Raw genomic sequence first — 54286 nt, forward strand, 5'->3', positions numbered from 1 at the left:
AACTCGGACGTGAAACGCATCAGCGGCGAATCTACTGGCAGGGCGACCTGCTGGCAACCTAGCTCGGTGCCAGGCCCACCACCCTAACCCAATCAGTAGGGGAGTATCTTGATCAAGTGATAGTGGTTGAGAGCTAGTTTTTGTTCATAGCTCCTCTCTCTTTATAAGAGAGGAGCTCAGGTTTTGCATAAGGTTTCACCTGTCAGTTCAACAGGCTAGATCCCATCCCAAACATTCCTGCATCACCTGGCCCAATAGGTACAGGGATCCGCAGATTACAGCTGGTGGCTCAGTGAGGTTTTTCGGCTTGAGCAACTGAGCCCGAAGAGCGGAGAGATTGGGCAGTGCCCGTGCCGAGGCGAGATGAGGCTGCAGAGTCTGGGCTAGCTGAGCAAGTTGCTCGGGATCCGTCCCAGAGTGGCCGGCAATTGGCAGGGCAAAAAAGCAATCTCCCGGCCGCAGCAGGGTGCTGAGAATGCCCTGGACATCTTTGGTGGTGAGGATGCCCACATACCAGGTGAGGGGGCCGGGTTGATGCTCATCCAGATAGCGACGGAGAGCCTGGGCAGCGGGCAAGTTGTGGGCTCCGTCCATCAGCAACTGACGGGATCCAATCTGCACCCGCTGTAAGCGCCCCGGCCAACGGGTGATGGCAAATCCTTTTTCGACAGCGGCATCCGGGATCCGCCAGCCCTGTTGCTGTAGGGTTTCTACAACGGCAAGAGCTACTGCCGCATTGGTGAGTTGTACATCGCCGCTGAGGGGCAGGGTGAGGAGCTGCCCTCGCCATTGGGCGGTTTGAGGCTCTGACCATTGTAGAGGGTCGACCACCCTCAGGGGGCTTTGCAACTGTTCTGCCTTGGCTTGGATAACTGCTGTGACCTCTGGAGTTTGGGGTGCGCACACTGCCGGGATCCCTGGCTTGAGAATACCCGCCTTTTCAGAGGCAATTTGGGGAAGGCTGTTGCCCAAGCGCTGCCAATGATCCCAGCCGATGGAGGTGATAGCCGTTACCACTGGCTCGATCCCAGCATTGGTAGCATCCAGCCGCCCCCCCAGGCCCACTTCTATCACTGCCACATCCACCTTTTGCCGGCGGAAGTACAGCCAAGCGGCAGCGGTGATAACCTCAAACTGGGTGGGAGAAGCCTCGTCAGGGGCATAGGTTTGTAGGCAGTCCCGCACCTGGGCCAGCGCTTGGCTCCAGTCGTTGGCGGAAATGTATTCCCCGTTCAGCCAAATCCGTTCCCGCCAGTCCACCAAATGGGGAGAGGTGTAGCGGCCCACACGATAGCCTGCCGCCCACAACACGTGGCTGACCCAGGCACAGACAGATCCTTTGCCGTTGGTGCCGGCTACGTGGATGGCCGGGATCCCAGCTTGGGGCTGTCCTAGACGCTGCAGCAAGACTTGCATGCGTTCCAGACTGAGATCCACACCAAAATGGCCCAGGGACTCCAGAAAGGCCGGCCAATCCCAGTCTGGGATCTGGGACAGGGTTAGGGACAAGTTGCTCTGGTTCAAGCAAAGACTCCGTCTTGCCAGGGTAGGTGAGATTTGGGATTTTTTCTAGGGATCAACAATTCTAGAGGTTCACTACAAAAGCGTCACGGATGCCCGGCTGCTTGAGCACCTCTTCCAGGATCCCATCCGGCAGGGGATCGTCCAAGCTGAGCACCATGACTGCATCGCCGCGGATGATCTTGCGCCCCACCTGCATGCTGGCGATGTTGACATTGTAGGCTCCCAGCAAGGTGCCAATCCGCCCGATGATCCCCGGCATATCCCGGTGCAGGGTCATCAGCATGTTGGCGGAAGGGGGCACATTCACCGGGAACTCGTCGATCTGGGTAATCCGCACCTCTCGCTCCCCAATCAACGCCCCCGAAACCGAGCGGATCCCATTGGGGCCATGGGCAATCAACGTCAGGGATCCGGAATAATCTTTCAAGGAGGGATCTCGGGTTTCCACCACCCGGATGCCCCGTTCTTTGGCCTCAATGGAGGCGTTGACGTAGTTGACCCGCTCCCGCAGCGCCAGCGTCAAAAGCCCTTTGAGGGCGGCAATGACGATCGGCTGACCATCTTTTTCTGCCAGATCTCCCTGCAGGCGGATCTCCAACTGGTTGACGCGATCCCCCGCCAATTGGCCAACCAAGTTGCCCAGGGTTTCGGCCAAGTCCAGGTAGGGTCTGAGGTTTTGCAGCACCTCTGCCTGTAAGCCGGGGATGTTCACGGCAGAGCGGGCCGGCAGCCCCAGCAACACATCGCGGATCTGCTCGGCCACATCGATGGCCACATTCACCTGGGCTTCTTCGGTGGAGGCCCCCAAGTGGGGAGTGAGCAGGACTTCTTTGCCCAGGGAAAACAGCGGGGAGTCCTTCAGGGGCTCATTGGCAAATACATCCAAAGCCGCTCCGGCAATTTGGCCGGATTTCAGGGCTTCGTACAGGGCTTGTTCATCCACCAAACCGCCGCGGGCGCAGTTGATCAGGCGGGCGGTCGGCTTCATCATGCGAAAGGTTTCGGCGTTGAACAGGTTGGTGGTTTCAGGGGTTTTGGGAATGTGCAAGGTGATGTAGTCCGATTCCTGCACCAAAGTTGTGAAGTCCACCAGGCGTACCCCCAGTTGCTCGGCCCGCTCCACGGATAGATAGGGGTCATAGGCCAGCAGCTTCATCCCCATCGCCTTGGCAATCTGGGCCACATGGGATCCAATCCGACCCAATCCGACAATCCCCAGCGTTTTTTTGTAGACTTCTACGCCGACAAACTCTTGCCGATTCCACAGGCCCGACTTCAGAGAGGCATTGGCATCGGGTATGTGGCGGGAGAGGGCCATCATCAAGGCAATGGCGTGCTCGGCAGCGGCAATGGTGTTGCCCTCTGGGGAGTTGACCACCAGGATCCCGGCTTTGGTTGCGGCAGGCACATCGATGTTGTCAACGCCAACGCCCGCCCGCCCGATGATTTTTAAGTTCGTCCCCGCCTCGATTACCTCTCGGGTAACCCGTGTACCGGAGCGCACCATGATGGCATCGTAGTTGGGGATGACCGCGATCAACTGCTCTGGGGTGAGCTGAGTTTGCACATCCACCTGAGCGACTTGGGAGAGAATGTCGATCCCCGCCTGATCGATGGGATCTGTGACGATGACTCTGGGCATAAGCAGCGTTAGTCCAGTGGGATGGAGGGCAACAGAAGTAGGGGAACAGATTACCCAAAAAATTGGGTCTAAAGCTCCGTCCTACCGCTACGCAGTTCGCCTTGGCCTCAGGAAGCTGCAGGAGGGCTTTAATGCTATGGTCATCCTTAGCGGCAGGGTAGTCAACCGCTCTGTTTAAGCAAGCGGGCTATAGGCCTTAAGCCCAGCAGTGCGAAGGCCAACGAAGACACGCTGTGAATATTCTGGTCGTCAATGCCGGTTCCAGCAGCCTCAAATCCTCCCTATTTCTGACGGTTGAGGGAAGGGTGGAGGCCACGCCCATCTGGCAAGCCCAGGTGGATTTCACCTACAAGCCGGGGGAGGCCCTCATCCAGACTCGTCGGCGAGGCGGTGGGTGGGAATCTTTTCCCTCCGCTTCACCTGAGGGAGGGATCGGCCAACTGGCCCCGCTGTTTCAAAGCCTCTGGCAAGGGGAGGGATCCCTGCTCCCGCAGGCGGCTGAGATCGGCGGCGTCGGCCATCGGGTGGTGCATGGGGGATCCCTGTACCGGCAGCCCACCTTAATTACGCCAGAGGTGGAGAGGGCGATTGAGCAATTGATCCCCTTGGCTCCGGCCCACAACCCTGCCGCGCTAGCCGGCATCCGTCTGCTAAGGCAACTGTTGCCGGGGATCCCTCAGGTGGCCGTTTTCGACACCGCCTTCCACCAGCAAATGCCTCTGGCCGCAGCCCTTTACCCCCTTCCCTACGCTTGGGCTGAACAAGGGATCCGCCGCTACGGGTTTCATGGCATCAACCACGAGCATTGCGCCCGTCGCGCTGCCGAGATCTTGAACCGACCCCTGGAGGAGTTGCGGCTGATCACTTGTCACCTGGGCAACGGCTGCTCGTTGGCGGCCATTCGCGGGGGCAGAAGTGTGGACACCACCATGGGCTACACCCCCCTGGAGGGCTTGATGATGGGATCCCGGTCGGGGTCAGTGGATCCGGGCATTTTGATCCATCAGTTGCGCCAGGGCATGAGTGTGGATGAACTGGATCGGATCTTGAACCGAGAATCGGGGTTGAAGGGCGTTTCCGGCCTGAGCAGCGATATGCGGGTTGTGTTGGAGGCAATGGAGGCAGGCCATGCCCGGGCGGAGCTGGCTTTCGATCTGTTTGTCCACCGTCTGCGCAGCCAGATTGGGGCAATGCTCATGAGCTTGGATCGGCTGGATGCGCTGGTGTTCTCTGGGGGGATTGGGGAAAACTCGGCGCCGGTGCGGGCAGCAACCTGTGCAGATCTGGGTTTTTTAGGGATCCAGATCGACCCGGTTTTGAATGCCGGATCCCCCCGCAACTGCGATATCAGCACTTCGGATGCTCCGGTGCGGGTTCTGGTGATCTCAGCCCAAGAGGACTGGTCCATTGCCACAGCCTGCCAAAGCCTTTTGCAAGGGGAATAAGCGAAGGATCCCAGGCTGCTTCTCGCCAGGTTCTCTCCTTTCTGCCCGCTGGCTTGGTGAAGATCAACCTCGGACAATAAGCTCAAGAAAGAAGGTCTTTTGAGACTGATACATTCACGCTGAACTCTCCTGAACATGGTTCAGGAAAGAAGCGATCGCATCCTGCCTATCTCTGAGCAGGAAGGCGGTATCCCGCAAAGCCCTGAGGAATACCCCCCGAGCGCTTTCCCCCTTCACTTCCCGGCAACCGTTGCGGTGGACTCAAGGATCAGGGGGAAACTTGGCCTACTATATCCCTCTCAATGACTTTTGCCAAACCGCCTAAAGCTCAGTAAATTCAGCAAAGTTCAGGGTTTTGGGGGTTAGAGGCATGCTCCTTTGGGATCTTTTGGGGATGGAGAAGAGATGATGCAGCGGATACATGAACGGATCCCAGTGCTGGTGCTGCTGAGCAGTGTTCTGGTGGGGTGTGGGGGCACGACCGGCAGCAGCGATCTTCTGCCCCTGCCGCCTCCCATACCTGCTCCGTCCCTCACCATTACTGATCTCTCTCCGCGCACCGTCTCGGTGGGGCAAACCCCGACCTTTGTGGTGTCTTTCCGGGTAGAAGCCCCTGCCGGGATCCGGGGTTCCAACGCCTTTTTGGCTTCCGTCACCACCCCACTGGGCAATTTCGTAACTCTGGGAGCTTTTGATGCCGCTCAGTTGCCCGGCTGCTTCGTTGGGGCGACCACCTGCACCGTTACAGGGCTGACCCTGACCCAGAATCGCTTTACCCTCACTCAAACGGGATCCCATCAGCTCACCATCAGTGTGTTCGATCGGCAGGAGCGGCTGGGCAGCGGCAGTTTCCCATTTACCGGAGTGCTTTGAAAACGGTTTGGATAAAGACACAGAGGATACTAGTCTTGCAGGATCCCCAGAAACTCAAAACTCACTCTAGGCCCTATCTCTCAGGTGGATTTCTGAGGCTTCCGGCCAAGGGATCAGGCCACCTCGGTCAAACTTGAACGGCCTCGCCGTTCCTGAGGAGATCGAGTTTTGTTGCTTCAAATCGGGTGGGGATAAAGTCGAGTATGTAGTCACTCTAAACATCATGGTCTAAACATCATGAATGAAACCTTTCCGTCTGGCTCCCCTCTCCCTCTGGAAGAGGAGCTGAGGGTGGTCGCGGAAGCGGCGCGGAGCGTTTGGGCACGGTCTCCAGCAGGAATGTAACTCGGAGATCCCAACTCAGGTGATCCGGATCAGCGCAAGCCTTTGGTCAGGGGAGTAGGTTATAGTTATCCAAAAAGATAACAATTTTGACGAAAAAGACATCTTCTGCTTTCCCCAAGCTGACCTTTCGATATGCTGAAGCCAATCTAGGGAATGGAGGCGCTGAACTGTGGAGAATGGGATCGTGTGTCAACTCACTTTAGAATGGACCGAGGCCGACCGGCGCCGATCGCAAACGGTTTCGCCTGTTCCCTCCAAGCTGGTTACCATTGGACGGGATCCCAGCTGTGATGTGGTGCTCAATGACCCAACTCGCTCGGTCTCAGGAGTTCACGCCGGGCTTTATTTTGATCCCAAAACCTTAAACTTTCACATTCGCAACTTAACTCGGGATCGTTTGCCTCCTAAGCAGCCCAACCCTGTCTGGGTGAATGGCCGAAAAATGATTCAGGAGGAGCCTGCGCTTGAGGCCAATAGCCAAATTCAGTTGGGGCACATTGTGCTGAGGGTGAAGTCTATAGAAGTGGCCAGGAAGGATCAGGGGGTTCCCCTCAGCCGCGGCACTTTGGACACCCTCAAGGTTAAGTGCAGCCGCCTGGAAAACCCTCACTACCTGCCCCCAGAATATCAGGGTCAGAATTGTCCCTACTGTGGACATTTGGTCTTGAGCGCTACCTTGGTGATCCCTCCTCCAGAAGCTGGCAAAGCCCCACAACCTCCTCTCTAGAGGACCAACCCTTTCTATTCTTCTTAATTCTTCTTACGGATCCCAGTGGCTGATCCAAGTCCGTGGGGGATAGAAAAAAGGGATCCCGGGCAAACCAAAAGTGACCTGTGAGGTCGCGCTGTTCTGTGTTTTCTCAATGGCCTCTTCATGATCTTTGTACATGATCTTTGTAAAGGTGAGCAGAAGCTATGCAAATTCAACTGAGCTGGGAAGATCCCATCACCGAAGAACAGCAGGAGCTGATTTTTCCATTGCCTCTTGCCTTGGGCAGGGAGCTGGCCCAATTGCCACAGGAATGGCAAGGTCGAGAAGTGGCGCGGGCTGTGTTTGCCAGCCAGGAGATCTCCCGTTATCACGCCCTCGTCTATCTCGGTGAGGATGGCCAGGTCATCTATGAAGATCGCAGTGCCAACGGCAGCCGCATCAATGGGGAAAAAATCCGTCAGGCACGCCGGGTGCTCCAGGGGGGAGAAGTGGTGGAGCTTGGCCCCTACAGCATCACCGTGGGTTTGGTGTCCCCCAGGGATCCCAATGCCACCCTTCTGACCGCCACCCCTACTCTTTTGCTGGAGCCGCGCACCGAACTGATTCGCCCGGCCACCCAACCCGACACCGCATTTGAGGTTCCCCCGGCTTCCACGGTGGTTTTTGCCCCAGAGCAGCTTCCCGAGGTGCGGCCTGGCTCGGATTTTCCGCCGCCGGATTTGTTTCGAGCTGAGCAAATTGCCCTGAGCGCCCTCAAAGCCACCGGACTACCTGTGGAAGAGACCCTCTATTTGGCCTTGGGCGGCGGTATCGGCAGCTTTGTCTGGGTGGATACCCTGCGCATCTACGGGGTCAGACCGGAACACATCCGCGTCATCAGCATTGCCCGCAAACCCTACGAACGGTATGAACGGCTTTTGACCAACTGCCAGATCCCCCGCTGGAAGCGAATTCGCTCTGGCTCCGATTCTTGTCCAGACAACATTTGGGGCTGGCCTGGCTATGCTCTGCGGGATGCTTGGCGTTCCTTTTTCTCCGGCCGATTGTTGGAAGCATTCGGCTTTTTGTGGCAGGTATTTAGTGAGCCCTTGTTGGCAGATACCTATACGCCGCGGGCGGGGGATGTATTTGCCTCAATGGATCGGGAGGCAGCCCGAATTGGTTGGGAGCAAATGTTGTGTTACGGCCATATTCGCGCCATTCGCAAAACGGAGGATGGGCGATATGTGGTGGCCTATTCGGCAACGCGGCCCGGCCATACGGATCACCGTTTTATGGTGGCCAAGTATCTCCATTTGGCAACTGGATATCCGGCCATCAAGTTGCTCAACGACCTGCAGGAGTTTCGCGAAAAAACAGGAGATTTGAGATCGGTGGTACACGGCTATGAGCCTCATGATCACGTTTATGAGCAGTTGGAGAAACAAGGCGGCACCGTCCTAATTCGGGGATTTGGGATCGTCGCCTCTCAGGTGATGGAACGCCTTTACGAAGCCCGCAAAGTCAACCCCCGCATCTCGGTGGTGCATCTGAGCCGTGCGCCCAAAAGCGGTAATCGCTTCGGACGAGCCAAACGGGCAGTGGATAACCATTGGGAGTTTCAGCCCTTCAACTGGCCCAAGGGCACTTGGGGAGGAGTTCTGCGTGCCAAATTGGAAGCGGCGACCCCCCTGGAACGGCGCGAACTGCTGGAAGCTTGGGGCGGCACCACGACAGCAAGTCGGCGGAAATGGCGGCGGATCGTGCGGCAAGGGTTGCGAGAGGGCTGGTACTCGATTGTGTTCGGCAAGGTGGAGTCGGTGGTTCCCGGCGACAAGGGTAAGCCGGTAACCTACATTCGAGGTACCCACAACAACACGCAATTAAAGGTGGAGGCCGATTTCGTTATCGACTGTACGGGTTTGGTTTCGGATCCCATGACCAATCCTCTCCTCAACGATCTAATTACCCACTACAACCTGCCCCTCAATCCTCACGGGCGCTTGCATGTCTCCAACGACTTTGAGCTGGTGGAGATGCGCAACCGGGATGGGCGAATGTACGCCGCTGGGATCATCACCTTGGGCGGGCCCTATGCGCCGGTGGATACGTTTTTGGGTTTACAGTACTGTGCCCATCGCTCGGTGGAACACCTGGCTCGACTGCGGGCACCGGGGGTCAAAGGCTTAGAAGGGATCCGATCCCTGTGGCAATGGTGCAAGTGGGCCCTAAACATCAGCCCCTAGCTTGCCGACATTGGGCAACGCTCCTGGATTTTGCCGGATGTTTATGGTTATCAACGCTATTGTTGGCGACACATCATGGCTATTCCCCATCCCGTTGAACCTGGTGAAAGGGGTGTTGCGTTGATCCCCAACTCTTCTATACCAAAGGGGGAAGGGTTGGGGGTGAGGGCCAGAAGGTTCCCTCAAACAGACTGGGGGCGACACGGATCCTGATGATCTCGATTGGCAAAACTGCTGGAGGAAAAGATGACTCCGACCCTGATTGGCCGCTGGCAAACTCGCATTTTCTTATTGGCCACCGTTGGTGTTTTGGCAAGTTTACCCTTTTATTTTGGGATCACTGGACATGGCGGCAGCCTCACCTATTTTTGGGTGCTGTTCTACGTAGGTCTGTTTGGCTGTGTTTGGGATGTCGTTTATAACTATCTGATGGGGTGGATGTGGGATCACGATTGGCCTGGGATCCTTCAGCTTTTGGCCGGCATTTGGGAAGGGCTTTTTTTGGGTACAGTCTTGAAGGTGGTGGGTCTTCCTTATATCCCAACCCAACGGTTTGACTTGGGAGATTTTATTCTCCACTACAGTGTGGTCTGGGTTTGCCTTTACCTCAGCGCTTGGGTGGTAATGCGCATTTTGTTTCCCCGCTGGCGCTTTCGCGGTGGAGAGTGGCTGGGGCCATGGCCGCGCTCCGGCAGCTAGAAAGGGGATCCATTGCCGTTAGAATCGGGCTGGGAGACCTCCCCGGATAAGTCTGTGTTTTGATCAGGTCTGTACAGGCTAAGGGGAGTTGAGACTTGTTGCTGACCCAGATTTTCACCCCATGCAAGCCTGTACCCTGATTGCCCGCGCCAAGATCAACCTCTACCTGGAAATCCTCGGCTCCCGTCCTGATGGGTATTCAGAGGTGGCGATGGTGTTGCAGAGCATTCATTTGGCGGATCGACTGCAGTTGAAGAGCCGTCCTCACGGGATCCACCTCACCTGCGATCGTCCAGAAGTGCCTGCAGATGCCCGCAACCTTGCCTATCAAGCCGCTGAGCTGCTGCAAAAAGAGTGTCACTCTGCCGCTGGCGTGGAGATTCACATCGAAAAGCACATTCCGGTGGCAGCAGGTTTGGCGGGGGGCTCGGCTGATGCGGCGGCGGTTTTGGTGGGGTTAAACCAACTGTGGGGGCTGGGCCTGACGGTGGGAGAGTTGCAGAGTTTGGCAGCCCGCTTGGGATCCGACATTCCCTTCTGTATCCAGGGGGGAACGCAACTGGCCACCGGGCGCGGGGAAGTTTTGGAGCCGCTGGCCGATTGGGAAGGGATCCCTGTGCTACTGGCCAAGCCCAAGCACCTGGGGGTTTCGACTGCCTGGGCCTATCAAGCCTTTCGTTCTCGTCAGGGGAGCTTGGGAGGGGATGCCCTACCCAAACCCACACTGCCCACCTTGCCGCAGGCGTTGGCGGCTCTCAGCCGTCAGGATCCGCCGGCGTTAGCCAGGAGTTTGCGCAATGACTTGGAACAGGTGGTTTTGCCGGAGTACGCGATTGTATGGGAACTGCGCCAAGCTCTTCTCTCGGCGGGGGCCCTGGGATCCCTGATGTCGGGGTCGGGGCCAACGGTCTTCGGAATCATGCCCAGCCTGGAGCTGGCCGCCCAAGTGCGCAACACCCTGCGTCACCAGTTTCAGGATGTAGAGTTTTGGGTGACGCAGTTTGCCCCCACCGGGATTCTGCTGCAGCCGGATCCCTGCAGCCTCAGCCCCACCTAGGGTGTTGGCTGGATTGGCCGGATATGGGATCCCCACCTGACCTTCTCTATCCTCCCCTCCAGTTGACCAAAAAAACTGGGTTACAAGCCCCGCCCTTCTAGGGCGGCTTTTGTAAGATGCTATTAGACAGGAAAGGCAACTTTGCATGTACCTTGTCCGCAAGCTCAAGCTAGGCGTCTCAGAGCAACTGCAGCTGTTGAGCAGGGCAGCAGGCGAGCTGTACTCAAAAGTGCTCGTTCACTTTTGGCGGGTCGTCCGCAAGAAGGGATTGTGGTTAAAGCCTTCCACATTCATGCGTTGGTTTCCCAACGACCCTGAGAATACACTTCATGCCCACAGTGCAGACGCAGTAGTGCAAAGCTTCTTTGCCTCTCTCAAGTCCTGGCGGGAACGCCGCAAAACCGACCCCAACGCCCGTCCACCTCGACGCCGTCGGTACTTCTACAAAGTCCAGTGGAAATCTTCAGCCATCCAAGTCGTCAATGGGAAGCTGCGATTGTCGAACGGGAAAGGCAAGGAGCCCCTGATTGTTAACTGGGCTTGGGATACGCCTGTTTGGGTAGAGATGGGCTGGGATGGCCAGCAGTATGAGCTGAGGGCTTGCTACAAGGTGGGGGATACGCCGCCGGAAGAAGAGGGGGAAGAGAGCAACGTTGCCGCTGTGGATTTGGGTGAGATTCACCCCGCAGTCGCTCATGAGGGGGGACAAACCTACATCGCCAATGGCAGGCTGCTGCGCTCCAAAAGGCGCTACCAGAACAAGCTGCAGGGCAAGCTAGCTCGACTCCTGGCGCGCAAAAAGCGGGGGTCTCGGCGGTGGAAGCGGCTAGTTCGCTCTCAACGTTTGCAGCTCAAGAAGCTACACCACCAAATCCAAGACATTCTGCACAAGCAGACGACCAGACTGGTCTCCACGCTCCACGAGCGAGGCGTGCAGACAGTTGTGATTGGCGACCTTCGGGATATCCGGATGTCTGCCAACTACAACAAAAAGGCGAATCAGAAGATCCACCAGATGTTGCATGGTCAAGTCCGGCATCTCATCACCTACAAAGCTGAGCGGTTGGGGATGAGAGTGGTACTGCAAGATGAGCGGTACAGCTCTCAGGAGTGTCCTGTTTGTGGACAGAGAAACAAGCCCAAAGGTCGTGTGTACAGGTGTGGGTGTGGGTTTGAGTTCCATCGGGACGGGGTGGGGGCAATTAACATCCGCAGGAAGTATCTGGGCTCCGGCCCAGTAGTTGGGGCCATGGCATCCCCCATAGGGTTGAGGTTTCAGCCTCATGCCCTGTGTAGCTCAGTCGGTAGGAGCAATTCTGCTGGCTGAGAAAGCATCCCCGTCCTTTAAGACGGGGAGTATGTCAAATAGTAGGATGAGCACCTGAACTTAACCTTGCGTTTACAGACCGCTGGCCTTAGCGGTCTAGCTACCTCTTCAGCTTTGAACCTTCCTCATGCCGCCCATCACCAAGATCCTGATTGCCAACCGGGGTGAGATCGCCCTGCGCATCATCCGTACCTGTCAGGAAATGGGGATCCGCACCGTGGCCGTCTACTCCACCGCGGATCAAAACTCGCTGCACGTCCAACTGGCAGACGAGGCCGTTTGTGTGGGAGATGCCCCGGTGGCCAAAAGCTACCTCAACATTCCCAACATCATCTCGGCAGCCCTCACCCGCGGGGCCACTGCCATTCATCCGGGCTATGGGTTCTTGGCGGAGAATGCCAAATTTGCCGAGATGTGTGCCGACCACAACTTGATCTTCATCGGCCCCTCGCCAGAGGCGATGCGCAAGATGGGCGACAAGGCCACGGCCCGCGAGACCATGCAAGCGGTGGGGGTGCCGACGGTGCCGGGCAGCCGCGGGTTGATCACCTCTGAGGAGGAGGCAGTGAAGCTGGCGGAGAAAATCGGCTACCCCGTGATCATCAAAGCCACCGCCGGTGGCGGGGGGCGGGGTATGCGGGTGGCGCGGGATGCCCAGGAGCTGCTGAAGATGCTGCGCACCGCTCAGGGGGAAGCCCAAGCAGCCTTTGGCAACGGCGGGGTTTACTTGGAGAAGTTCATCGAGCGCCCCCGTCATGTGGAGTTTCAAATCTTGGCGGATAGTCAGGGCAATGTGGTGCATCTGTACGAGCGGGATTGCTCCATTCAACGGCGGCATCAAAAGCTGTTGGAAGAGGCCCCCAGCCCGGCTTTGACTGCAAGCTTGCGCGCCCGCATGGGAGCAGCGGCGGTGAAAGCGGCCAAGGTGGTGAATTATGTGGGGGTGGGCACGGTGGAGTTTTTGCTGGACAAAAATGGCCAGTTCTACTTCATCGAGATGAACACCCGCATCCAGGTGGAGCACCCGGTTACCGAGATGGTGACAGGGCTGGATCTGATTGCCGAGCAGATTCGCATTGCCCAAGGTCAACCCCTGACCTTTCGCCAGAAGGATGTGGAACTGCGGGGCCATGCCATCGAATGCCGCATCAACGCCGAGGATCCCAAGCAGCAGTTTCGGCCTTGCGCCGGCACGATCAGCGCCTATTTGCCCCCTGGGGGGCCGGGGGTGCGCATGGATTCCCACATCTACACCGACTACACCATTCCCCCCTACTACGATTCGCTGTTGGGCAAGCTGATCGTCTGGGGGCCTAACCGGGCAGCAGCCATCCGCCGCATGCAGCGGGCTTTGGGGGAATGCGCCATCACCGGGGTGCCCACCACGATCCCTTTCCACCAGCAGATCCTGCGCCACGAGGCTTTTTTGCGGGGCGAGGTGTACACGGATTTCATCACCCAACACCTGCTGCCCGGCCAGTAGCCATCGACTCTCAGGTCGGGATCCCTCTCTGGACAGCAGCTGGCCACAAGTTGAGGATAAAGTTAAGGGCTAGCAGAGGGATGGAGGTGGCAGGATGAGGGAGCCTCGATCGGGCTGGGCTCAGGAGACCCATCCCCAGAGTCAGCCGACTGGCCCTGTTCCCAGCCTCAGCCATCTGGCGGCGCAATTTTTGCAGGAGCGGCAGCGGGATCTGGCCCCGGCTAGCCGCCGCACCTATCGCATCGCTCTGGAGCAGTTTGCCAAAACTTGCCCCGTGCCGCTGCCCCAGGTGCAGCCTGCCCACGTCCAGTCCTTTTTGAACAGCTTGAAGGGCCGTCCGTTTCGCAACCGCTCCGGCCAGCGGATCCACCCGCCCGCCTCTCCGGCCACCTACAACCTGAAGCGGTTGGCCTTGCAGCAATTTTTTGAATGGGCCAGCCAACGGGGCTACCTTCAGGATCCCCTGCCCACTCAAGCCATTCGACCTGCCCGCCTACCCGCTCGTTTGCCTCGCGATCTGGATCGGTTGTTGTTGCAGCGGGTGTTGCAGCGGGCCCAAAACCATTCTCTGCGCTACGCGGCTTTGATTCGCCTGATGCTGGAGTGCGGGCTGCGGGCCCAGGAGCTGTTGGACTTAACCGTTCAAGATTTTCAAATCAGCCCTGAGGGATCCCTGTTGGAAGTGCGCTGTGGCAAGGGGAGTAAACCTCGCGCTGTGGCAGTAGGGGATCCCCTCTCCGAGCTGTTGCAACAGTATCTGAGCCGAGAACGGGGCCCGTGCGCGCCGACGGATCCCTTGTTTGTTTCCCAATCTCGCTGCTTGGCCTACCGGGGGCGCCCCCTCACCTACGATGGCCTGCGGCATATTGTGCTCAAGCTAACCGAGCCTGAGCCGGGACATCAAACCCCCCACCAGTTTCGCCACAGTTTTGCCACCTTGTTGCTGGATCGCGGCGTTGCCCCCGAACACATTCAGCACTTGCTGGGCCACACAACTGCCGCCATGACGATGCGCTACACCCAGCGGGCCAACTTGAGAGCAGCCATCGCCCGTTCCCGCGAGATCTTAAATCAGGGCTTGGTTTAGGGATCCCTGGCTGTACTATGGCCTCTGTCGTTTCCAGTGAGACAGACGCGGATTGCTCGCAGAAAGAGGGATCCCCAAAAAGAGATCAAGGATCCTCAAGGACGGACAAACCTGACTAAGGTGGTTGGAATGACCTGAAAACAACCGATAACCAATGGGTTATTTCAAGTTACACGCTGGAGAGGAATGTAGAGCACATGCTCTCTCCCCTTGCCAATGGGCAACTGCGGCCCAAGACTGGCCTTCTGTTGTCCCAACCAGATGATCAGGTTTTTGTTCTCAGGATAGTATTCCAAAACATACTTGATGAAGTCATCAATTGTACATGGCTCGTTGAAACCTCCCATCCACTGATGAAAGTGGCTATGCACTTCGCTGGCTATAGTAATCAGGTTGGAAAGATTTGCTGCAATCTTTGGATAGTGCGCTTCAGAGTAGAGATGGTGAACCGTTAGGCTACTGGCTGTTTTTCGAGTAACTCTACAGAGATTTTTATCCCTTCTTCTTGCAAGCTCTTTTGCTCTTTCTATCTGCCTTTGTCTATCCTGGATTGTCTTGACGATTGCCTGAATCTGGGGTTCAATGCGTTCGCCAACATCTCGACACCAGTCTTTTCTGTGGTTTTGCTTGAGGACTTCTACCATAATCTTGGCAAGCTCATAGATGCCTCGCAAAGAGAGGTAGACAGTGTCGTCGTTGCCAAAGCGTGTGTAATGAACGTCTTTGATGAGTTTACTTTGTTTTGATGCAATCTCAAGCGCTTTCTTAAGGTAATCAGTTCGAGTTCCAAAGATCGTCACAACATCTTGAAGAGATAGCCAAAACTGATCTTGTCTTCTGACCAGAGAGGAGCTGTTTTCGAGGATCCTATGATCCACCAGAGCCTTCTGCCTCTTGCGATACTCTTCCTTGAACCAATTCCTAATGCTTGTGCTAATGCTTGTGTCTGTAGAGTACTTACGACCTTGCTCTGACCTAGACCTTAAAAAGGATAAAATGGCGTAAGCACCAGACTGCGTGTATTCTCTCAGCCCCGAACTTTTGTTGATAACGCGATAGTCTTTACCTTCCACCAGTTCCCACTCATCATCAGGGATACTGTCAAAGTAGGCTTCAATCTCCCTGAGTTCCTCAAGGCTGATACCCAAAAATTCGGCGAGCTTGTTTGAAGAAACATAGACTATAGCCATTGCTCAAATTTCTCCGTAAGGCTTTTGTAGAAGAGAGTCAATCGCTGGAAAATTTTGTCATCCCCGGTTGGAGAATCGGGATGGTAGATCTTGCTCAGGCGATAAAAGGCAGCTTTGATGTCCTCATTGGTAGCTCGATCGGGGTCAAGTCCAAAAACCCGCCATGGCAAGTCGTACTTGAAGATGTTGATCCCGTTGATGCAGCCATACCCCTCTTCCCCCTCTTCGTTGGGAAGGATCCCGATGTGCTGACGATAAATGCGCTCCAAATCGTCTATGTTGGATAAGCTCAGCTTGCCCATGCCGCTGGTTGCCAGTTTGAAGCTGGCTGACTTTCTCAGCTCGGCTGCGTTTTTAACGCCAAAGTGGTTGTAAATCGCTTTCTGCAGCTCTTTGACAGACAACCGAGGCGGTGGCTGTAGCTGCCTGACCACAAACCGCGCAAAATTCTCCAGGAGTTCCTTAGAGATGCCGTAGGTATCGGAAAGGCGCTGGATTTCTGCAGCAATCGCCCCTTGCGGATCGGGCTTGGTCTCTTCTCTTGAGGTTGCCCTAGTTGTTTTTGGTTTTGTGCTGGCGGCTTTTTTGGGCATGGCTTCCCCTCAAGTCAGTGATGCCAAGTGTAGATCCGCACAAAACTTATAGGCTGTCTGTGAATTTATTTGCACAATGATGCAGACAATCTTAGGTCAGTGTAACAATGTTGCCGGTACCTGTAAAGCTTTGCACCACATAAGCTTCGCCATACCGATGCCCAGTTGGATGGCTTGGTGTGGGGAGCAGATCCGCACTGGGCGGCCCCGCAGGCGAATCTCGCCAGCATCCGGCTGGTAGAGGCCCGCCAGCATGTTCATCAGGGTGGTTTTCCCGGCGCCATTCTCCCCCCGGAGAGCGTAAATCTCCCCGGCCCGTAGTTCAAAGTCCACGCTAGAGCGCCCCCAGCTTGCCTGTTCGGTTGAGTTCCCCCGCCAGGATCCCTACCAGACAGGCTCTCTCATAAAAAGGCTGATCATAAATGGAAGGCTCTCTGAAGAAAGAGGTACACAGGTTGAGTACCACCTTTCCTTGGCAGTGAACGTATTTCCGGCTACTTTTCAGCGCCAACTTGGGGCCGCCCCTTCAGCTTTTGGGGATCAGTCGCTTCGGACAGGCAGCACGGATATGGGATTCGCTCAGGTCGGGCATGAGAGCCAAGGCCCGCTGAGCATCAATTTGCGCTTCGCACACTGCCTCCAGTACCTGCTCAGCCATCAAGGAAAGGGGCATATCGGCGGTTTGCTCGGGATCGGTATCCACGGAAATTTGTCGGACTCTCACAGGGGGGGGTGGTAACACCGGCGGAGCTGCCTGCGGGGATAGGGTGGTGGAAGTGCCCACCTCCAACTGCGCTTCTGCCAGGGCCACACCGCGCCCCACCATCAACAGGGATCCCAGCAACAGGAGCCATCCCAGCCCACGCCCCCCTTTGCGGAACTGAGTCGGAGCCTTCTGCTGTCGCTCAAGGCTGCTGATGTTTACGGCCCTCTTGAACCTGTCACCGAGCATGTTACCTCTCCGAAACCACCCCTTTGCTCAAGATATCCAACACAACTTGAATTTGCAGTAGGCTATCGTTGGCCCTCCAGGTAGTGCCCACCCGTTGCCAAACTTTGCCCGCTCCAGCCCTGCCCCCTCTATGGCCCGTCTGTCTCAAGAGCTAGCCCGGTTTTCCCGCCTTCCCGAGAGCCCAGAGCAACCCGAACCCTCCCCGGAAGGGTTGATCCGCATCGAAGACATTCTAAAACTGGCGGGCGAGCGCAGTTTTGGCTTGTTTTTGGCGGTGCTCTCTTTCCCTTCTGCTTTGCCTCTGCCGGCTCCCGGCTATTCCACTCCCTTTGGCGTGGTCATCCTGTTGCTGGCCGCACAAATGCTGGCAGGGCGAACCACTCCTTGGCTGCCGAAATGGGTGTTGCAGACCTCTATTGAACGGAAGCATTTTCAAAAGTGGGTGCAGGCCGGGATCCCGTGGCTGCAGCGGATTGAAAAGATTGCCCGTCCCCGCTGGCGGCAGCTCTGCACCACACGGCTTGGCCAAGTCTGGCTGGGCACCTGGATTGGCTTGATGGGGATTTCCATGATCATCCCCGTTCCAGGCACCAACACTCTGCCGGCGATGGGGGTTTTCGTCACCGCCTTTGGGCTTTTGGAAGAAGACGGGATCCTGTGCAGCTTGGGATCCCTGATCTGTGTGGCAGGGGGGCTGCTGACCACTTCCATTTTGCTCGGCCTGTGGTTGGGGGGAACAACCCTTTTGGATTGGCTGGGGAGATAGCCGTGCCGACACCGCTTATTCCGGCCTTGCACCGGTTATCGGGATGTCGGGGCCAGCGCCAGATCCTGAGTGAGGCGCAACTCGATCACCTGATTGGGATCCAGCACCACCACCTGTGGTGCCGTTACATTGCCAATTACCGCTCCGGCCACCCCCGCCCCCAGCACTTCTTCTGTGGCAATGGCATTGTCTCCGGTTACCAAGCCGAGAATGGCGCCCGCTGCCGCGCCGATGGCCGCATCCTGAATGATTTTGCCTGTGGTGGTGTAGCGGGGATCCTTGACATCGTGAATGATGTCTGACTGGGCAGCCAAGGGGAACAGTTGGTTGTTGACGATAATGCTTTCCGCCACAAAACGGGTGCCCCCTGGGGCCGGCTCAAAGCGGCCATCCACCCGTGAGCCAAAAGGCACCAGAATATCCCCCTGGGCGTTGCGAATCGGGTTGCGGACGATCAAAGACATGGGCCGGGTTTCGTTGGGGGCAATGAAGAGGCGCTCGTTGAAGGGGGTGGTGGTTTGCATCAAGGTGCCCGCCGCCAGCGTGGAAAGGCGCAGGTCAAAGCCTGGCTGGGAACCGGAGGGCAAGCCCCCTGGGTTTTGCGCCACCAAGGATCCCCGGTTAAGCATGGCCTGGTGGGTGAAGGCTGCTACCTCGGCGCGAGTGGCGGGACGGTTGGGTTCCAAGAGCATCGGGTCTGGATAATTGACGATCAACCCGGCGCGGTTGGCCGCCGCAATTTGCGCCAGGGCCCAATTGGGGATGGCTGCCGCATCTCGGTAGCGGCTGAAGAGATCTCCGGGCTGAGCGGCTGGGATCGCTCCCGTGTTGCCAATGGCGTTGGTCAAGACCACCAGCGCTTCGGTGCGGGTAACGGGCTGCTCAGGACGGAAGGTGCCATCGGGAAAGCCTGCCACCAGGTTGTTGGCTGCTGCCGTCGAGATGGCGCTGGCTGCCCAGTGGGTGGGGGGCACATCCCGGAAGCCGATGAAAGTACCGGAGGTATTGCGGAGGCGGAAAGCGGTATTGACAATGGTGGCAAACTGAGCGCGGGTAACCGGCTCATTGGGGCGGAAGGTGCCATCGGGGAAGCCGTTCAACACTCCTTGAGCGGAGAGGGTCTCAATGTAGGCTTGGGCCCAGTGACCAAAGGTGTCGCGGAAGGGAGCGGCCATGGCCACCTGGCAGTGGATGCCCAAGACAGCTCCCGATAGGAGTATGCCTGCTGCACGTGGAGTTAAAAGAGAGGGAAACATCGTTCGTTCACCGAGTTGTCGTAGCGCCCATCGCTGGGTCAATGGCTACTCTTATTCTGGCTATTTCCTCAGTGATGACAATGGCGGAAACCCTTGCTCTGAGGTAATTTGAGCGTTTCTAACCTAAGATTTGCAGCAAAACGCAACTGCGGAGGATTGATAAGGAAACCCCTAAATCTCTGTCGCGCCAGTGCTGCCCAGCCATCATGCCCAAGCCTGTGCGCTCTTGTGGGTAATGGCCGTTTCGGGAGCAACAGCCTATTCCTATTGATTGGATTGATTGGATTCACGGGATCCCGGCCAACCGGCGGGCCACCAGGGCGGGAAGTTGAGCCAACGGGATCCCTTCCAGAACTTCTGCCGCAAAAGCACAGGTGAGCAATTGGCGGGCCTGAGCTTGGGGAATACCCCGGCTTTGCAGATAGAAGATCTCTTCCATCTCCAGTTGGCTAACGGTGGCCCCGTGGGCACATTTGACGTTGTCAGCAAAGATTTCCAGTTGCGGCTGGGTGTTGACCCGTGCTTTGGGGCCTAGGAGCAGGTTGCGGTTGGTCTGGGCGGCATCTGTCAGTTGGGCCTCTCGGCTCACCAGAATCCGTCCGCTGAAGACCGCATGGGCCGTCTCGTCCACAATGCACTTGTGCAATTGGCGGCTGCTGCCGTGGGGGGCCTGATGCACCAGGCGGGAGTGGGTGTCGCTGTGCTGGGATCCCTTCAGCAGCGTTAGCCCCTGCAGTTGGGTGTGGGCCTGGGGCTCTACCTGGGCAATCTCCAAGTTGTGGCGGGAAAACCGGGATCCCCACTGAATGGCCTGGAGGCGGTAGTGGCTGTCGCAGCTTTGGCGCACGGCGGTCTTGTTGATGTGGAAGGCTGGGGATCCCTGCCTTTGCAAAATCACATGGTGCAAACGAGATCCCTCTGCCAGGGCGATCTCCGTAACCGCGTTGCCAAAGGGGATCCCGGATCCCAGGGATACATGATCTTCGATCAGCGTGAGGGAGCTGTGGGCTTGCAAAGACAGCAGGCAGCGGGGCTGGGCCAAAACGGCCTCTCCCTCAGGAGCCACCGTTATGAACAGCAGGTGCAGCGGTGACGGAACTTCCTGGCCGGGCTGTAGGCCAATCTGGATCCCATCTCCCAGATGAGCGGTGTTGAGGGCCGTAAACACATCCGTCTTGGCCAGGGTTTGCAGCAACTCCCCTGGGGCTTGGGCTAAAGGGATCACCTGCAAAGCGGTGGGCAGGCCGCTCAAATCAGAAAGCTGGGGGGCAAAGTAGCCGTTGACGAACACGGCGCGGCTATAGCTGGCTTCCGGCCAAAGCCAGGGCTCTAGGGTTGCCGCATCCAGAGCCGGATCCGCCGCGACAGCCAGGCGAAACTCGTGGGCCAGCAGCGGCGAGAGATCGCTGTATTTCCAATCTTCTTCCCGTGGGGTCGGGATCCCCAGTTCGGCCAATTGGGCGCGGGCCTGCTGCCTAAGGGTGGTGTAGGGATCCTGCCTTTCCGGGATTTGGCCGAGGATGTGCTCCAGGAATAGGCGGCTCTCTGGGGCAAAAGGTTTGGGCAAGGTGGCGCTCATCCCTCTTTCTCCTGCCGAGATGTCGCAGCTGCCGGTTCTTGACCCGACTGAGTTTTGATCCAGTCGTAGCCCCGTTCCTCCAGCTCCAGCGCCAAGGTCTTGTCCCCGCTGATGACGATACGACCCCCCTCCATCACGTGCACGTAGTCGGGGGTAACATAGTCCAGCAAGCGTTGGTAGTGGGTGATCAAGAGCATGGCATTCTCAGAGCCGGCCAGTCGGTTGATGCCCTGGGCGACAATGCGCAGCGCGTCGATATCCAGGCCGGAATCCGTCTCGTCCAAAATGGCCAGCGTGGGCTCCAACACCGCCATTTGCAGGATCTCGTTGCGCTTTTTCTCACCGCCGGAAAAGCCCTCGTTCACAGAGCGCTCCAAAAAAGCGGGATCCATTTTGACGACGCTCAACTTTTGCCGCACGAAGTCGTCAAACTCGAGGGGATCCATTTCCGGCTGATCCCGATATTTCTGTCGGGCGTTGTAGGCAGCCCGCAAGAAATCCAAGTTGCTCACCCCCGGAACCTCGATGGGGTATTGAAACGCCAAGAAGATCCCTGCCCAAGCCCGCTCCTCCGGTTCCATTTCCAGAAGATTCTTGCCCAGATAGAGGATCTCGCCTCCTGTCACCCGGTAGTCGGGGTGGCCAGCCAAGATCTTGGAAAAAGTGCTTTTTCCAGAACCATTGGGGCCCATGATGGCGTGGATTTCTCCGGCGCGAATTTCTAGGCTCAACCCCTTGAGAATGGGGGTGCCGTCGATCTCGGCGCTGAGATCTCGAACGGATAAGATAACAGGGCTGTTTTCGCAGATCATAGCTAGACTCTAGAGTTGCCACTGAAGGGCAGGGATTGGAAGGTTAAGGGATCCCTAAACCAGGTTTGGATTTTGGGCCTAAGGATCCCCTATAGCTCTATTGGGAGCGGCGATTGAGGATGTCCCGAATTTCTGCCAGCAAGACCACTTCTGATGGGGGCGATATAGAAGGAGATTCTTCCTCCTTTCGCTGTAGAGTGTTGATCGCTCTCAATAGTAAGAAGAGAGCAAAAGCGATAATCACAAAATCAAACACAGCTTGCAGAAAGCTGCCGTAGTTAATCGTAACTGGGTCTTCAGGACTTCCACCGATTTTCCAGACCAAGTTCTGGAAGCTCACTCCACCAATAATCAAGCCTAAAACCGGAGTAAATAGATCTGCTACGAAAGAAGTCACGATCTTCCCAAAAGCACCTCCAATAACAACGCCAACAGCCAAATCTAAGGCATTGCCCCGGCTAATAAAGTTTTTGAACTCCTCCAGAAATGCCCGCATAGGGAACTTCTCCTGCCTAGCCTTACGGTTCAAAACTCCTTGATTATCCCCTCTCCCCCCCTGCATCCATGCGCTGTTTGCAACGTCGCCAAGCCCTTGGGCCGCCTCTGGCTTCAGGGGATCACAGCCCTCTGCCTTGGGAGTTACCTAACCCCTTACCCTTCTCCTGAAAATGGCAGCGCCTGCTCCCACAGCGTGTCAGCGGCCTCGCCCACTTGCTCAGCTTCACGTCGGGAACAATCCCCTAGCCGACCGATCCCTCTAGCTTCAGGCTCAGCAACCGGTCGGCTTCTACGGCAAACTCCATCGGCAGTTGGTTGAACACCTCTCGGCAGAAACCGCTGATGATCATGGACACGGCATCTTCCATGCCGATCCCCCGCGATTGGAAGTAGAACAATTGCTCTTCTCCAATCTTGGAGGTGGAAGCTTCGTGCTCCACTTTGGCGGTGTTGTTTTGCACCTCAATATAGGGGAAGGTGTTGGCGCTGCACTGATCCCCGATCAACATGGAATCGCACTGGGAAAAGTTGCGGGCGCCTTCTGCTTTCGGCCCGATCTTGACCAGGCCGCGGTAGCTGTTTTTGGAGTGCCCAGCCGAGATCCCTTTGGAGATAATTTTGCTGCGGGTGTTGCGGCCCACGTGAATCATCTTGGTGCCGGTATCGGCCTGCTGGTAGTGGTTGGTGAGGGCAACCGAGTAAAATTCGCCCACCGAGTTTTCCCCCACCAACACGCAGCTAGGATATTTCCAAGTGATGGCCGAGCCGGTCTCCACTTGCGTCCAAGAGATTTTGGAGTTGGCTCCCTGACACAGGCCGCGCTTGGTTACAAAGTTATAAATGCCCCCTTTGCCGTTTTCGTCGCCGGCATACCAGTTCTGTACCGTCGAGTACTTGATCTCGGCATTGTCTAGGGCGATCAGCTCCACCACCGCCGCATGCAGTTGGTTGGTGTCGAACATGGGGGCAGTACACCCTTCCAAGTAGCTGACGTAGGATCCCTCGTCGGCAATGATCAGGGTGCGCTCAAACTGGCCCGATTCGCCGTTGTTGATGCGGAAATAGGTGGAAAGCTCCATGGGACAGCGCACCCCTTTGGGCACATAGACAAAGGATCCATCACTGAACACTGCCGAGTTCAGCGCCGCGTAGTAGTTATCAGCAATGGGAACCACACTGCCCAAGTACTTACGCACCAGCTCCGGATACTCCCGCAGCGCCTCTGACATGGAGCAGAAGATCACGCCTTCCTTGGCCAGCTTTTCCCGGAAGGTGGTGGCTACCGAGACGCTGTCGAAGATGGCATCCACCGCCACATTGGCCAGCCGCTTCTGTTCAGACAAGGGGATCCCCAATTTCTCGAAGGTCTCCAGCAGCACCGGATCCACTTCGTCCAGGCTCTTTTTCTTGGGCTGCACCTTGGGGGCCGAGTAGTAGACAATGTTTTGGTAGTCAATGGGCGGGTAGCTGACGTTGGGCCAGGTGGGCTCGCTCATCTTCAGCCACTGGCGGTAGGCCCGCAGCCGGAACTCTAGCATAAAGTCCGGCTCCCCTTTCTTGGCCCAGATCTGCCGAATCACCTCTTCGTTCAAGCCTTTGCCAATCGACTCAGAGGGGATGTCGGTTACAAAGCCGTACTTGTAGGGCTGGTTGACCAGGGCGCGGACGCTCGTAGACATGGATGGCTCTCGGGTAGTGACAGGGTAGAAACGCGACTAAGACAGATGGCCAAATAAAACAACAGAGTTGTTGTTTAACTGATCCTCAGGTTACTTTAGCAATGATCCCGTTGTCAAAATAGCAGAGAGCTGTGCTGGCAGCGGCAGCCGATTAACCCAGTCTAACCAGGAGGGCGAGGGTGGACAGCACGCGCAAGATCACCGGGCAGGTCGCTCAACCCGCTTCGAGTAAGCAGGCCATCTTGGTCTACCTGCGCAAGGCGGGGCAGGCCAACGCCCAAACGCTGGCAGAGCACCTGCGCATTTCTCCCCAGGCCATCCGCCGCCACCTCAAGGATCTGGAGGCAGAGGGGTTGATCCAACATGTCGCTCAACCCAATGGTCTAGGGCGACCCCAGCATCTCTATCAGCTCAGCCCCTTGGGAGAAGAGCAGTTCCCCGCCAGCTACGACGAGTTTGCCCTTGGCCTGCTCAACACCCTGGCCGAAACTCTGGGATCCGAACAGATGGGATCCCTTCTCCACCACCAGTGGCAGCGCAAAGCCCGGGAGTATCAGGCCCAGCTGGGATCCGGATCCCTACGGGAGCGGCTGGAGCGCTTGGTGCAGTTGCGCCAGGCAGAGGGTTACATGGCGGAGTACTACCCCTATCCTGCCGACCTGACTGTGCCGCTGGCAGCAGAGGGATCCGAGTATTACGTCGAGCAGTATGTGTTGGTTGAGCACAATTGCGCCATTGCCCAGATTGCCCACACCTTTCCCAGCGTCTGCGGCCACGAGCTGGAGATGTTTGCTGCCGCCTTGCCCGATTGCCGAGTAGAGCGCATCACCTGGCAGGTGCAGGGAGAACACCCCTGCGGCTACTGGATTGCCAAGCCAGCGGCTCGGTCGACTTAAGACTTCCCCAGGAAACCGGATCCCTGAGGTGTCAAACGAGGTTTTTTCGGGTATAGTTATCTCGTACAGGTTTTAAGTTTGTTCTCCGCATGGTCTGGCGCGCTTCCTTTTTTGGCTACTTTAGCTTTCCCTGGCAACGACCAGGGCAGAAGGGTGGCGCGTAAACAAAGACCTACAGTTTACCCGAGTCAGTCCTGAAGCCCTGAGCCCAGCGCCAGGGCTTTTTTGATGGCTCGACGACCCCATCTACCCACTTGCACGCTGAGGACAGTTCCATGCCCCCTCAAACCGACAATTGCAATATCCAAGAGGTGACTCCCTTGATTGCCCCTGCTGCTGTCAAGGCCAAGCTGCCCCTTACGGAAACGGCAGCCCAGGTGGTGCTCTCCACTCGGCAAGCCATCCGCGACATCATCCACGGACGGGATCTCCATCGCTTGGTGGTGATCGTCGGCCCCTGTTCCATCCACGATCCTGCAGCGGCTCTGGAGTATGCCCATCGCCTCAAGCGGGTGGCCGACCAAACTCGGGAGCACCTAGTGGTTGTCATGCGTACGTATTTTGAGAAACCCCGCACCACGGTGGGCTGGAAGGGCCTGATCAACGATCCCCACCTGGATGGTTCGTGCGACATTGCCACCGGCTTGCAACTGGCCCGTTCCATTCTCCTGCAGATCAACGAGCTGGGCCTGGCCTGTGCTACCGAGATGCTGGATCCGGTGACCCCTCAATACACGGCGGATCTGGTGAGCTGGGCGGCCATTGGCGCCAGAACCATCGAAAGCCAAACTCACCGGGAAATGGCCAGCGGTCTCTCCATGCCTGTGGGCTTCAAAAACGGCACCGATGGACGGCTGGAAATCGCTCTCAATGCCATCCTCTCCGCCAGCCATCCCCACAGTTTCTTGGGCATTGGCCAAGATGGCATGACGGCTTTGGTAAAAACCACCGGCAACCCGGATCGACACATTGTGTTGCGGGGGGGAGGGGGCAAGACCAACTACGGCCCGGAAGATGTGGCGCGGGCAGCACTGCTGATGAAGGATCAAGGGATCCCTCGCTCGGTGATGGTGGACTGCTCCCATGACAACTCCCACAAAAATTACCGCAACCAGGGATCCGTCTGTCGGGCGGTGCTACAGCAGTACCAGGCGGGGCAGCGGGCTTTGATGGGACTGATGCTGGAGAGCAACCTCTATCCGGGCAAGCAAACCTGGCATGAGGGGGCACCGCTCCAGTACGGGGTTTCCATCACCGATGGCTGCATCGGCTGGGAAGAGACGGAAGATCTGTTGCGGGAGATGGCGGCGACCGTAGAGGGAAGAGCGTTGGCCCTCAGCCGCTGAGGGACGGGGATCCCGGAGTTTGTTAAAGAATCAAAAAGGAAATGGGGACAAGGGGCAGCCTGCTCCTAGGGTCGAGCCAAGGTTTCGTTGTTTCGCCAGGCCCTGCGGGATAGGGTCTCCAGGTCGAGCTGGGAGGTTGTGATGGAGCTACAGATCCCCACCAGTGTTAGCAGCGACGGTCAGCAGCCCTATCCGGATCCCGATCGGATCCCTCGGCAACCCCCTGAGCAGTTGCGGGATCGGCTGATCGTCTCCGGCCTGCGCTACTACGGTTATACCGGCCTTGATGAGGCGGAACGGGCTTTGGGGCAATGGTTTGAGGTGGATTTCGAGTTGTGGGCGGATCTGCGCCCGGCTGCTCTCAGCGGCCAACTGTGTGATAGCCTCGACTACCGTTCTGCAGTGGCCGGGATTGCGGAACTGGTGAAAAGCAATCAGTTTGTGCTGATCGAGAGCTTGGCGGAGGCGATTGCCGAAATGGTGCTGCGGGAGACAGGGGCCAGCAAAGCTAAGATCCGATTGACCAAGTGTCATCCCCCGATCCCGGAGCTGACGGGGCGGGTTACTGTGGAGATTGTTCGTCCCTAGAACTTCTCTTAACCCTTTCCTACCGACCCTGTGCTTGCTCTAGAACTCGCCTCTCCTACCTCTAAGGACTGGATCGACCAGGCCATCCGGCACATCGATCTGGTCTTGCTAGACCACGCCAATTGTGAGAAAAAAGCAGCGGGCAACGCCCTCAGCTTGCTGTTTCGCTACCCGGCTAATGGGCGTTTGGTGGAAACCCTCTCGCCGCTGGCGCGGGAGGAGCTGCAGCATTTTGAGCGGGTGCATCGCCACCTGCAACGGTTGGGGATCCCCATCAAGCCCTTGTCGGCTGCGCCCTATGCGGGTCGCCTGAACCAACACCTGCGCCGCTCTGAGCCAGAGCATCTGCTCGACACCTTGCTGGTGGCAGCCATTATCGAGGCCCGCAGCCACGAACGCTTGGGCCTGTTGGGGATCCACGCGCCTGACCTGGAGTTGCGGCAGTTTTACCTGTGGCTGGCGGCTGCGGAGGAGCGCCATTGGCAGCTTTATTTGGATTTGGCCTTGGATCAGTTCCCTGCCGATCAGGTGCAGGAGCGTCTCGATACTCTACTCCAGGTGGAAGCCGAGATCTTGTCTTCCCTTCACCCCGACCCCCGTGTTCACAGCTAGCCCCACTCCGTTCTCCCCCCGCGGTGCAGCTCCCATGTTCCAAGCGACGCGGCAGTGGTTGGCCTTCTGGTATACAACGGTTACGGCAGTGTTGCTGCTGTTGTTTGCCGGCAGCTTCTATTGGTACGTGCAGTCAACCCTGATCGAGCGGGTGGACGATACCCTTGGCCATGTGGTGGAAATTGTCGAGCGGTCTTTGGTGGTGGATGAGAGCCTCTTGGATCCGCAGCAGGCCCGCCGCAGCTTAGAGGCCAGCTTTCGGGATGATCCCAGCACCCTAGAGGACGATCACATCGACTTGGAGTGGTTCGGCCCTCAGGGAACGCTCATCTGGTCCACGGTACCTGGCGGGATCCCTGCCCCCCTGTTGACCGAGGGATCCCTGCACACTGCCCGTATCGCCCCTGGGTATTGGCTGCGCCAGTTCACCGAGCCGATTGTGGCCGGTGGGAAGCTGCTGGGCTATCTGCGGGTCAGCCATCCCTGGTTTGAGGTGAGCAAGCCAACGCGACAGTTGATCCGGGATCTTTCCCTCTGGGTGGTGGCCGGTTTGACGGGTGTGGGGGCCATTGGCTGGATGCTCTCCGGTTTGGCCATGCAACCCATCCGGCAGTCTTATCAGCAGCTCAAGCAATTTACCGCCGACGCCTCTCACGAGCTGCGCAGCCCCTTGGCCAGCATTCAAACCGCGGTACAGGTGGCTTTGGCGGATTCCCAATTGGATGCCGACACCCGGCAGCGCTGGCAGATGGTGGAGCGGTTGTGTTTACGGCTGGGTCGTCTGGTGGATGACCTACTGTTTCTGGCCCGCCACGACAGCGGTATGGTGCCTTTCCAACCCCGTTGCTGTGCGCTGGATGCTCTGCTGCTGCAGGTGGTGGAAGAGCTGCAGGGCCTGGCCAACCAAAAGCAGATCCGCTTGCAGCTGGAGATTGCTGCCCCTGAGAGCGGGACGGAACCTTCTCCCGCCCAGGTGGATCCCTTCGGTTTTTGGGGAGATGAAGATCAATTGGCCCGCCTGTTCACCAACCTGATTGAAAACGCCCTTCTCCACACTCCCCCGCAAGGAGAGGTGCAGGTGAGGCTGGAACAACGGCTGCGCTCCGGATCCCCAGAGCTGGTGGTACGGGTACAAGATACCGGGCCAGGGATCCCGCCTCAGGCTCTGCCCCATGTGTTCGATCGCTTTTATCGAGCAGATCCGGCTCGCAGCGGGGATCCCGGTCGCCTCTCAGGGTCAGGTTTGGGGCTGGCGATCGTCAAAAGCATTGCCCAACAGCATCAAGGTCAGGTGCAGGTGGAGAGCGAGCTGGGCCAGGGATCCAGCTTTGAAGTTATTTTGCCCCAGCGGCAGTTGGAAATCTGTACCCCAGAGAGAGTCTGAAAGTGCTCTGGAAAACAGACAGCCCTCGGTCAATATGCTAGCTTTAAGCCAAGATTGACCGAGTCTTTATTCAGAACTGTATCAAGAACCGTATTGGCCCAGTTGAACTGGATTTTTGGGTACATTTTTGGGTACTAGATATCTTTCCTTTCCAGATTTAAGAACTTCTCTTTTTCCCGGATAAAACGGCAGAGATGGGATCAGCTCCCAGGCTCTTGCCCCTCTCAGCCGGCTGCTGAGCTGTCGATTGGGTGATGAGTGAGTGCAGTCCGCCCGCGCAGCCCCACAATTTCCCATTGAATCCTGTGCCAGGAAAACGTTATGTATCGCTTCCAGGTTCGTGCCATCACCCAGCCGGGCGAGAGAATTGCCTTGGTGGGATCCAGCGCAAAATTGGGCTCCTGGGATCCCTGCCATTGCATTTGGCTGCAAACGGATCCGACTCGCTATCCGCTGTGGTGGGTAGAGTTGCCGTTGAGCCCGGCAGATGGCGCGCCCGGCCCGCTGTTACCCTACAGTGGATGTTTAAAAGAAACTCCTCGAGTGGAGTACCGATATCTGCGCGTGCAAGCCGGTGGGCAAGTGATTTGGGAATCCACCGCTGTCAATCGCTGGGTGCCCCTTGAACCAGAACCTTTACCGGCAGTTTTGATTGTCGAGGATGGGGAGTTTGGCCAGATCCCTGCCTATCCTTACGGCTATTTTGCCGATCCCATTCCTGAGGTCGAACCGGAAAATCCGCAAGGGCTAAAAGTCGTCATTTTGGGCAGCTCCGTTGCCCTGGGGTGCAGCGCTTGGCTGTTGCGAGGTTGGGCTTGGCTGTTGCAGAAAGCTCTACAAGAGCGCTATGGCCATCAAGTGCGAAATCTCTCCCAATTGGGGGCCAATGTCAGCCGAACTCTGTTGCGGTTTGAGCAGGCGGTGATCCCTGAACGTCCTGATGTCGTTATTGTTGCCCTGTCCTTGGGAAATGAAGGCTTGGTATCGGCCTTGCCCCAGCATCGCCGCGCCCTGCAGAGGCGGTTTGAAAACGGCCTGCGACGGTTAATTCAGCGAATTCAAGACATTGGAGCCTTGCCAGTTCTGGGAGGGGTTTATCCCCATGCAAACTACGGCCCAGAACAGCATCTTCTTTTGCAAGAAACTCAGCAAAGAATGCTCAGCTGGGGATGCCCTGTGTTCAATTGGCTGCCCCATTTGGAAGATGGACAGGGCCGCTGGAAACCAGACCTTGCTTTTGACCCAGCTCACCCCAATTCCAAGGGTCATCAGGTCATGTTTGAGGCCATCGATCTCTCTCTTCTGGATCCCGGCCAAGTTAGTTCAGCTCGTAGAAAGCTTGCTCAACCCGTTGGAGAACGGGTCGTTTTTGCAGATGAGCATGGTTTTTGGGTGACTGCAGAAACAGGCAAAAACCAATTTCGCATCGTGAATGTAACTCCCTATCCCTATACCATCACGCCCACTTGGCAGCCTTTGCAAGCCGCTTTCCAAAAAGCAGGTCTACAGCCGGGTCTGTATATTGGCAAAAGCGATGAAAGGCTAGGGGATGCGACCCTATATTCACTTTCCATACGAGAAGATGGTTCGGTGCAAACCACCCTCTCCGTTCCTGCAGATGCCGATCTGGTCTTCTCCCCAGTAGCCCAGTTCTTTTCCTCGGAATCAGTAGAAACGATCTTCGAGGATGGATCGTTGATCCTTCTCAAGCTCAGTGGATCCTCAGAAGGCTCTTCTAATCCCATGCCTCGCCTGTGCGTGATCAACCAGAGCAATCACGAGTACAACATCCACCCCATGTGGAAGGAAGTGCGGGCTGCTCTCAAAGCCATGCCGATGGGTGTTTACGAAGATCCGAGCCACCGCGAAGCTCTCTTCCGCACCTTGATGATCGGGGAAGGTGGCCTCGAAAGTCGGGTAAAGGCTGCTCCTGGATCGGTCATGCTGCTGGAATACACCTGCAAATTATCGGATATTCATCGTGTTGCCATTGTGCCGTTAGGGGATCGCTGCGCGGTGCGAATGCTGCTCTACAAGTTGGAATATGACGGGCCTGCCTTTCCTTTTGATTTGACGCGCACCAGCAATTTGGCCGATGTGGCCGATATGATCCACAACGAGTTTCAGGGCATGTGGGATCCGCAATATTTACACTACAGTCCTGAAGATCGGCGAATTTACCACAGCAAGTGGACGGGCCTCTCTTTTGGCCATGAAGTGGAAGAGGGGGAAGATCCACTTCAGAATATGGATCCCATCCATGAGCGAATGCGAACTCGCTACACTGCTCGCGCCAAGCGTTTTATGTATGTTTTGGAAAAAGCCGATAAAGTCTTGTTTGTGCGCACAGGGGGTTGCCGGCGAGAGGCCGTTGTTGACTTAATGGATAAGCTGGCGGCTAAGCGCAGGGGCAAGCCTTTTCTGCTGCTGATTGTTTCTCCTCAGTCTTCTGATGAGTTTGCCGGGATCCCCAATGTTATCCATTATGAGATGGAGTTAAATCCCGACCGCATGTGCGCAGATCCTGAGCATTGGAAGTACTGCACAGGGGTAATGAGAGATATTCTCCATTCTTTGGGGGTCTCTACCCGAAATCTTTTCTGGTGCCCTCCACAACTGTAGCCGTTCCAAGGTTTCACTGCAATTCGAAAGAATGATCGCTGCTGCCCAAACGCTCCGCGCCGCTTCCGCGACCACCCCCAACTCTTCTCCCAAGGGGACTCTGAGGTGTTCAACTCCAGAAAGCTGATGATCGGACTCGAACCGACGACCTGCTCATTACGAGTGAGCTGCTCTACCAACTGAGCTACATCAGCAGGGCTTTGAAGTGAGGACTGGATAGGAGAATCCGCAGACCCACCGGTGGGCCTATCGATTCTAACTCATCCTTGCCTTGCTCGGGATCCCCAGCGCCATAGCCCCAAAGATAGCCCCAACGTCAGCCACGCCAGCCAATCCCCCGCGCGATTGTAGAAAGTTGTCTCAGAACGCCGCTTCACTTCTCCCGTAATCACCCCCCGCTGAAAGATGGGGCCAACCTGCTGGAGCCGACCTGAGGGATCCACCACCAGATTGCCGCCTGTGTTATTGACAAACACCACGCCCCGCCGATTTTCCACAGCCCGGAAAACCGAGAGCTGGCCATGCAACATCGGCCAGTGGCTATTACCAAACCAGCTATCATCCGAAATCACGATCAAAGACTCGGCGCCGCGACGGGTTAAAGTTCGGCTGGGCGCAGGCAAGACGCTCTCCAAGCAGATCATCACCCCCAAAGGCCCGAAAAGCTCCCCTCCGTCCAGAGGCCGATAGCCATCGGGTGAAGGCACGTAGCGCCCCGACTCGAAATAGGGAAAGATCCACTGCTTGCCAAACCCATCCAGCAAGTTGCCCCGGGCGTCAAACAACAGGGCCGTGTTAAAAAATCGCTGCTCTGGCTCCGGCAAATGGGCTGTGCGGGGATCCGGCTCTGTTGCCCCCGTAATCAAAGCGCCTTCCGGCGGCAGAATCGCTTGCATTGGCTCGATCACGTAAGGCTCTAGGCCGGTATTCAGCAGCCGTGCCCGCAGCGCCCCCTCCGGCCAAACCACCAACTGTGCCCCAGCAGCCACCCCCTGGGCAGAAAGCTGATGCAGCTCCCGGTAGCGCTCCAGGCGGTAGTTCCAACTGCGATCGGCTTCCAGCCAAGCCACCTGCTGCACTGCCGCTACCCGAAAGTCAGGATCCCTGTTTTCGACGGCCAAGGCATCGAAGTCGGCCAGGCGCACGCTTCCATAGGCCAAGACCAGCCCCGTCAACCCCAGGCCGCAGGCGAGCGTACCCCAGAAATCCCTGTTCCTGAGCATCTCACCCAAAACGTTTCTCAGGGATCCCCCAGGCGCCTGCCACCGGCTAGAAATCTGCCTGGCCATCTGCCAAAGAACCCCATTGACGAACACGGCATAGAAGGTAACCCCCCAGATCCCCGTAACATCGGCCACCTGGATCCCGAGGGGCCAGTCGAACAACAGGGATCCCCAGTGGAAAGGGATGGGCCACCAGAGCAAGCCCAACAGCCCATCCAAGCCCGTCCAGACCGTGGCCAAGCCCAGCGGACGTGCCCAAACCGGCAGGGGACGACTCAGTTGCAAACTCAGGAGCGTAGCAGTGGTGAAAAAGAGGGGGATCAGGGGAGCCACCACCACGCCCCCCAGGATCTCCCAGGCGCTCAACACCTTAACCGAGAAGGGATCCACCCAGAAGGCATACAGGCAAACCCAAAACCAGAGGCCATAGGCCAAACGCCACCGCGCCCACCCTTGCCGTTGCTCGCACAGGCCAAACAGCAGGGCTAAGCCCAGCAGCGCTCCCGGAAACCAGTGCCACCAGCGGTTGGGGGATCCCAGACAAAGCAGCGCAATGGCCAAACCCATCAGCCAGCGGGATCCCTCGCCTGGATTTCTCTTTTGGGGCAGATCCTGCCGTTGAGTTGAAGATTTCAGTTCCAGCTTCATCACCTCAATAAAATTCAGCCTCCTCGGGAAACCCCACGGGGATTGAACACGCCCCTGCCGACGGATCCTCTCCAGAGTAGCGCTCTCGCAGCAGCCGGGAATATCTCCTGGAGCACAGAACTCCTACTGCTTGAATCTAAAGCTGTGTTAACATTTTGCATAACTTCAGGGGGCTGGCGCCTTCCGGCTTAGGTTGGGGATCCCGTCAGCGGTGCGCGGCACTATGGGCAAGGTTTTGGTTTTGAATGCCTCCTACGAGCCGCTCAACATCACCAGTTGGCGCAGGGCAGTCGTTCTTTTGCTCAAGGGCAAGGCCGAGCAAATCGAGCACAATGGCCGAGTGGTGTACGGCAACATTCCCTTGCCCACCGTCATTCGTCTGCGCCACTATGTCCACGTTCCCCATAAGGAGATCCCGCTCACGCGCCGCAACGTCCTCTACCGGGATGGGCATCGTTGTCAGTACTGCGGCTGCTTCGGCGAAGATCTCACCCTGGATCACGTGATCCCTCGGTCTCGTGGCGGCGGGGATACTTGGGAAAATGTGGTCAGTGCCTGTGTGCGTTGCAACGTGAAAAAAGGGAACCGCACCCCCCGCGAAGCCGGTATGCCCCTGCTGCGCCAACCCCGCCGTCCCCACAGCACTCTTTACTTTGAAATCTCCAAAGCCGTCGGCAGTGGTTCCCATCGAGAATGGTCTAAGTACACCATCGGCCTAGAAGGGGATCCCCAGGAGGAATTGTTGGACAGCCCAAGCTAGACGGGCCGCCTAGGGATGGACTTCCGATACAGGGGCAGCTTTGGAAATGGGGGGAGAAGTGGTGGCCGGGATCCCGGTCTCGATCCACCGGTGAATCAGGGCATTGACCTCTTCGGGGCGCTCATCGTGGGGGCAGTGGCCAGCCTCCAGGAAGTATTCCACTGCTTGAGGATAGTGGGCCCGGTACAGCTTAGAGCGTTCCCGAGCCCGCATCCAGGGATCCCGTTCTCCCCAGATCAACAACAGCGGGCGCACCAAGCTGCACAGCAGCTCATCTACATAGCGTCCCTTCTGCCCACCTCGCATCAAGGCCACAAACACATCGGCAGCCCCCGGATCCTGGGTGGGGCGATGGATGGCCTCGACCAGCTGATCGGTCACGGCTGCCGGGTCGTAGTAAACCTGCTTCAGCTTGGCTCGGATCACGTGCGGCTGCCGCAAATACTGAAACAGCAGGTAAGACACCAGGCGCTGGCGCAGGCCCCAGCCCACCAATCCGCCTATCCATTGCCGCCATCCGGTCGGGGATCCCTTGAGGGTGGAAAACCCACCTGCCCCATTCAAAAGCACCACGCCCCGCACCCACTCCGGCCACTCCGCCGCAAAACTGAGCACCACATAGCCGCCCAGGGAGTTGCCGATCCCCACCACAGGCCGACGGATTACCTGTTGGCAAAAGTCCCGCAGCTGATCCCGCCAGATTTCGGCGCGGTAGTCCCAGTTGGGCTTGGCGGAGCGACCGAAACCCAGCAAATCGATGGCGTACACCTGGTAGTGTTGAGCCAATTCGGGAATGTTCTTGCGCCAGTGGTCGGTGGAGGCTCCAAAGCCGTGCACCAGAAGCAGAGGCTGCCCCTGCTCACCCTGTTTGACGTAATGAACTGACTGCCCCCGCCAGATCCACTGCGCCGAAATGGGAGTGGCCGATGCCGATGTCGAAGCCATAGGAGTTGCTTGTAAGCCTTTCTTAATTCTAGGTTCTTTGCAGCTACTCCGGGGGGAAGCCCACCCTCTACGGGCAACGTAAGAGCAGTGGGCCTGTTAGACATAACCTCTGCTTTTTAGACTTTGTATCACCAGGTCAATACATTCGGAGATGCTTTGCTCGGCAGTTTTGCACACCACCTCCGGCTGTTCCGGCGGCTCGTAGGGATCGTCAATACCGGTAAAGTTCTGGATTAAGCCTGCCCGCGCCTTTCGATAGAGGCCCTTCACATCCCGGCGTTCGCACACCTCCAGGGGGGCATCCACAAAGACCTCGATGAAGCTGCCAATATATCGCCGTACCTCCTGCCGTGGTGCCCGATAGGGGGAAATGGCCGACACCAGCACAATCACCCCGTGCCGAGTCAGCATCTCCGCCACAAAGCCGATGCGGCGAATGTTCTCATCCCGATCCGCTTTGCTGAAGCCCAGACCCTTGGTGAGATGTTGCCGCACCAGGTCCCCATCGAGCACTTCCACCGGCAGCCCCCAAGCGCGCAACTGCTGGGCCACGCCGCAGCTTAGGGTGGTTTTGCCCGCCCCGCTCAACCCTGTAAACCAGACCGTTACCCCCCGCCGCGACATCTGTCTGTTTGCTTCTGTCTGTTTGCTGTGGATCCCTGAATCTTGGGCCCTGCCAGAATATCATCTCCAAAGCAGGGTGGTACACTCGAAACACGGCTTGCGCCAGCCCCAAAGCGCTCCGCGCCGCCAACACGACAGCAATCTTTTACCGGCCATGTCTCCTCTAACTTCGCCTCTTGCCAGTGCCCCCTCGGGATCCCCGACAACTGCCGAGCTGTTTGCCGAGCATGTGATGGCCACCTATGGGCGCTATCCCCTGACCTTGGTGCGCGGGCAGGGGTGTCGGGTTTGGGATGAGCAGGGGCGCGAGTACCTGGACTTTGTGGCCGGCATTGCCACCTGTACCCTGGGGCATGCCCACCCGCTGTGGATTCAGGCGCTCACCGAGCAGGCGCAACAGTTGCACCATGTTTCCAACCTTTACTACAACCAGCCGCAGGCACAACTGGCTCAATGGCTGACCCAGCACTCCTGTGCCGACAAGGTGTTTTTCTGCAACTCAGGGGCGGAAGCCAATGAGGGAGCCATTAAGCTGGCTCGCAAGTATGCCCACACGGTGCGCGGGATCCAAGATCCGATGATCCTCACCGCCCATGCCAGCTTCCATGGCCGCACCCTGGCCACCATTACCGCCACCGGCCAGCCCAAATACCAAAAAGACTTTGCCCCTCTGGTGCCCGGCTTTGATTACGTTCCCTACAACGACATCGAGGGCACAGCAGCGGTGTTGGAGCGCTGGGGCGAGCGGGTGTGTGCCGTGCTGTTGGAGCCGTTGCAGGGGGAAGGGGGGGTTGTGCCGGGGGATCCCGCCTATTTTCAATGGTTGCGCCGGATCTGCAGCGAGCGGGGCGTTCTGCTGATGTTGGATGAGGTGCAGGTGGGCATGGGCCGTACTGGCATGCTGTGGGGCCACTGTAACCTGGGGGTGGAGCCGGATGTGTTCACCTTGGCCAAGGGCCTGGCCGGTGGGATCCCCATCGGGGCCTTGTTGGCGAAAGACTTTTGCGCCGTGTTTCAGCCGGGGGATCACGCCAGCACCTTTGGGGGCAACCCCTTGGCTTGTGCGGTGGGCCTGGCGGTTTGCCGCACGCTAATGTCGGAGAGTTTGGTTTGGAATGCCCAGCAGACAGGGGTGTATCTGCGTCAGGGGCTGTCCCGCTTGGCGGAGCAGTTTCCGCAGCTCGTTGAGCAAGTGCGGGGCTGGGGCCTGATTCAGGGCTTGGTGGTGCGCATCCCGGCGGCTGAAGTGGTCAAGGCAGCCATGGACTGCGGGCTGTTGTTGGTGCCGGCAGGATCCCAGGTGGTGCGCTTGGTGCCCCCCTTGATCGTCACCCCGGCAGAAATTGACGCGGCTCTAGCGATGTTGGCATCGGCTTTGCAAAGGTTGGCCGCCTCCCTTGGCCATTCCGGGGCAGCCTAGCCTCGCCAGACTTGCCGCAGAAATGCCTGCAACTGCTGTCGGGCAGGGAGCTCGTGGGGAGCGGGATCCCTTGCCTGTTCCAGAAGGGGCAATACCTCCTCCGCATAGGCCGGAACAAAGCCGGCAGCAGGCCAGAGCAAATCCGAGGTGGCCCGCAGGTTCAAGACTTGGGATCCCTGCCTGAGCAGGAGAGGCCGCACCCAGAGCAGCGGCGGGGTGTCAGAGCCTGCCTCAAGACTGTGGCGAGAAACCTGAATCAGCTCCACATAGAGGGTGGCCTGCGACCCTGGCAGGGCGAGGATGGGACGGGGTGAGGGTGGAGTGCTGCCCACCTCCACCGGGGCAGGCAAAGGGCGGCTTCTGAAAGGGATATTCTCCACAGAGCCACATCGGGCGGGCAAACGAGGCAACAGGGTCATGCAATCGTTAACTGAAGACGATATGGACTGTACTGATCCTAATCGATGGCCTCCTTACTTTTCTTTGGCAGGCGGGTTGGCCGGGGATCCCGTCTTTGCGGGCATTTCGTGAACCCGATTTTGTGGCATGGTGCTAGGTAGCTTTCTGATCAAACTTGAACGGATCCCGCCATGATGCACACTTTTGTCCCGCCCCACCGCTTTTTCCCCTACCTGACCTGGACGGAGATCCAGGCCATGCCCGACAAAGAGAACGTGGTGATCATTCAGCCGGTTGCCTCAATCGAGCAACATGGGCCCCACCTGCCCCTGGTGGTGGATGCCTGCATCGGCACGGCGATCATTGGGCGCGCCATGGAGAAGCTGGAGCCTGAGATCCCGGCCTATGTTTTGCCCACCCAATGTTACGGCAAAGCCAACGAGCATTGGCATTTCCCCGGCACCATTACCCTCTCGGCTCAAACCCTGATGGCGGTGCTGACAGAAGTGGCAGAGAGCATCTACCGAGCTGGGTTTCGCAAGCTGGTGTTCCTCAATTCCCACGGTGGCCAGCCACAGGTCCTGGAGATTGTTGCCCGCGATCTGCACCAGAAGTATGAAGATTTCATGCTGTTTCCGGTGTCGGTCTGGCGCGTTCCCCACGAAGGACGAGAGCTGTTTACCGAGAAAGAACGGGAATTGGGCATTCACGCCGGCGATGGGGAGACCAGTATGCTGATGCACCTTTTGCCGGACACGGTGCGAACCGACCGATTGGTCTGCGAATATCCCCACGATCTGCCGGAAAACAGCCTGCTCAGCATGGAAGGGCGGATCCCTTTCGCTTGGGCAACTCGCGATCTCACCCAGAGCGGAGTTTTGGGCGATGCCACCGCCGCCACGCCGGAGAAAGGCAAAGTTTTGGTGGAGTCCATGTCTGACGGCTGGGTGCGGCTGATCCGAGATCTGCACCGGTTCCAGCAGCCCAAGGCTTGGCGCAAAGCCCCGCTGCTGGTCTAGGGATCCAGGCAAAAGACCTACGGCCTGCTTTGTGAAAGGCTTTCGCCAGAACTGGCCGACCAAGATACGACCTGCTGACGCGATCAGGGCAGCTTTTTGCTGGGCTGCTGCAAACTCTATCTGCCCAATGGGAAAGGGTGATACCTTGGCCCCAGAACACACCCGTTCTGGTGGAAATGGGGTGGATTTGGGCAAAGTTCACCTGGCCACTGCCCATGAGGGTATGGATATCTTCATCGCTAACGGTCAGGAGCTGCAGTCGAAGCGGCAGTACCCGGAAAGCCGAAGGGGAAGCTGGCCCAGTTGCTGCGTTGCAGGCAAAAGGGTTCGCGGCGGTATCGCCGACTGGTTCGTCATCTTTCCTGTCGGGCCCAAGCTGTTCGCCTCTGGCGGCGGGGAGCGCTTGAAAGAATCCTCGCCCTCTGGGTCAAGACTCAATTAACCAACGGCTCCAGCCCCCGCAAACACGCTGCCAATGCGGCGCATTGCCTCTTCCACGTTGGCGCGGCTGTTGAAAGCGGACAGGCGCAGATAGCCCTCTCCGGCGCTGCCGAAGCCAGAGCCAGGGGTACCCACCACATGGCAGGTGTGCAGCAGCTTGTCAAAAAACTCCCAACTGCTCAGCCCATCGGGTGTTTTCACCCAGACGTAGGGGGCATTCACGCCGCCATAGACTTGGATCCCCACTTCGGCCAACTGCTGGCGAATGATGCGGGCATTTTCCAGGTAAAACTGCACCAGACCTTGCACCTGCGCTTGCCCCGCTTCGGAATAGACCGCCTCCGCCCCCCGCTGCACAATGTAGGACACCCCGTTGAACTTGGTGGATTGACGGCGATACCACAAGCTCCACAGATCCACCCAGGATCCATCGGCAGCTTGCCCCCGCAAAGACTTGGGCACCACCGTAAAGGCACAGCGGGTGCCGGTAAACCCAGCGGTTTTGGAAAAGGAGCGGAACTCGATGGCACATTCCCGCGCCCCTGGAATCTCGTAAATGGAGTGGGGGATCCCGGGCTCGGTGATATAGGCTTCGTAGGCGGCATCGAACAGGATCAGGGAGCCGTGGGCACGGGCATAGTCCACCCAGTTTTGCAGATGCTCCCGTGTGGCCACTGCGCCTGTGGGGTTATTGGGGAAGCAGAGGTAGATCACATCCACCTTTTGGCTGGGCAGGCTGGCGGTGAAGTGATTTTCGGCAGTGATGGGCAGATAGACCAGGCCCTCGTATTCGCCGCGTTCGTTGGCCGGCCCCGTATGGCCCGCCATCACGTTGGTGTCCACATAAACCGGATAGACAGGATCCGTGATGGCGATGGTGTTGTCGTGGCCGAGGATATCCAGGATGTTGCCGCAATCGCACTTGGAGCCATCGGAGACGAAGATCTCGGAAGCGTCGATATCGCAGTTGCGGGCCTGGAAGTCGTGCCGGGCAATGGCCTGGCGCAGCCACTCGTAGCCCTGCTCTGGCCCATAGCCGCGAAAGGTGGCCCGTTCCCCCATTTCCTCCACCGCCCGGATCATGGCCGTTCGACAGGCTTCCGGCAGCGGCTCGGTGACATCGCCAATGCCCATTTTGATAATTTGAGCTTCGGGATGGGCGGTGGCAAAAGCCTGCACCCGCCGGGCGATCTCGGGAAAGAGATAGCCGGTCTTGAGCTTGAGGAAGTGGTCGTTGATCCTAGCCATGGAGGTTTGCCGAAGAGGAGGTCATCGGCTTTTCAGTGTAGCTGTTCGCGCTAGCGGGACGGAGTCCTTAGCCGGTTCCGGGCCAGAACTCTTCTACGTCGCGGTTCCCCTGCCCATAGCAACAACCCCGGCGGAGGCGGGACGGAGTAGGATGCTACCTTGGCAAAGATCCTTTGGAGAGCAGGGATGAAGCAGCAGAGGGGAATGGCTCGGCACGAGAGGTGGGCGGTGGGCCTGTTGGCGATCTGGGTTTGGCTGAGCTGGGGGATGGGGGCCTGGTCTGCTCCCCTTTGTCGGGATCCCCTCTTGCTGCGGCAGATCTTGGCAGCTCTGGGCCGTCCGGAGGTGAAGGTAGAGGAGGTGGCCCTTTTTGATCCGGATCAGTGTCTTGTCCAACTGGTGCTGGATCGTCAGGGGTTGAGCGGCTCCTTGCCGCCCGAAATAGGCCAATTTCGCCGGTTGCGAGCCTTGTCCCTCAGCCACAACCAACTTTCCGGCCCCCTGCCGCCCGAGCTGGGGCAACTCAGCCAGTTGGAAAACCTGTTTCTCGACTACAACGAATTCTCCGGCTCCATCCCATCCGAGCTGGGGCAGCTGCGCAACCTGCGCGGCCTGTTTTTGGATCACAACCAGCTCTCTGGGCCTATTCCCCCCCAGCTGGGGCAACTGCGCCACCTGGAAAACCTCATCCTGCAAAACAACCGCCTCAGCGGCACCCTTCCCGGCCAACTGGGCCAGATGAGCTCCCTCAAGGGCCTGTTTTTGGATCGCAATCAGCTCTCTGGGCCTATTCCCCCCCAACTGGGGCAACTGCGCCACCTGGAAAACCTCTACCTGTCGGACAATCGCCTCAGCGGATCCCTGCCCCCCGAACTGGCCCAACTGAGTCAGTTGCGGGATCTGCGCTTGGCACGTAACCAGTTCACGGGAGAATTGCCGACCTTTTTGGCAGAACTGCCCCGACTGGAGCGGCTGCACATCGAGGGAAACCCCGGCCTCTGCTTGCCGGCCGCCCTGTCGGAGTGGTTTGCCGGCCTAAACCCGGCGGATCCCCTGCCGGCTCCCATCTGCTCATGGACTCCGTCCCGCTAACGCGACCGGTAGCCTACTGGGGCTCCGTCCCGCTCAAGTGCTCCGCACCGCGACCGCGAACGGCGCAAGTGTGGGATCCCAGCTTGTCCTGGGTGGAGGAGGAGAGCCGTAGCGACGACCAGGCCACTCCTGCTCGGTGGGCCACCACCACTCCAACCGCCTCCAGATAGGAGGTTACCGACACATGAGGGATCCCCAACTGGCGGGGGTGCACCTGCATCACGGTGGTGTTTTCCTCGACGGCAATGAAAAGCGGAGGACGGGCAAGGACTCCGTCCGTTCGCGTCAGCGGCGGAGCATTGTGGTGGGGTTGCGACAGCGTTGCGCCGCAATAACGGCTGGCCAGGTGCAGCAAGCCAGGCCCCCCAAAGGCAGTGGCCGGGGCAATGACGCTGTCCACCTGCTCTGCTGTCAGGTCGCCCGGTTGGGCGGGATCCCCGCTCTTGACGAACTGGGGAGCGTAGCTGAGGCCCACCAAAACCGAAGGCAAGAAGGTAAACCCCACCTCTTCAGCAGCAGCGCGGGGGTGAACCGGCTTGGGGAAAGTCTCAGGGTAGAAAGCGGGGGCATGGGCACAAGGGATCCGCAACTCCCGCACCACCAGGTGGCTGATCAGGGCTTCGACGCCGGCCAGGGGATCCACCCCCCTTCCCTGCTCGTACTGGCTGAAGTCCAAGTCATCCGGAAAGCGGGCCACCACGGCAATGGCCTCTGCCCCCAGGCAAACCAGCTCCTGGGCAGTCTCCAAGAGAGCATCAGGCTGGGCCAGGGATCCCTGGCTGGCTCCTGAGGGGGAGAAGCCGACGGAAACGCCCAAGGGTTGGCGGGTCAAGCGCCAGGGGCCAATGTTGAGCCCCAAGGTGGCCTGAGCAGCCTGCATCACCTGCAGGTGGCGTTGTTGCAGATCGGGGGGGATCCCGGCATCCAGCACCACCCCAACACAGTTTTGGCGCACTGGCCGCAAATTCCACACTCCCGCACAGAACTGATCCAGGCCGTACCCTTCCACGTACAACACGTTCCCCATCGGCCAAAACAAACTGGCTCCGTTTAACACGTTGGGATGGGTGATGACCCGCTCTGCGGCTGCTGCCAGGGTGCGGGCAACAGGCAGGGCATCCCCGGCAAAACCACCGATGCGGGCACCAATGCCGGTGGGGATGAGCAGGAGGCTGGTGTAGGGATGGCTCATGCTGCTATGTCTACAGCACTCTATGCTGCTACACGCGAACGGGAACCGCACCGCTAACGCCGGACGGACAGGATCTGCTGGGCTAGGGCCTCGGCCCGCCGCACACAATCTCCCAAGGCCACGCCATCCAGGTAGTTGGCACACACCCACACCCCTGGGGTTTGGTCGGCCAGGCTGGCCTGCAATTGGGCAATCCGCTGCCGGTGGCCAAGCGTATATTGCGGGATAGCCTGGGGCCACAGGCGCTCTCCCAGGCGGATGGGTTCGACAGGGCGGGTGAGCAGGATCTGGCTGAGTTCTGCATGCACAATTTGGGCCCGCTCGTCAGGGGAGAGCGCCGTAATGGGCGGGATCCCTTTCTGGCGGGCAAAAGCCGCATCGGTAGCTCCCCCGATGAAGCTGATCAGGCAGTGATAGCCCTGAGGAGCCCGCTCTGGGAAGAGGGAGGAGGCCCAGATGGTGCCCAGGGTGCGCAGGCCCTGAGAGCGAGGGATCAGATGGCCAAACCCTCGCAGCGGTTGGGGGAGGGCTTCTTCTGGATAGGCCAAAGCCACCACCGCCACAGGCGGGTAGGGGATTTCCCTCAGCAGCCGGCTGGCCTGGGGGTTGAGATCCTGCAGGAGGGTGGCAGCAGCGTAGGCAGGGAGGGTGAGCACCACCTGTTGAGCCGCCACCCAGTGGATTTCTTCTGGGGCCGTGTGCTCTGCACCGCTGTCGTGTATGACGAAGCCCACCCGGTAGCCCGTCTCATCCCGCTTGAGATGCACAGCCCGCCAGCCCAGCCGCAGCGCACTGCCCAGTTTCTGGGCAATCGCCTCAGGTAGCTGCTGCAACCCCTGCCGCAGGTTACCCAGTTGGCCCCGCTTGGGAGGAGGTTGGATAGGGGAGTTGCCGCTGTCCTGTTGACGGGTTCGCGGGAGCGTCGCGTAGCGATAACGGCTGCGCAAAGCCTGCACAGCACCGGCAAAGAGGCTGCCGTAGCGTTCTTCCAAGCCGGCAATGCGGGGGAAGGCTGCCAAGGCGCTGAGCTGATCCGGATCCCCGGCATACACCCCTGAGGTAAAAGGTTCGACCAGCCGTTCCACCACCTCGGATCCCAGTTGCCGCTGGAAGAATTGCCGCACCGTTTCCTCTTTGCCCGGCGGTGGCGCGACAAACCCCAACAACCCACGTAAGGCCCGCAACTTGCCGCCCACGCTCAACAGCCGCGAGCCAATGGCTGCAGAAGGGCTCAGGGGCACCGGCAGCAGCTCTTTTTCCCAGTAGATGTAGCGGGGCAACTGGGCATCGGCCAGCACCAGTTGAGAGGACTCCGTCCCGCTGTCTCGACCGGCCAAGCCCACCTCGGCGATCAGGTTGAGCAAAGGGAGGGTGGGAGTGAAGCTGTTGGGGCCCTCTTCCCAGCGATAGCCGCCTCCGGATTGGGTGGAGATACAGCCCCCCACGCGGGAGCTGGCCTCGGCCAGGAGCAGCGGCTGGGTGGAGTCATCCCTGGAGGATAGGCCCTGTTGCAGTCGCAAGGCTAACGTTAGGCCGCTGATGCCCGCCCCCACCACCACCACCTCGGCCTGCGAGGGCTGCGTCCCGCTAAAGTGCTCAACAGAAGAGTTCATCTTTTGGGTTCCAACGGGGTTTTCAATCCTCAAGAGTCAAACAATTATGCTCTGAGCCGCTCCCCGTCCCACCAGCGCGTTCGCGTCAGCGGTGCGGAGCATTTTGGATCTATAGCAGCTAGCGCAGCACCCGAAATAGGCTGGGGATCCCGGCTACCTGGGGCAGTTGTTGGATCTCGGCCAGCGCCTGCCGGCAGTCGGCCTCCCGGACGGTGTGGGTGAGAATCACAATCTCCGCCTGCTCTTGGTGACATTCCTTTTGGGTAATGCTCTCCAGGCTAACCCGGTGGCGACCGAAGCAGGTGCCAATCGCCCCCATTACCCCCGGCTGATCCTGAGCCAACACCCGCACGTAAAACTCCGACTCCAATTCCGAGAGAGGGATCAAAGAGGCGGCAGCGGGGAAGCAGGAGAATCCCCACAGCGGATTGGGGGCATCAGCCCCCGTTTGCCGGTGGGCAATCAGGGTCAGCAGATCGCCAACAACGGCACTGGCAGTCGGCCCCCGCCCCGCCCCCGGCCCCGACAGCACCACCTGCCCCAAAGGATCCCCCTGCACCAGGACGGCATTGTCCACGCCGTTGATGTTGGCCAAGGGGTGGGTAGAGGGCAGAAGGGTGGGGTGAACCCGGATATCCAAAGCCATCTTCGCTGCCTCCCCGCCAGAGTTGGCCCTTTGGGCGATGGCCAAGAGCTTGAAGGTGTAGCCCCACTCGCGGGCATAGCGAATGTCGGTGGGGCTGATGCCGCGGATCCCTTCGCAGGGGATGGCTTCCCGCTTCACAGACACCCCGAAAGCAAGGCTGGCCAAAATGGCGATCTTGTCGGCGGCATCCCACCCTTCCACATCGGCGCTGGGATCCGCTTCGGCGTAGCCGTGGGCCTGGGCCAGGGCCAGGGCTTCCTCAAATGAGCTGGCCGCCTGGGTCATCTGGCTGAGGATGAAGTTGGTGGTGCCGTTCACAATGCCCCAGACCGCCTGGATGTGGCTGGCCTGCAGGGACTGTTGCAAGGGCTGCAGAATCGGGATCCCGCCCCCGACTGCCGCTTCCAAGAGCACCGAGACTTTGGCTTGGGCTGCCGCCTGAAAGATCTCCTCCCCGTGGCGGGCGATCACCGCTTTGTTGGCCGTGATCACCGGTTTGCCGTGGTCAAGGGCTTTTAAGATCAAGGTGCGGGCCGGCTCCAAGCCCCCCATCAGCTCGATGACCACGTCGATTTCCGGATCCGACACGATTTGCTCCAGATTGGTGGTCAGGCGCTCAGGCGGGATCCGCACTTGCCGTGGCTTGTCCAAAGAGCGCACCCCCACCGCCGCAATCTCAACCGACTGCAAGAGAGGATGCCGGGGTTGCTGCAGAATTTGCACAACACCCGTGCCAACCGTGCCCAGCCCCAATAGCCCAACTCGTTCGCGGTAGCGGCGCATAGCGCTTTAGACCACAACTCTTCCTTTTGCTTGCTGTTCCCGTTAGCGGGACGGAGTCCTTTGCCCTGTGAGGGCTCCGCCTCGCCAATGCAAACAGGAAGCGGACGGGATCCCCTCACCATTATCACGCTTGGATCCACGCTCTGCTAACGCGACCATGATCCGCATGCAGAGCACTTTGTTCGCGCTAGCGGGACGGCGTCCTTAGTTGGGATCTATACACTTGTCCGCCAGAGAATCCCGCAGGGCACGGACAAAGTGATAAGGGGGCAAAGGGGCGCTCCAATCCAGTTGCCAATGGGGGTGCTGAGCCAGCCAGGTTTGGGTGAGCTGAAGGGCGGCTTCCCACTCGGCAGGAGTGAGCAAAAAGTAGAGCCGCAAGGCCTCTCCCGGTTGGGGATCCCCCCTTTGCACAGGCCAGGTGGAAGGCCAAAGCTGCTGTAGGGCTTGCTGCTCCTGCTCTTGCTGCTCTTGGGCTTGTCGTTGCTGGAGATAGGCTTGCTTGCGGGCCAACAGATAGGCCGTCCCGCTTAGGGAGGGCTGTGGCTCCGGTTGGGGCTGAGGTTGAACCCTTCCTTTGAGACAGTACTCGGCCCGCCCTCCAATGGCTGCGAGGGCTTGTTCGTACTCCGTCTGCCGGGACAGCAGATGGGATCCCAGCCTTTCTGCTGAGAGAAAGCAGGTGCCAAAGCGCAGGGGCAGCACCGGCATCTGGGCGAACAGCCGGCAGATCACCTGGTCGTGGCGCAGGGCAGAACGCACCAACACCTCATCCGAGACTTGCAGCGACTCCGGATCCGGCATCGGCTCCACAGCAGCGGCAATTCGGCTGCCTGTCGGGGAGAACACCTGCACCGACCGATGGATCCCCTCGGTTTGCCGGATGAAGGGCAAAAGTTCTGGAGCTGGCTGCGGGAAGAAGGCGTAGGTGTAAAGGGGGCTGTTGATACTCTGCTCATTCCCGTCAGCAGTACGGAGCACTTGGGGTTCTGGCTGAGCTGGGAAGGTCATGGTCTCGGATTTAAGACGAGTAGGTAAGACGGGTAGGCTCGCCTTCCCAGTCTACGCAACCTAGGATTGGGATCTTTGAAACCTACAGGGTTCCACCTATAGAGTTCCACGGCCAGAGTTCCACGGCCAGCCTGGAGATGCGATAGACTAACCTCGCATCGGTTCTGCACAGGCTGGGGTGTCTGGGGCCGGAACAGGGCCTGTTTTTAGGCGGGCTCCCCACCCCAACCCCCCCAACAGGTGAGGCCATGACCAGCCGCCCAGATTTCCAACCCTTCGAAAAAGAAGAAACCGAACGGTTGCGGGATCTGCTCCCCGCTTCTTTCCGACCCTTGATCAGCGTCGTTCCCCACTTCGGGGGTGAAGCCCTGCTCATCTCCCGCCGCAAAGCCCCTTGGCAGCCCCAGGGCACCATCGCCATCGATTTTCGCCGTTGGCAAGGGATCCCTCAGCCACAGCGGGATCTGTTGTTTCTGCGGGAGGTGGGCTGGCTGGGCAACCGCAACTGGCTGCAGCCGGGGTTTTACCAGTCGCTGGCCTTGTTCGGGGGCATCACCACCGTGGCGGAGCTCTCTTTGCAGCACCCCTTTTCCGCTCTGTTGGCAGGTGGCATTACGGCTCTCTCCGTCCGGCAGATCTGGCAAAACCTGAACCGGGAGAGCGCCCATTTCGACGCCGATGAATTTGCCCTGCGCCGTGCTCAGTTTCGCGGCTACACCCGACAGGAGGCCGCTCAACACCTGGCAGATGCCATAGAACAGGTTCTGAAGCTGGATCCCACCGTTCGCGACAGCGGCGAAGCATCTATCCTGACGGCGCTACGGCTGCAACGGCTGAGAACCATTGCCCGCAACCTGGCTTCTACCCCCCCCAGCGGAAACGCCTGGTCGCGTTAGCGGGACGGAGTCCTTGGCCAGTTGCACTTGGGTGATGGCCACCCGACCGGAGAAGCAGATGTCGGTATCGGTTTGGGGATCCCGAGCGCGCTCCGCATAGCGGCCCTGATAGCGAAACCACAGCGACTCTGCCCCATTTCCCTCGGCTTCCACCGCATAATCGAGCGGCAGGGGTTGGGTGCAGAGGGGACAATAGACCCGCTCCGGCAGAGGGGATCCGGCGGGCAAGTGGGGCAGGTTCACATTCCAAAACGCCCCCCTGGGCAGGGGTTGTTCCATCAGCTCCGCCAAGATTTCCCGCGTCCACCGCTGGGCTTGCTCCCAGTCGATGGGTTGGCCCCCTGCTCGGTATTGGGAAATGGCAATTCCCGGGATCCCGCGCATCGCTGCTTCCCGTACCGCCGCCACCGTTCCCGACAGATACACATCCGATCCAAGATTTCCCCCCTCGTTGATACCGGAAAGCACCCAATCCACCGCTGGGGCCAGCTTGAATAGGGCCACCCGCACACAGTCGGCAGGGGATCCCTCGACGGCAAAGGTGCGCTCGCCGCGGGCCAAGGCCCGAAAAGGTCGCCCCGTTGTCACCTGGTGGCTGCAGCCGGAAATCTGCTGGTGGGGGGCCACAATCCAACAGTGTTCTTCCGGGATGAGAGAGTTGAGGGCCAACTTGAGGTTGGCCAGCCCGGCAGCCTCGATGCCGTCATCGTTGGTCAGCAATACCTTCATTCCTACTTTTCCCTTCTGCCGGCAACTTCTTGGGTGAGTCCCAGTGGCAAATCTGGAGATCTTGGGTGCAAAAGCGATGGGGATCCCGTTCTTCTTTTACCCTATCCCTAGGGGGGCAGCGTCTCCCATGCCGCGTCCCCTGATCCATCGTATAAACTGATACCGGAGGATTGCGATGACCACACGGGTAGCCATTAACGGATTTGGTCGCATTGGGCGGGCCTTCCTGCGGGTGCTGCTGTCTCAACCAGCTCCAGAGCTGGAGGTGGTAGCAGTCAATGACCTGACCGAACCCGACAACTTGGCCTATCTGCTCCAGTTCGACTCGGCCTATGGGCGCCTTCCCCAAACCGTGAGCGCGGTGGACGGGCATCTGCAAATCGGCAACCACCTGAAAGTCCGGGTTTTGGCAGAGCGGGATCCGGCGCAACTGCCCTGGAAAGATCTGGGGGTTGACCTGGTGGTGGAATCAACCGGCTTGTTCACCAAAAGAGAGGGGGCGGCCAAACACCTGGAGGCCGGGGCCAAAAAGGTGATCATCTCTGCTCCCGCCAAAGGCCCCGACTTGACGGTGGTGATGGGGGTCAACGACGACCAATACGACCCGGAGCGGCATCACATCATCTCCAATGCTTCCTGCACCACCAACTGCTTGGCGCCGCTGGCTAAGGTCTTGTTGGATCGCTTCGGCATCGAGACCGGCTTTCTCACCACTTGCCATGCCTATACCGCCACTCAGGCAATTGTGGATCGCCCGGATCCCAAAGATTATCGGCGGGGCCGCTCAGCAGCAGTGTCGATCGTGCCTTCCACCACCGGGGCCGCCACGGCAGTGGCCGAGGTTTTGCCCGCCCTGAGAGGGAAGATGGATGGCCTGGCGCTGCGGGTGCCCACCTTGACCGGCTCGATTGTGGACTTTGTGGTGCGTACCGAGCAGCCCATCACCAAAGAAGCAGTCAACCAAGCCTTTATCGAGGCTGCAGAAGGCCCGCTGCGCGGCATCCTGGCCATTGCTCCGCCAGAGATCGTCTCGGCGGATATCGTCGGGGATCCCCACTCTTCCATTGTGGATTTGGGATCCACCATGACCTTAGGGGATCGCACGGTGAAGGTGCTCTCCTGGTATGACAACGAGTACGGCTATGCGGCGCGGCTGGTGGATCTGGCGGCCAAAATCGGGGCTGCGCTGTAGGCGGCCATCCTTGTTGCGTTCAAGGCAAGGCTACCGTCAGCAGCGAAGAAAGCAGGGCAGAGATAACGGGCTGCTCATTCGCCACCATGGGGTGGAAAGGCCAACGGTAGACACAGACGGCTGGAGGGGCAGCTACGGTTCAGAGGCTTCCCCTTTTGCAGCCGTGGCCAGGGCTGCAGTCGATGAAGGGGGGCCGAGCCACAGCAGGATCACCATTGCCGGAGCGGCTGTCATCGCCGTGATCAGATAAAACAAAGGCCAATTGACCGCAGCCGCCAAATAGCCTGACACAGCCCCGGCCAAGGTTCCCCCCACGGCAAACACACTGGTGAGCAAAGCATACTGAGTGGCACTAAATTGCCGGTCGCAGAGGCTCATCAAAAAAGCCAGAAAAGCAGCCGTGCCCATGCCCCCGGCCATGTTGTCGAAAATGGTTGCCCCCAGCAGCAGCGGATAGTTTTGCCCCACCAACCCAATCGCTCCCAGGCCCAAATTGCCGATCCCTTGCAAGGCTGCGAAAATGAACAGACAGCGGTAGGTGCCGATGCGGCTGACCCACTCCCCCCCCACAAAAGCCCCAGCCAAGGTGGCCAACAAGCCTATCCAACTGCGGATAATGCCCAGATCGCTGGTGCTAAACCCCGTCTGCAACAAAAATGTAGGGGTCATTTGCCCTGCCAAGCTATCCGGCAACTTGAAGCAGACCACAAACAGCAGGATCGCCCAGGCCAAGCGGTGCCGCCAAAAAGATTGAAACGGCTCGATGATGGCCGACCGCAAAGAGGTAGGCTTGAGGGCGCTGTTTTCCGGCTCAGGGGCCAAAAACGAGGTAATCAACCCGATCAACATCAGCAGCGCCATGATCCCATACACCTGCCACCAGGGCAAATAGTCCGCCAAGATCAAGCTCACGCCACTGCTGACCAGCAGCGCGATGCGGTAGCCAAATACGAAAATGGCTACCCCTGCCCCCATCTCCCGCTCCGCCAAGATATCGGTACGGTAGGCATCCACCGCGATGTCCTGAGAGGCGCTCAAAAAAGCCACCAGCAACCCCACCAGAAAGATCGGGCGGGTGAAAACTGTGATGCCCGGCCAAGTCTGGGCCAGCTCTTCCCATCCCAAGGCTTCCAGCCAGGTTTGGGTCGGATCCTGAAAACCCAGTAGCCCTATGCTGAGCAGCAACAGCACCTGGGTCAGGGCCATCCACCCCCGCCGCCGACTGCCCCGCAGGGATCCCGGTGCCGGCAACAGAAATCGATCCAGAACAGGCGACCACAAGAACTTAAAGGAGTAGGGCAAATTGAGCAGGTTAAACAAGCCGATGGCAATGGTGGTCAAGCCCGCTTGGGTCAGCCAAGCATTCAAGGTGGTGTTGATCAGCAGCAGCGGCAAACCCGAAGAAAACCCCAACAGCAGCAGAACGCCCATCTTAGAGCTGCCGTAGACGCCCAACATCCGCCTCAAGACGCTTGCCCCCGCCTCAATCATGACTAGCCCTCCCCGCCATCCTGTCTATTTTCAGGGATCCCTGTATTGCCAGTATGGTCATTTCAATTAAACTAGGGCACTGCACCCACACCTAAAACTCTGAGTGCAGCAGGCTATAGGGCTTTTCAAGGACTCCGTCCCGCTGGCGCGATCAGCAGCCCAGGCGTCTCACCTTAACCTGAAATGACCATAACATCCCAGTGAAACTCCCCATTGCGTAGCTCCCCTCTCTCAAGGGGAGAGGGACTTCCCTTAGGGCCAATCCTGAACGCAAACCACCTGCTGGGTTTGGGCAGATCGCTCGGCTGCCTCGGCCACCGCCAGGGCGTGGAGCATGTTTTCAGTATGGATATAGAGGGGTCTGCCGTGGCGCAGGTGATCCAGCACCATGCGGGTGTCTTGCTCGAACAGGCCGTGGCGGGATCCCGTCTCTAGAGGGTGGGCGCTGCCGGGCCGCAGCAACGTTGCCTCTTCGCCGTTGATCAATAGGCCCCCCCGTTGACCGTGGAACTCCAGTAGCCGCTGCGAGCACCACAGGGAATCCCCCTTGCCATAGGTCAACACCGCCAGCAACCCACTGGCAAAACTCAGCTGGGCTGTGCAGTAGCAACTGCTGTAGCGGTGGGGCAGATCCGGCCCGTCGTAGCGCAGTTGGCAGCTCACCCGTTCTACCCTGCCCAACAAGTCCACCAAGCGGTGGATGCGAGAAACGGCCCCCATGAGGGGGAAGCCAAACAACTCAGGCCGATAGGTCCAGCGATCGGGGGCGGGGTGGGTGGCGGTGAGAGTGATGTAGCGAACGGCAAACAGCTTGCCCAACCCTTCCAGCTCTTGTTTCAGCAACCGGTGAACGCCGCTAATTAGCTCGATGTGTTCGACGTGCAGCAGCACTTGCCGCTCGGCTGCCAATTGCACCAAGGAACGCGCTTCGGCAGCGCTGAGGGCGAGGGGATATTCCACGACGGTGTGGATCCCTGCCTCCAGAGCAGCACGGGCAATGGCGGCATGATCCCGATTGATGGTGCTGACAAAAACCAGATCCAGCCGCTGCTCGCCCAACAGAGAAGACCAGTCCGAATAGGCGACGGCCCCCAACTCGGCGGCAAAAGCATCGCTCCGGTCGGGAGCTCGACCGGCAACAGCGACAATCTGCACTTGCCCATCTTTGCGCAAGGCCTCGGCCCGTGAGCGAGCTGCGTAGCCGGTGCCGATGATCCCCACCCGCAAGGTTTGTTCCCTCCCCTAGCCTGCCTCTGTCTGTAGCATCACACAGGAGGGATCCCTTCCACCAGCTGGCAATCGGGATCTCGCTCTCCCCAGGTCTACTGCTGCACCCTTTGCACCATTCATTTCCGATTGCAGCAACCTGTGTGATTGTGTTGGCTCTCCTCTCCCGGGGGGCAAGGGCAGTCAATTGCAGCCCACCACCGGGAAAAAGAAAGGAATCTGTCTCAAACCAACCCAAAGCGGCTCCTCTGCAGAAGGAAAATCACTCGTGCCCGCCCCACAGAGCCGTTCGCCGATGGAGGGTCAGCGTGGGCATTGGGAAGAAGCCGCTGTCTCAACCTGCTGTACCCGCGACGCAATGGCAAAATGCCGCTCCAACAGATCCGGGATCCCTTGGGGGGAAACGCCGCTATAACGGGCTTTGTCGGGCATAAACACCACATGGGGGCCCCGTTTGCAATCTTTCATGCAGCCCACCCCCTGCACGCAAATCGAACCAGAGTAGGCGGCCAAGTGGGCGTTCAGGGCTTGCATCACCGCTCCGGCCCCACGCCGATAACAGTCGGATTTCTGGCAGACCAGCACCTTACCTTTGATGTCTGTACCTTTGATATCTCCTTTGATATCTGTGATGTTTGGAGCAACCGGTTCGGAAGCTGCCTCAGCCCCAGAAGCCGAAGACAAACCCCCCGCCCTCTCTCCGAGGGGAACCACCCGGTAAAGCACCCATTTTTCTCGCCCTTTGTGCAGATCCACTTCTCGCTCCCCCGAGATCTGCACCGCATCGCCAGGTTTGAGGGTGCGGTAAAGGGCAGAACGCAGGGGCTTGGGGATCTTGCCGGAAAAAACGTCCGCTCCGGCTTGCCAACGCAGGTACTTGAGCTTGCCGTCTTTATCGGGAAGAAATCCCAAAAACCGGCCTTCCGACTCAAACGGGATCCCTTGCTTAGGGAACTTGCTCATCTTGACCCCCAGCCTCTGTGTTGAGCTGCCAACAAACCTCTAGGCCATCCAATAACTCCTGTCGCCGCGCTGTGTGCTGACGGATCACACTGCGCACCTGTAGAACAGCCAATGGAGTACTCACCTCCACCCGCAGCCGACCATCTCCTGTACAAATCGCCGGGATCCCCAATTCCACTAACCGCCGACCGATGCGCCAGCGCTCGCCCAGAGGAATATCCAAAAGATAACCGCGCTCAGAGTCCAGAAAGGCGGGGTTCATGGCCGGGATCAGCACCTCAGAGGTAAAGAATGGTAGAGAAATGAAACAAATTCTCAATAGCTTTTCAAAAAAAAGCCAGAGGTCGGAAACCAGGCAGGCTCAAGCCCACCTGTGGACCTTCTGGCTAGGCTCTGCCGTTCATCAAGCCGAACACCAGGCTATCGTTGGCCAGGAAGTGACGGAGATGGAAGGCGCGATCCTCTGTCTTCAACAGGATCTGCTCGTAGAGGTAGCGGGTGGCCCGATCCCCAAGGCTCTCCGCCTGGGCTGCCTGCCGCCGCAGCAGATCGATGATGGCCTGCTCTGCCGCCAGGTCGTTCATCAACATTTGCCGTGCCTCAAAAGCTCCATCCGGCTCAGGGGTAAAGCAGCAAAGCTGGGCCAAGGTGGCAAAGCTGGCTACCGGCACACCTCCCAGCCCTTCTAGGCGTTCTCCCAGGTCGTGGACATGCTCCCTCGCCTGCTCGTAGTGATCTTTGAAGAGTTGGTGCAGCGGATAGAACTCAGTGCCTTCTACCACGAAGTGATGCTTCTGGTACTGCAAGTACAGCCCCTGGAAGCTGGCCAGCAGGGCGTTCATCCCCTCGCAAACCGGCTGGGTTATCTCAGTGCCAAGCAAGACAGGATTGTCGCGCACGCTGTTGAAAGACTGGCGCAGGGTTGAAGTTTCGGACATAAAATTCTCCAGCACAAGTTAAGAGGAGCTGCGAATCCTAAACTGCCCGCCATAGCGGGCCTGGGATCCTTGGGTGTTTATCTCCAAATTTAGCATAGTGCAGAAAATGGCTCTTGTGAATAACTCTCAATAAGCCCGTTGTTGCAGATCCCTTTGGAGTGGGATCAGGGCGCAGACAGATTGGCTCTTGGCTAGGTCAGTCTCCGGTATCGGAAGAAACTTGGCAGTAGGATCCGCCCTGAACTACCTTTGTGGGGCTATCGGCCTCGAGGAAGCCAGAGCAAGAAGCATGTCTCAGAAAAGCCCATCCCTTCTGGACAAACTGATTGACCTAACCCGCCAAATTGTTGACCGTGCCCGAGGCATCCCAGAAGCCTCTGAATCTCTTGAGAAGCCAGAAGCCTTTAGGTTGTGTTGATCTTTCATTTGAGCCAAAAGAGAGCACTGACGAGATAGAGAAAACTCAAGAAGTTCCTGGCCAATTTGTCAAAACGAGAACATAGATGCCGGTACTGCTTTAACTTATGAAAAAAGCATTCGATTAAATGCCTCTCTTGATACAGATGCTTGTCATAATGCCGCTGCGTCTTTCTA

The 54286-nt window shown here is 58.5% G+C and carries 48 protein-coding genes, 1 tRNA gene and 2 pseudogenes; 23 read left to right on the forward strand and 28 right to left on the reverse strand.

Annotated features, from left to right (window positions below; all coding sequences use genetic code 11):
• Positions 1 to 207: 207 nt before the first annotated feature.
• Together ACVWY9_RS11585 and serA are read right to left on the reverse strand one after the other, a co-directional pair.
• Entirely contained in the window at positions 208 to 1509 is a 1302-nt protein-coding gene (locus tag ACVWY9_RS11585) for a bifunctional folylpolyglutamate synthase/dihydrofolate synthase (protein ID WP_457388516.1), read from the reverse strand.
• 76 nt (positions 1510 to 1585) lie between these two features.
• Positions 1586 to 3166: a phosphoglycerate dehydrogenase gene (gene serA / locus ACVWY9_RS11590; protein ID WP_011433001.1), complete on the reverse strand. Its 1581-nt coding sequence runs from the start codon at positions 3164 to 3166 to the stop codon at positions 1586 to 1588.
• 233 nt (positions 3167 to 3399) lie between these two features.
• On the opposite strand from serA, the gene ACVWY9_RS11595 reads away from it, so the two are divergent.
• From ACVWY9_RS11595 to ACVWY9_RS11635, 9 genes are all read left to right on the forward strand, one after another.
• A complete protein-coding gene (locus ACVWY9_RS11595; RefSeq protein WP_457388463.1) occupies positions 3400 to 4611 on the forward strand; it encodes an acetate kinase in 1212 nt (403 codons plus the stop codon).
• Between the two features lie 405 nt (positions 4612 to 5016).
• Positions 5017 to 5484: a hypothetical protein gene (locus tag ACVWY9_RS11600; protein ID WP_457388465.1), complete on the forward strand. Its 468-nt coding sequence runs from the start codon at positions 5017 to 5019 to the stop codon at positions 5482 to 5484.
• Between the two features lie 529 nt (positions 5485 to 6013).
• On the forward strand, positions 6014 to 6556 hold the full coding sequence (locus ACVWY9_RS11605) for an FHA domain-containing protein (RefSeq protein WP_414416832.1): 543 nt from the start codon (positions 6014 to 6016) through the stop codon (positions 6554 to 6556).
• Positions 6557 to 6744: 188 nt separating this feature from the next.
• Positions 6745 to 8766 carry an FHA domain-containing protein gene (locus tag ACVWY9_RS11610; protein WP_414382798.1) on the forward strand — a complete coding sequence of 674 codons (2022 nt, stop codon included), beginning with the start codon at positions 6745 to 6747 and terminating at the stop codon, positions 8764 to 8766.
• A gap of 246 nt (positions 8767 to 9012) precedes the next feature.
• On the forward strand, positions 9013 to 9465 hold the full coding sequence (locus tag ACVWY9_RS11615) for a hypothetical protein (RefSeq protein ID WP_011431474.1): 453 nt from the start codon (positions 9013 to 9015) through the stop codon (positions 9463 to 9465).
• Between the two features lie 121 nt (positions 9466 to 9586).
• Positions 9587 to 10522: a 4-(cytidine 5'-diphospho)-2-C-methyl-D-erythritol kinase gene (ispE, locus tag ACVWY9_RS11620; protein ID WP_457388518.1), complete on the forward strand. Its 936-nt coding sequence runs from the start codon at positions 9587 to 9589 to the stop codon at positions 10520 to 10522.
• A gap of 145 nt (positions 10523 to 10667) precedes the next feature.
• Positions 10668 to 11849, forward strand: coding sequence for an RNA-guided endonuclease InsQ/TnpB family protein (locus ACVWY9_RS11625; RefSeq protein WP_457388468.1), 1182 nt, complete (start codon positions 10668 to 10670; stop codon positions 11847 to 11849).
• Between the two features lie 127 nt (positions 11850 to 11976).
• A complete protein-coding gene (accC, locus tag ACVWY9_RS11630) occupies positions 11977 to 13332 on the forward strand; it encodes an acetyl-CoA carboxylase biotin carboxylase subunit (protein ID WP_414332260.1) in 1356 nt (451 codons plus the stop codon).
• A 94-nt stretch (positions 13333 to 13426) separates the two neighbouring features.
• The gene (locus ACVWY9_RS11635; protein ID WP_011433008.1) at positions 13427 to 14419 is read left to right on the forward strand and encodes a tyrosine-type recombinase/integrase; all 993 of its coding nucleotides are present in this window, start codon (positions 13427 to 13429) and stop codon (positions 14417 to 14419) included.
• 164 nt (positions 14420 to 14583) lie between these two features.
• On the opposite strand, the gene ACVWY9_RS11640 is transcribed toward ACVWY9_RS11635, so the two are convergent.
• The 4 genes and pseudogenes from ACVWY9_RS11640 to ACVWY9_RS11655 all read right to left on the reverse strand — a co-directional run bounded on the left by ACVWY9_RS11640 (position 14584) and on the right by ACVWY9_RS11655 (position 17154).
• Positions 14584 to 15609 (reverse strand): hypothetical protein, encoded by a 1026-nt coding sequence (locus tag ACVWY9_RS11640; RefSeq protein ID WP_011433009.1) that lies wholly within the window; start codon positions 15607 to 15609, stop codon positions 14584 to 14586.
• Complete coding sequence (locus ACVWY9_RS11645) at positions 15600 to 16202, reverse strand: J domain-containing protein (RefSeq protein WP_083757641.1); 603 nt, start codon at positions 16200 to 16202, stop codon at positions 15600 to 15602. The genes ACVWY9_RS11640 and ACVWY9_RS11645 overlap by 10 nt, the downstream gene beginning before the upstream one ends.
• A 150-nt stretch (positions 16203 to 16352) precedes the next feature.
• Positions 16353 to 16535: pseudogene (locus ACVWY9_RS11650) on the reverse strand (ATP-binding cassette domain-containing protein); the annotation flags it as partial.
• A 193-nt stretch (positions 16536 to 16728) separates the two neighbouring features.
• Positions 16729 to 17154: a hypothetical protein gene (locus ACVWY9_RS11655; protein ID WP_457388472.1), complete on the reverse strand. Its 426-nt coding sequence runs from the start codon at positions 17152 to 17154 to the stop codon at positions 16729 to 16731.
• Positions 17155 to 17284: 130 nt separating this feature from the next.
• Between ACVWY9_RS11655 and ACVWY9_RS11660 the strand changes: the two genes are divergently transcribed.
• On the forward strand, positions 17285 to 17920 hold the full coding sequence (locus tag ACVWY9_RS11660; protein ID WP_457388474.1) for an exopolysaccharide biosynthesis protein: 636 nt from the start codon (positions 17285 to 17287) through the stop codon (positions 17918 to 17920).
• A gap of 35 nt (positions 17921 to 17955) precedes the next feature.
• Here the strand turns inward: ACVWY9_RS11660 and ACVWY9_RS11665 are convergent, their stop codons facing one another.
• The 5 genes from ACVWY9_RS11665 to sufB form a co-directional block, all read right to left on the reverse strand.
• Positions 17956 to 19119 carry an S-layer homology domain-containing protein gene (locus ACVWY9_RS11665; RefSeq protein WP_457388476.1) on the reverse strand — a complete coding sequence of 388 codons (1164 nt, stop codon included), beginning with the start codon at positions 19117 to 19119 and terminating at the stop codon, positions 17956 to 17958.
• Positions 19120 to 19462: 343 nt separating this feature from the next.
• On the reverse strand, positions 19463 to 20755 hold the full coding sequence (gene sufD, locus ACVWY9_RS11670) for a Fe-S cluster assembly protein SufD (protein WP_457388478.1): 1293 nt from the start codon (positions 20753 to 20755) through the stop codon (positions 19463 to 19465).
• Positions 20752 to 21567 (reverse strand): Fe-S cluster assembly ATPase SufC, encoded by an 816-nt coding sequence (sufC, locus tag ACVWY9_RS11675; RefSeq protein ID WP_457388479.1) that lies wholly within the window; start codon positions 21565 to 21567, stop codon positions 20752 to 20754. The genes sufD and sufC overlap by 4 nt, the downstream gene beginning before the upstream one ends.
• Positions 21568 to 21664: 97 nt before the next feature.
• Positions 21665 to 22063: a large-conductance mechanosensitive channel protein MscL gene (gene mscL / locus ACVWY9_RS11680; protein ID WP_457388481.1), complete on the reverse strand. Its 399-nt coding sequence runs from the start codon at positions 22061 to 22063 to the stop codon at positions 21665 to 21667.
• A gap of 244 nt (positions 22064 to 22307) precedes the next feature.
• Positions 22308 to 23744 carry a Fe-S cluster assembly protein SufB gene (sufB, locus tag ACVWY9_RS11685; protein ID WP_414357846.1) on the reverse strand — a complete coding sequence of 479 codons (1437 nt, stop codon included), beginning with the start codon at positions 23742 to 23744 and terminating at the stop codon, positions 22308 to 22310.
• Between the two features lie 179 nt (positions 23745 to 23923).
• Between sufB and sufR the strand changes: the two genes are divergently transcribed.
• From sufR to ACVWY9_RS11715, 6 genes are all read left to right on the forward strand, one after another.
• The gene (gene sufR, locus ACVWY9_RS11690; protein WP_457388483.1) at positions 23924 to 24640 is read left to right on the forward strand and encodes an iron-sulfur cluster biosynthesis transcriptional regulator SufR; all 717 of its coding nucleotides are present in this window, start codon (positions 23924 to 23926) and stop codon (positions 24638 to 24640) included.
• A 275-nt stretch (positions 24641 to 24915) separates the two neighbouring features.
• Positions 24916 to 25986: a 3-deoxy-7-phosphoheptulonate synthase gene (locus tag ACVWY9_RS11695; RefSeq protein WP_457388485.1), complete on the forward strand. Its 1071-nt coding sequence runs from the start codon at positions 24916 to 24918 to the stop codon at positions 25984 to 25986.
• Between the two features lie 141 nt (positions 25987 to 26127).
• Positions 26128 to 26574, forward strand: coding sequence for a dihydroneopterin aldolase (gene folB / locus ACVWY9_RS11700; RefSeq protein ID WP_071818161.1), 447 nt, complete (start codon positions 26128 to 26130; stop codon positions 26572 to 26574).
• Between the two features lie 30 nt (positions 26575 to 26604).
• The gene (gene miaE, locus ACVWY9_RS11705; RefSeq protein WP_457388487.1) at positions 26605 to 27186 is read left to right on the forward strand and encodes a tRNA isopentenyl-2-thiomethyl-A-37 hydroxylase MiaE; all 582 of its coding nucleotides are present in this window, start codon (positions 26605 to 26607) and stop codon (positions 27184 to 27186) included.
• A 34-nt stretch (positions 27187 to 27220) separates the two neighbouring features.
• Complete coding sequence (locus tag ACVWY9_RS11710; RefSeq protein WP_414424544.1) at positions 27221 to 28570, forward strand: sensor histidine kinase; 1350 nt, start codon at positions 27221 to 27223, stop codon at positions 28568 to 28570.
• Between the two features lie 321 nt (positions 28571 to 28891).
• Positions 28892 to 31192, forward strand: a complete 2301-nt coding sequence (locus ACVWY9_RS11715) for a DUF1796 family putative cysteine peptidase (protein WP_457388490.1) — start codon at positions 28892 to 28894, stop codon at positions 31190 to 31192.
• Positions 31193 to 31313: 121 nt separating this feature from the next.
• On the opposite strand, the gene ACVWY9_RS11720 is transcribed toward ACVWY9_RS11715, so the two are convergent.
• Positions 31314 to 31386, reverse strand: a tRNA-Thr gene (locus tag ACVWY9_RS11720).
• A gap of 66 nt (positions 31387 to 31452) precedes the next feature.
• Positions 31453 to 33063, reverse strand: coding sequence for a nitrilase-related carbon-nitrogen hydrolase (locus ACVWY9_RS11725; protein WP_457388492.1), 1611 nt, complete (start codon positions 33061 to 33063; stop codon positions 31453 to 31455).
• A gap of 223 nt (positions 33064 to 33286) precedes the next feature.
• Here ACVWY9_RS11725 and ACVWY9_RS11730 point away from each other — a divergent pair, with 223 nt between their 5' ends.
• The gene (locus tag ACVWY9_RS11730; RefSeq protein ID WP_011433030.1) at positions 33287 to 33823 is read left to right on the forward strand and encodes an HNH endonuclease; all 537 of its coding nucleotides are present in this window, start codon (positions 33287 to 33289) and stop codon (positions 33821 to 33823) included.
• Between the two features lie 9 nt (positions 33824 to 33832).
• Here the strand turns inward: ACVWY9_RS11730 and ACVWY9_RS11735 are convergent, their stop codons facing one another.
• Together ACVWY9_RS11735 and cysC are read right to left on the reverse strand one after the other, a co-directional pair.
• Positions 33833 to 34768 carry an alpha/beta fold hydrolase gene (locus tag ACVWY9_RS11735; protein WP_011433031.1) on the reverse strand — a complete coding sequence of 312 codons (936 nt, stop codon included), beginning with the start codon at positions 34766 to 34768 and terminating at the stop codon, positions 33833 to 33835.
• Between the two features lie 96 nt (positions 34769 to 34864).
• Entirely contained in the window at positions 34865 to 35392 is a 528-nt protein-coding gene (gene cysC / locus ACVWY9_RS11740; RefSeq protein WP_457388494.1) for an adenylyl-sulfate kinase, read from the reverse strand.
• A gap of 154 nt (positions 35393 to 35546) precedes the next feature.
• On the opposite strand from cysC, the gene ACVWY9_RS11745 reads away from it, so the two are divergent.
• A complete protein-coding gene (locus ACVWY9_RS11745) occupies positions 35547 to 36812 on the forward strand; it encodes an acetylornithine/succinylornithine family transaminase (protein ID WP_457388520.1) in 1266 nt (421 codons plus the stop codon).
• On the opposite strand, the gene ACVWY9_RS11750 is transcribed toward ACVWY9_RS11745, so the two are convergent.
• The gene (locus ACVWY9_RS11750; RefSeq protein WP_457388496.1) at positions 36809 to 37231 is read right to left on the reverse strand and encodes a hypothetical protein; all 423 of its coding nucleotides are present in this window, start codon (positions 37229 to 37231) and stop codon (positions 36809 to 36811) included. The genes ACVWY9_RS11745 and ACVWY9_RS11750 overlap by 4 nt on opposite strands.
• 174 nt (positions 37232 to 37405) lie before the next feature.
• Between ACVWY9_RS11750 and ACVWY9_RS11755 the strand changes: the two genes are divergently transcribed.
• Both ACVWY9_RS11755 and ACVWY9_RS11760 read left to right on the forward strand, forming a co-directional pair.
• Positions 37406 to 38230: a creatininase family protein gene (locus ACVWY9_RS11755; RefSeq protein WP_011433035.1), complete on the forward strand. Its 825-nt coding sequence runs from the start codon at positions 37406 to 37408 to the stop codon at positions 38228 to 38230.
• Positions 38231 to 38357: 127 nt separating this feature from the next.
• Complete coding sequence (locus ACVWY9_RS11760; protein WP_414342116.1) at positions 38358 to 38672, forward strand: hypothetical protein; 315 nt, start codon at positions 38358 to 38360, stop codon at positions 38670 to 38672.
• On the opposite strand, the gene ACVWY9_RS11765 is transcribed toward ACVWY9_RS11760, so the two are convergent.
• Positions 38669 to 39919, reverse strand: coding sequence for an LL-diaminopimelate aminotransferase (locus tag ACVWY9_RS11765; protein ID WP_011433036.1), 1251 nt, complete (start codon positions 39917 to 39919; stop codon positions 38669 to 38671). The genes ACVWY9_RS11760 and ACVWY9_RS11765 overlap by 4 nt on opposite strands.
• A gap of 186 nt (positions 39920 to 40105) precedes the next feature.
• Between ACVWY9_RS11765 and ACVWY9_RS11770 the strand changes: the two genes are divergently transcribed.
• Positions 40106 to 41011: a leucine-rich repeat domain-containing protein gene (locus ACVWY9_RS11770; RefSeq protein ID WP_457388498.1), complete on the forward strand. Its 906-nt coding sequence runs from the start codon at positions 40106 to 40108 to the stop codon at positions 41009 to 41011.
• Between the two features lie 13 nt (positions 41012 to 41024).
• Here ACVWY9_RS11770 and ACVWY9_RS11775 read toward each other — a convergent pair whose 3' ends face one another.
• The 4 genes from ACVWY9_RS11775 to ACVWY9_RS11790 form a co-directional block, all read right to left on the reverse strand.
• Positions 41025 to 42203 carry a DUF3326 domain-containing protein gene (locus ACVWY9_RS11775; protein ID WP_457388500.1) on the reverse strand — a complete coding sequence of 393 codons (1179 nt, stop codon included), beginning with the start codon at positions 42201 to 42203 and terminating at the stop codon, positions 41025 to 41027.
• Between the two features lie 53 nt (positions 42204 to 42256).
• Entirely contained in the window at positions 42257 to 43816 is a 1560-nt protein-coding gene (hemG, locus tag ACVWY9_RS11780; protein WP_457388502.1) for a protoporphyrinogen oxidase, read from the reverse strand.
• Between the two features lie 118 nt (positions 43817 to 43934).
• Positions 43935 to 45245, reverse strand: coding sequence for a homoserine dehydrogenase (locus ACVWY9_RS11785; protein ID WP_011433040.1), 1311 nt, complete (start codon positions 45243 to 45245; stop codon positions 43935 to 43937).
• A gap of 204 nt (positions 45246 to 45449) precedes the next feature.
• Entirely contained in the window at positions 45450 to 46256 is an 807-nt protein-coding gene (locus ACVWY9_RS11790; RefSeq protein WP_457388504.1) for a GvpL/GvpF family gas vesicle protein, read from the reverse strand.
• A gap of 248 nt (positions 46257 to 46504) precedes the next feature.
• Between ACVWY9_RS11790 and ACVWY9_RS11795 the strand changes: the two genes are divergently transcribed.
• On the forward strand, positions 46505 to 47152 hold the full coding sequence (locus ACVWY9_RS11795; protein WP_457388506.1) for a DUF3318 domain-containing protein: 648 nt from the start codon (positions 46505 to 46507) through the stop codon (positions 47150 to 47152).
• Here the strand turns inward: ACVWY9_RS11795 and surE are convergent.
• Positions 47075 to 47881, reverse strand: coding sequence for a 5'/3'-nucleotidase SurE (gene surE, locus ACVWY9_RS11800; protein WP_414419291.1), 807 nt, complete (start codon positions 47879 to 47881; stop codon positions 47075 to 47077). The two genes, ACVWY9_RS11795 and surE, sit on opposite strands and share 78 nt — an antisense overlap.
• 175 nt (positions 47882 to 48056) lie before the next feature.
• On the opposite strand from surE, the gene gap reads away from it, so the two are divergent.
• The gene (gap, locus tag ACVWY9_RS11805) at positions 48057 to 49073 is read left to right on the forward strand and encodes a type I glyceraldehyde-3-phosphate dehydrogenase (protein ID WP_457388508.1); all 1017 of its coding nucleotides are present in this window, start codon (positions 48057 to 48059) and stop codon (positions 49071 to 49073) included.
• Between the two features lie 132 nt (positions 49074 to 49205).
• Here the strand turns inward: gap and ACVWY9_RS11810 are convergent, their stop codons facing one another.
• The 6 genes and pseudogenes from ACVWY9_RS11810 to ACVWY9_RS11835 form a co-directional block, all read right to left on the reverse strand.
• The gene (locus ACVWY9_RS11810) at positions 49206 to 50504 is read right to left on the reverse strand and encodes an AmpG family muropeptide MFS transporter (protein ID WP_457388510.1); all 1299 of its coding nucleotides are present in this window, start codon (positions 50502 to 50504) and stop codon (positions 49206 to 49208) included.
• A gap of 312 nt (positions 50505 to 50816) precedes the next feature.
• Positions 50817 to 51791 (reverse strand): Gfo/Idh/MocA family protein, encoded by a 975-nt coding sequence (locus tag ACVWY9_RS11815; RefSeq protein ID WP_011433046.1) that lies wholly within the window; start codon positions 51789 to 51791, stop codon positions 50817 to 50819.
• A 303-nt stretch (positions 51792 to 52094) separates the two neighbouring features.
• Positions 52095 to 52754: a (2Fe-2S) ferredoxin domain-containing protein gene (locus ACVWY9_RS11820; protein ID WP_457388512.1), complete on the reverse strand. Its 660-nt coding sequence runs from the start codon at positions 52752 to 52754 to the stop codon at positions 52095 to 52097.
• Positions 52738 to 53016, reverse strand: a complete 279-nt coding sequence (locus ACVWY9_RS11825; protein WP_414343199.1) for an Asr1405/Asl0597 family protein — start codon at positions 53014 to 53016, stop codon at positions 52738 to 52740. Before ACVWY9_RS11825 ends, ACVWY9_RS11820 begins: the two co-directional genes overlap by 17 nt.
• Before the next feature lie 124 nt (positions 53017 to 53140).
• Entirely contained in the window at positions 53141 to 53692 is a 552-nt protein-coding gene (gene dpsA, locus ACVWY9_RS11830) for a DNA starvation/stress protection protein DpsA (protein ID WP_457388514.1), read from the reverse strand.
• A 422-nt stretch (positions 53693 to 54114) separates the two neighbouring features.
• A pseudogene (locus ACVWY9_RS11835) lies at positions 54115 to 54286 on the reverse strand (IS5-like element ISSoc13 family transposase); the annotation flags it as partial.

Source organism: Thermostichus sp. OS-CIW-31, from assembly GCF_054060305.1.

Coding starts and splice junctions, on each gene's coding strand:
- serA (WP_011433001.1), bottom strand. CDS start 3,166: ATGCCCAGAGTCATCGTCACAGATCCCATCGATCAGGCGGGGATCGAC.
- ACVWY9_RS11600 (WP_457388465.1), top strand. CDS start 5,017: ATGATGCAGCGGATACATGAACGGATCCCAGTGCTGGTGCTGCTGAGC.
- ACVWY9_RS11610 (WP_414382798.1), top strand. CDS start 6,745: ATGCAAATTCAACTGAGCTGGGAAGATCCCATCACCGAAGAACAGCAG.
- ACVWY9_RS11615 (WP_011431474.1), top strand. CDS start 9,013: ATGACTCCGACCCTGATTGGCCGCTGGCAAACTCGCATTTTCTTATTG.
- ispE (WP_457388518.1), top strand. CDS start 9,587: ATGCAAGCCTGTACCCTGATTGCCCGCGCCAAGATCAACCTCTACCTG.
- ACVWY9_RS11625 (WP_457388468.1), top strand. CDS start 10,668: ATGTACCTTGTCCGCAAGCTCAAGCTAGGCGTCTCAGAGCAACTGCAG.
- accC (WP_414332260.1), top strand. CDS start 11,977: ATGCCGCCCATCACCAAGATCCTGATTGCCAACCGGGGTGAGATCGCC.
- ACVWY9_RS11635 (WP_011433008.1), top strand. CDS start 13,427: ATGAGGGAGCCTCGATCGGGCTGGGCTCAGGAGACCCATCCCCAGAGT.
- ACVWY9_RS11640 (WP_011433009.1), bottom strand. CDS start 15,609: ATGGCTATAGTCTATGTTTCTTCAAACAAGCTCGCCGAATTTTTGGGT.
- ACVWY9_RS11645 (WP_083757641.1), bottom strand. CDS start 16,202: ATGCCCAAAAAAGCCGCCAGCACAAAACCAAAAACAACTAGGGCAACC.
- ACVWY9_RS11655 (WP_457388472.1), bottom strand. CDS start 17,154: ATGCTCGGTGACAGGTTCAAGAGGGCCGTAAACATCAGCAGCCTTGAG.
- ACVWY9_RS11660 (WP_457388474.1), top strand. CDS start 17,285: ATGGCCCGTCTGTCTCAAGAGCTAGCCCGGTTTTCCCGCCTTCCCGAG.
- sufD (WP_457388478.1), bottom strand. CDS start 20,755: ATGAGCGCCACCTTGCCCAAACCTTTTGCCCCAGAGAGCCGCCTATTC.
- sufC (WP_457388479.1), bottom strand. CDS start 21,567: ATGATCTGCGAAAACAGCCCTGTTATCTTATCCGTTCGAGATCTCAGC.
- mscL (WP_457388481.1), bottom strand. CDS start 22,063: ATGCGGGCATTTCTGGAGGAGTTCAAAAACTTTATTAGCCGGGGCAAT.
- sufB (WP_414357846.1), bottom strand. CDS start 23,744: ATGTCTACGAGCGTCCGCGCCCTGGTCAACCAGCCCTACAAGTACGGC.
- ACVWY9_RS11695 (WP_457388485.1), top strand. CDS start 24,916: ATGCCCCCTCAAACCGACAATTGCAATATCCAAGAGGTGACTCCCTTG.
- folB (WP_071818161.1), top strand. CDS start 26,128: ATGGAGCTACAGATCCCCACCAGTGTTAGCAGCGACGGTCAGCAGCCC.
- ACVWY9_RS11710 (WP_414424544.1), top strand. CDS start 27,221: ATGTTCCAAGCGACGCGGCAGTGGTTGGCCTTCTGGTATACAACGGTT.
- ACVWY9_RS11715 (WP_457388490.1), top strand. CDS start 28,892: ATGTATCGCTTCCAGGTTCGTGCCATCACCCAGCCGGGCGAGAGAATT.
- ACVWY9_RS11725 (WP_457388492.1), bottom strand. CDS start 33,063: ATGAAGCTGGAACTGAAATCTTCAACTCAACGGCAGGATCTGCCCCAA.
- ACVWY9_RS11730 (WP_011433030.1), top strand. CDS start 33,287: ATGGGCAAGGTTTTGGTTTTGAATGCCTCCTACGAGCCGCTCAACATC.
- ACVWY9_RS11735 (WP_011433031.1), bottom strand. CDS start 34,768: ATGGCTTCGACATCGGCATCGGCCACTCCCATTTCGGCGCAGTGGATC.
- cysC (WP_457388494.1), bottom strand. CDS start 35,392: ATGTCGCGGCGGGGGGTAACGGTCTGGTTTACAGGGTTGAGCGGGGCG.
- ACVWY9_RS11745 (WP_457388520.1), top strand. CDS start 35,547: ATGTCTCCTCTAACTTCGCCTCTTGCCAGTGCCCCCTCGGGATCCCCG.
- ACVWY9_RS11750 (WP_457388496.1), bottom strand. CDS start 37,231: ATGACCCTGTTGCCTCGTTTGCCCGCCCGATGTGGCTCTGTGGAGAAT.
- ACVWY9_RS11755 (WP_011433035.1), top strand. CDS start 37,406: ATGCACACTTTTGTCCCGCCCCACCGCTTTTTCCCCTACCTGACCTGG.
- ACVWY9_RS11760 (WP_414342116.1), top strand. CDS start 38,358: ATGGGAAAGGGTGATACCTTGGCCCCAGAACACACCCGTTCTGGTGGA.
- ACVWY9_RS11765 (WP_011433036.1), bottom strand. CDS start 39,919: ATGGCTAGGATCAACGACCACTTCCTCAAGCTCAAGACCGGCTATCTC.
- ACVWY9_RS11770 (WP_457388498.1), top strand. CDS start 40,106: ATGAAGCAGCAGAGGGGAATGGCTCGGCACGAGAGGTGGGCGGTGGGC.
- ACVWY9_RS11775 (WP_457388500.1), bottom strand. CDS start 42,203: ATGAGCCATCCCTACACCAGCCTCCTGCTCATCCCCACCGGCATTGGT.
- hemG (WP_457388502.1), bottom strand. CDS start 43,816: ATGAACTCTTCTGTTGAGCACTTTAGCGGGACGCAGCCCTCGCAGGCC.
- ACVWY9_RS11785 (WP_011433040.1), bottom strand. CDS start 45,245: ATGCGCCGCTACCGCGAACGAGTTGGGCTATTGGGGCTGGGCACGGTT.
- ACVWY9_RS11790 (WP_457388504.1), bottom strand. CDS start 46,256: ATGACCTTCCCAGCTCAGCCAGAACCCCAAGTGCTCCGTACTGCTGAC.
- ACVWY9_RS11795 (WP_457388506.1), top strand. CDS start 46,505: ATGACCAGCCGCCCAGATTTCCAACCCTTCGAAAAAGAAGAAACCGAA.
- surE (WP_414419291.1), bottom strand. CDS start 47,881: ATGAAGGTATTGCTGACCAACGATGACGGCATCGAGGCTGCCGGGCTG.
- gap (WP_457388508.1), top strand. CDS start 48,057: ATGACCACACGGGTAGCCATTAACGGATTTGGTCGCATTGGGCGGGCC.
- ACVWY9_RS11810 (WP_457388510.1), bottom strand. CDS start 50,504: ATGGGCGTTCTGCTGCTGTTGGGGTTTTCTTCGGGTTTGCCGCTGCTG.
- ACVWY9_RS11820 (WP_457388512.1), bottom strand. CDS start 52,754: ATGAGCAAGTTCCCTAAGCAAGGGATCCCGTTTGAGTCGGAAGGCCGG.
- ACVWY9_RS11825 (WP_414343199.1), bottom strand. CDS start 53,016: ATGAACCCCGCCTTTCTGGACTCTGAGCGCGGTTATCTTTTGGATATT.
- dpsA (WP_457388514.1), bottom strand. CDS start 53,692: ATGTCCGAAACTTCAACCCTGCGCCAGTCTTTCAACAGCGTGCGCGAC.